This window comes from Paraburkholderia sejongensis (assembly GCF_020880815.1).
GTDB lineage: Bacteria > Pseudomonadota > Gammaproteobacteria > Burkholderiales > Burkholderiaceae > Paraburkholderia > Paraburkholderia sejongensis.
Map to the genome: position 1 here is coordinate 228,356 of NZ_JAJITD010000005.1, position 56,729 is coordinate 285,084.

General features: G+C 65.1%; 51 protein-coding genes (2 of these 51 running past the window's edge). 21 read left to right on the top strand and 30 right to left on the bottom strand.

Features of this window, described 5'->3' with window-relative positions:
- The 10 genes from LJ656_RS11880 to LJ656_RS11925 all read right to left on the bottom strand — a co-directional run.
- Window positions 1-718 carry the 5' portion of a branched-chain amino acid ABC transporter permease gene (locus LJ656_RS11880; RefSeq protein ID WP_230509612.1) on the bottom strand. The gene continues 338 nt to the left of window position 1, outside the view, so the window shows 718 of its 1,056 coding nt (coding positions 1-718); the start codon lies at window positions 716-718; the stop codon falls past the left edge of the window.
- Window positions 719-977: 259 nt separating this feature from the next.
- Entirely contained in the window at window positions 978-2,138 is a 1,161-nt protein-coding gene (locus LJ656_RS11885; RefSeq protein WP_230509613.1) for an ABC transporter substrate-binding protein, read from the bottom strand.
- 480 nt (window positions 2,139-2,618) lie between these two features.
- Window positions 2,619-3,785, bottom strand: coding sequence for an ABC transporter substrate-binding protein (locus LJ656_RS11890; protein ID WP_230509614.1), 1,167 nt, complete (start codon window positions 3,783-3,785; stop codon window positions 2,619-2,621).
- A gap of 542 nt (window positions 3,786-4,327) precedes the next feature.
- On the bottom strand, window positions 4,328-5,299 hold the full coding sequence (locus LJ656_RS11895; protein ID WP_230509615.1) for a branched-chain amino acid ABC transporter permease: 972 nt from the start codon (window positions 5,297-5,299) through the stop codon (window positions 4,328-4,330).
- Window positions 5,299-6,183 (bottom strand): branched-chain amino acid ABC transporter permease, encoded by an 885-nt coding sequence (locus LJ656_RS11900; RefSeq protein WP_230509616.1) that lies wholly within the window; start codon window positions 6,181-6,183, stop codon window positions 5,299-5,301. The genes LJ656_RS11895 and LJ656_RS11900 overlap by 1 nt, the downstream gene beginning before the upstream one ends.
- Before the next feature lie 62 nt (window positions 6,184-6,245).
- Complete coding sequence (locus LJ656_RS11905; RefSeq protein ID WP_230509617.1) at window positions 6,246-7,460, bottom strand: ABC transporter substrate-binding protein; 1,215 nt, start codon at window positions 7,458-7,460, stop codon at window positions 6,246-6,248.
- Window positions 7,461-7,542: 82 nt separating this feature from the next.
- A complete protein-coding gene (locus LJ656_RS11910) occupies window positions 7,543-8,301 on the bottom strand; it encodes an ABC transporter ATP-binding protein (protein WP_230509618.1) in 759 nt (252 codons plus the stop codon).
- Window positions 8,298-9,077 (bottom strand): ABC transporter ATP-binding protein, encoded by a 780-nt coding sequence (locus LJ656_RS11915; protein ID WP_075303484.1) that lies wholly within the window; start codon window positions 9,075-9,077, stop codon window positions 8,298-8,300. Before LJ656_RS11915 ends, LJ656_RS11910 begins: the two co-directional genes overlap by 4 nt.
- 360 nt (window positions 9,078-9,437) lie before the next feature.
- A complete protein-coding gene (locus tag LJ656_RS11920) occupies window positions 9,438-11,153 on the bottom strand; it encodes a GMC family oxidoreductase (RefSeq protein ID WP_230509619.1) in 1,716 nt (571 codons plus the stop codon).
- Window positions 11,154-11,296: 143 nt separating this feature from the next.
- A complete protein-coding gene (locus LJ656_RS11925; RefSeq protein ID WP_230509620.1) occupies window positions 11,297-12,838 on the bottom strand; it encodes a CoA-acylating methylmalonate-semialdehyde dehydrogenase in 1,542 nt (513 codons plus the stop codon).
- 141 nt (window positions 12,839-12,979) lie between these two features.
- Here LJ656_RS11925 and LJ656_RS11930 point away from each other — a divergent pair, with 141 nt between their 5' ends.
- Window positions 12,980-13,879, top strand: a complete 900-nt coding sequence (locus LJ656_RS11930; RefSeq protein ID WP_230509621.1) for a LysR family transcriptional regulator — start codon at window positions 12,980-12,982, stop codon at window positions 13,877-13,879.
- A 286-nt stretch (window positions 13,880-14,165) separates the two neighbouring features.
- Window positions 14,166-14,702 (top strand): class IV adenylate cyclase, encoded by a 537-nt coding sequence (locus tag LJ656_RS11935; protein WP_230509622.1) that lies wholly within the window; start codon window positions 14,166-14,168, stop codon window positions 14,700-14,702.
- Window positions 14,703-14,793: 91 nt separating this feature from the next.
- Here LJ656_RS11935 and LJ656_RS11940 read toward each other — a convergent pair whose 3' ends face one another.
- On the bottom strand, window positions 14,794-15,285 hold the full coding sequence (locus LJ656_RS11940) for an Lrp/AsnC family transcriptional regulator (protein WP_230509623.1): 492 nt from the start codon (window positions 15,283-15,285) through the stop codon (window positions 14,794-14,796).
- A gap of 148 nt (window positions 15,286-15,433) precedes the next feature.
- Between LJ656_RS11940 and phhA the strand changes: the two genes are divergently transcribed.
- Both phhA and LJ656_RS11950 read left to right on the top strand, forming a co-directional pair.
- Window positions 15,434-16,336 (top strand): phenylalanine 4-monooxygenase, encoded by a 903-nt coding sequence (gene phhA, locus LJ656_RS11945; RefSeq protein ID WP_230509624.1) that lies wholly within the window; start codon window positions 15,434-15,436, stop codon window positions 16,334-16,336.
- 119 nt (window positions 16,337-16,455) lie between these two features.
- Window positions 16,456-16,746, top strand: a complete 291-nt coding sequence (locus LJ656_RS11950; RefSeq protein WP_230509625.1) for a 4a-hydroxytetrahydrobiopterin dehydratase — start codon at window positions 16,456-16,458, stop codon at window positions 16,744-16,746.
- Window positions 16,747-16,852: 106 nt separating this feature from the next.
- Here the strand turns inward: LJ656_RS11950 and LJ656_RS11955 are convergent, their stop codons facing one another.
- Window positions 16,853-17,077: a DUF3717 domain-containing protein gene (locus LJ656_RS11955; RefSeq protein WP_230509626.1), complete on the bottom strand. Its 225-nt coding sequence runs from the start codon at window positions 17,075-17,077 to the stop codon at window positions 16,853-16,855.
- Between the two features lie 165 nt (window positions 17,078-17,242).
- Between LJ656_RS11955 and LJ656_RS11960 the strand changes: the two genes are divergently transcribed.
- Window positions 17,243-17,929, top strand: a complete 687-nt coding sequence (locus LJ656_RS11960; protein WP_013090980.1) for a response regulator — start codon at window positions 17,243-17,245, stop codon at window positions 17,927-17,929.
- Window positions 17,930-18,081: 152 nt separating this feature from the next.
- The gene (locus LJ656_RS11965; protein ID WP_230509627.1) at window positions 18,082-19,602 is read left to right on the top strand and encodes a sensor histidine kinase; all 1,521 of its coding nucleotides are present in this window, start codon (window positions 18,082-18,084) and stop codon (window positions 19,600-19,602) included.
- A 125-nt stretch (window positions 19,603-19,727) separates the two neighbouring features.
- Here the strand turns inward: LJ656_RS11965 and LJ656_RS11970 are convergent, their stop codons facing one another.
- The 7 genes from LJ656_RS11970 to mnmC all read right to left on the bottom strand — a co-directional run bounded on the left by LJ656_RS11970 (window position 19,728) and on the right by mnmC (window position 29,041).
- Complete coding sequence (locus LJ656_RS11970; RefSeq protein ID WP_230509628.1) at window positions 19,728-20,267, bottom strand: SET domain-containing protein; 540 nt, start codon at window positions 20,265-20,267, stop codon at window positions 19,728-19,730.
- Window positions 20,268-20,479: 212 nt separating this feature from the next.
- On the bottom strand, window positions 20,480-21,592 hold the full coding sequence (locus LJ656_RS11975; RefSeq protein WP_230509629.1) for an NADH:flavin oxidoreductase/NADH oxidase: 1,113 nt from the start codon (window positions 21,590-21,592) through the stop codon (window positions 20,480-20,482).
- A 73-nt stretch (window positions 21,593-21,665) separates the two neighbouring features.
- Entirely contained in the window at window positions 21,666-22,379 is a 714-nt protein-coding gene (locus LJ656_RS11980; RefSeq protein ID WP_230509630.1) for a glutamine amidotransferase, read from the bottom strand.
- 143 nt (window positions 22,380-22,522) lie between these two features.
- The gene (locus LJ656_RS11985; RefSeq protein WP_230509631.1) at window positions 22,523-23,161 is read right to left on the bottom strand and encodes a MarR family winged helix-turn-helix transcriptional regulator; all 639 of its coding nucleotides are present in this window, start codon (window positions 23,159-23,161) and stop codon (window positions 22,523-22,525) included.
- A gap of 598 nt (window positions 23,162-23,759) precedes the next feature.
- Window positions 23,760-24,875, bottom strand: a complete 1,116-nt coding sequence (locus LJ656_RS11990) for a YbdK family carboxylate-amine ligase (protein WP_230509632.1) — start codon at window positions 24,873-24,875, stop codon at window positions 23,760-23,762.
- Between the two features lie 79 nt (window positions 24,876-24,954).
- Window positions 24,955-26,160 carry a cation:proton antiporter gene (locus LJ656_RS11995; RefSeq protein ID WP_230509633.1) on the bottom strand — a complete coding sequence of 402 codons (1,206 nt, stop codon included), beginning with the start codon at window positions 26,158-26,160 and terminating at the stop codon, window positions 24,955-24,957.
- A 913-nt stretch (window positions 26,161-27,073) separates the two neighbouring features.
- Window positions 27,074-29,041 carry a bifunctional tRNA (5-methylaminomethyl-2-thiouridine)(34)-methyltransferase MnmC2/FAD-dependent 5-carboxymethylaminomethyl-2-thiouridine(34) oxidoreductase MnmC1 gene (gene mnmC, locus LJ656_RS12000; protein ID WP_230509634.1) on the bottom strand — a complete coding sequence of 656 codons (1,968 nt, stop codon included), beginning with the start codon at window positions 29,039-29,041 and terminating at the stop codon, window positions 27,074-27,076.
- 433 nt (window positions 29,042-29,474) lie between these two features.
- On the opposite strand from mnmC, the gene LJ656_RS12005 reads away from it, so the two are divergent.
- On the top strand, window positions 29,475-29,753 hold the full coding sequence (locus LJ656_RS12005) for an HU family DNA-binding protein (protein WP_075303500.1): 279 nt from the start codon (window positions 29,475-29,477) through the stop codon (window positions 29,751-29,753).
- Between the two features lie 220 nt (window positions 29,754-29,973).
- On the opposite strand, the gene LJ656_RS12010 is transcribed toward LJ656_RS12005, so the two are convergent.
- Window positions 29,974-31,317, bottom strand: a complete 1,344-nt coding sequence (locus tag LJ656_RS12010) for a GTP-binding protein (protein WP_230509635.1) — start codon at window positions 31,315-31,317, stop codon at window positions 29,974-29,976.
- 434 nt (window positions 31,318-31,751) lie between these two features.
- Window positions 31,752-32,189 (bottom strand): lytic transglycosylase domain-containing protein, encoded by a 438-nt coding sequence (locus LJ656_RS12015; protein WP_230509636.1) that lies wholly within the window; start codon window positions 32,187-32,189, stop codon window positions 31,752-31,754.
- Between the two features lie 482 nt (window positions 32,190-32,671).
- On the opposite strand from LJ656_RS12015, the gene gspD reads away from it, so the two are divergent.
- The 3 genes from gspD to gspF are packed head-to-tail and all read left to right on the top strand — an operon-like array spanning window position 32,672 to window position 37,726.
- Window positions 32,672-34,981: a type II secretion system secretin GspD gene (gene gspD / locus LJ656_RS12020; protein ID WP_230509637.1), complete on the top strand. Its 2,310-nt coding sequence runs from the start codon at window positions 32,672-32,674 to the stop codon at window positions 34,979-34,981.
- Window positions 34,978-36,504, top strand: a complete 1,527-nt coding sequence (gene gspE / locus LJ656_RS12025; RefSeq protein WP_329958870.1) for a type II secretion system ATPase GspE — start codon at window positions 34,978-34,980, stop codon at window positions 36,502-36,504. Before gspD ends, gspE begins: the two co-directional genes overlap by 4 nt.
- 4 nt (window positions 36,505-36,508) lie before the next feature.
- Window positions 36,509-37,726 (top strand): type II secretion system inner membrane protein GspF, encoded by a 1,218-nt coding sequence (gene gspF, locus LJ656_RS12030; RefSeq protein ID WP_230509638.1) that lies wholly within the window; start codon window positions 36,509-36,511, stop codon window positions 37,724-37,726.
- Window positions 37,727-37,797: 71 nt separating this feature from the next.
- Here gspF and LJ656_RS12035 read toward each other — a convergent pair whose 3' ends face one another.
- Window positions 37,798-38,211, bottom strand: coding sequence for a type II secretion system protein N (locus tag LJ656_RS12035; RefSeq protein ID WP_230509639.1), 414 nt, complete (start codon window positions 38,209-38,211; stop codon window positions 37,798-37,800).
- A 136-nt stretch (window positions 38,212-38,347) separates the two neighbouring features.
- Here LJ656_RS12035 and gspG point away from each other — a divergent pair, with 136 nt between their 5' ends.
- The 8 genes from gspG (at window position 38,348) to LJ656_RS12075 (ending at window position 44,539) form a co-directional block, all read left to right on the top strand.
- Window positions 38,348-38,812: a type II secretion system major pseudopilin GspG gene (gspG, locus tag LJ656_RS12040; protein ID WP_230509640.1), complete on the top strand. Its 465-nt coding sequence runs from the start codon at window positions 38,348-38,350 to the stop codon at window positions 38,810-38,812.
- A 178-nt stretch (window positions 38,813-38,990) separates the two neighbouring features.
- Window positions 38,991-39,524, top strand: coding sequence for a GspH/FimT family pseudopilin (locus LJ656_RS12045; RefSeq protein WP_230509641.1), 534 nt, complete (start codon window positions 38,991-38,993; stop codon window positions 39,522-39,524).
- A 49-nt stretch (window positions 39,525-39,573) separates the two neighbouring features.
- Window positions 39,574-39,966 carry a type II secretion system minor pseudopilin GspI gene (gene gspI / locus LJ656_RS12050; protein WP_230509642.1) on the top strand — a complete coding sequence of 131 codons (393 nt, stop codon included), beginning with the start codon at window positions 39,574-39,576 and terminating at the stop codon, window positions 39,964-39,966.
- Window positions 39,944-40,618 (top strand): PulJ/GspJ family protein, encoded by a 675-nt coding sequence (locus LJ656_RS12055; RefSeq protein WP_230509643.1) that lies wholly within the window; start codon window positions 39,944-39,946, stop codon window positions 40,616-40,618. Before gspI ends, LJ656_RS12055 begins: the two co-directional genes overlap by 23 nt.
- Before the next feature lie 2 nt (window positions 40,619-40,620).
- Window positions 40,621-41,745 carry a type II secretion system minor pseudopilin GspK gene (gene gspK, locus LJ656_RS12060; RefSeq protein ID WP_230509644.1) on the top strand — a complete coding sequence of 375 codons (1,125 nt, stop codon included), beginning with the start codon at window positions 40,621-40,623 and terminating at the stop codon, window positions 41,743-41,745.
- Window positions 41,746-41,773: 28 nt separating this feature from the next.
- Window positions 41,774-43,231, top strand: a complete 1,458-nt coding sequence (gspL, locus tag LJ656_RS12065; protein WP_230509645.1) for a type II secretion system protein GspL — start codon at window positions 41,774-41,776, stop codon at window positions 43,229-43,231.
- Entirely contained in the window at window positions 43,228-43,731 is a 504-nt protein-coding gene (locus LJ656_RS12070) for a type II secretion system protein M (protein WP_230509646.1), read from the top strand. The genes gspL and LJ656_RS12070 overlap by 4 nt, the downstream gene beginning before the upstream one ends.
- Before the next feature lie 28 nt (window positions 43,732-43,759).
- Entirely contained in the window at window positions 43,760-44,539 is a 780-nt protein-coding gene (locus tag LJ656_RS12075) for a type II secretion system protein N (protein WP_230509647.1), read from the top strand.
- Window positions 44,540-44,686: 147 nt separating this feature from the next.
- Here the strand turns inward: LJ656_RS12075 and LJ656_RS12080 are convergent, their stop codons facing one another.
- Together LJ656_RS12080 and LJ656_RS12085 are read right to left on the bottom strand one after the other, a co-directional pair.
- The gene (locus LJ656_RS12080; RefSeq protein ID WP_230509648.1) at window positions 44,687-46,333 is read right to left on the bottom strand and encodes an efflux transporter outer membrane subunit; all 1,647 of its coding nucleotides are present in this window, start codon (window positions 46,331-46,333) and stop codon (window positions 44,687-44,689) included.
- A gap of 239 nt (window positions 46,334-46,572) precedes the next feature.
- On the bottom strand, window positions 46,573-46,971 hold the full coding sequence (locus LJ656_RS12085) for a hypothetical protein (protein ID WP_230509649.1): 399 nt from the start codon (window positions 46,969-46,971) through the stop codon (window positions 46,573-46,575).
- Window positions 46,972-47,230: 259 nt separating this feature from the next.
- Between LJ656_RS12085 and LJ656_RS12090 the strand changes: the two genes are divergently transcribed.
- Window positions 47,231-47,737, top strand: coding sequence for a MarR family winged helix-turn-helix transcriptional regulator (locus LJ656_RS12090; RefSeq protein WP_230509650.1), 507 nt, complete (start codon window positions 47,231-47,233; stop codon window positions 47,735-47,737).
- A gap of 190 nt (window positions 47,738-47,927) precedes the next feature.
- Entirely contained in the window at window positions 47,928-49,490 is a 1,563-nt protein-coding gene (locus tag LJ656_RS12095; protein WP_230509651.1) for a DHA2 family efflux MFS transporter permease subunit, read from the top strand.
- A gap of 64 nt (window positions 49,491-49,554) precedes the next feature.
- On the opposite strand, the gene LJ656_RS12100 is transcribed toward LJ656_RS12095, so the two are convergent.
- The 4 genes from LJ656_RS12100 to ada form a co-directional block, all read right to left on the bottom strand.
- Window positions 49,555-50,061, bottom strand: coding sequence for a hypothetical protein (locus tag LJ656_RS12100; protein WP_230509652.1), 507 nt, complete (start codon window positions 50,059-50,061; stop codon window positions 49,555-49,557).
- 254 nt (window positions 50,062-50,315) lie between these two features.
- Window positions 50,316-51,932, bottom strand: a complete 1,617-nt coding sequence (gene gshA, locus LJ656_RS12105) for a glutamate--cysteine ligase (protein WP_230509653.1) — start codon at window positions 51,930-51,932, stop codon at window positions 50,316-50,318.
- A 331-nt stretch (window positions 51,933-52,263) separates the two neighbouring features.
- Window positions 52,264-53,181: a DNA-3-methyladenine glycosylase family protein gene (locus tag LJ656_RS12110; RefSeq protein ID WP_230509654.1), complete on the bottom strand. Its 918-nt coding sequence runs from the start codon at window positions 53,179-53,181 to the stop codon at window positions 52,264-52,266.
- A complete protein-coding gene (gene ada / locus LJ656_RS12115) occupies window positions 53,168-54,412 on the bottom strand; it encodes a bifunctional DNA-binding transcriptional regulator/O6-methylguanine-DNA methyltransferase Ada (RefSeq protein WP_230509655.1) in 1,245 nt (414 codons plus the stop codon). The genes LJ656_RS12110 and ada overlap by 14 nt, the downstream gene beginning before the upstream one ends.
- A 465-nt stretch (window positions 54,413-54,877) precedes the next feature.
- Here ada and LJ656_RS12120 point away from each other — a divergent pair, with 465 nt between their 5' ends.
- The gene (locus tag LJ656_RS12120; RefSeq protein WP_230509656.1) at window positions 54,878-55,303 is read left to right on the top strand and encodes a VOC family protein; all 426 of its coding nucleotides are present in this window, start codon (window positions 54,878-54,880) and stop codon (window positions 55,301-55,303) included.
- An 86-nt stretch (window positions 55,304-55,389) separates the two neighbouring features.
- Here LJ656_RS12120 and LJ656_RS12125 read toward each other — a convergent pair whose 3' ends face one another.
- Entirely contained in the window at window positions 55,390-55,944 is a 555-nt protein-coding gene (locus LJ656_RS12125; protein WP_230509657.1) for a YaeQ family protein, read from the bottom strand.
- A 142-nt stretch (window positions 55,945-56,086) separates the two neighbouring features.
- On the bottom strand, window positions 56,087-56,729 hold the 3' portion of the coding sequence (locus LJ656_RS12130; protein ID WP_230509658.1) for a LysR family transcriptional regulator. Its footprint extends 335 nt past the window's final position; the window shows 643 of its 978 coding nt (coding positions 336-978); the start codon falls outside the window, past its right edge; it ends in the stop codon at window positions 56,087-56,089.

Genomic DNA, 56,729 nt, shown 5'->3' on the forward strand with positions numbered 1-56,729 from the left:
CGCCGAGCCGGTTCACCGAAGTCGCGCGCAACGCCTTGCCGGAGATCGAGCGATCGAAGTACAGATAGAGCGCGCCGATCAGCACGACCGCGGTGCCGATCACCCACAGACTCTGGCCGGAGATGGTCAGACTGCCGACGTTGAAGGTCGCATCCGAGAACGCATTGGTGCGCGAGCCTTCCGCGCCGAACATCACGAGCCCGAGGCCGACCATCGCGAAGTGCACCGCGACCGCGACGATCAGCAACAGCAGCGTGGTCGCCTCCGCGATCGGCTGATACGCGAGCCGGTACACGAACGGACCCATCGGAATCACGATCAGCAGCGTCAGCGCGATCTGCACGAGCATCGGCAGCGGCTGCATGAAGATGCCGCGCGTGAGCGCGTAGACCGCGATCGGAAAGAGCAGGTATTTACCTGCCAATACCGGCAGCGTGCGCGCCGCGTAACGACGGCGTTCCGCGTGCCGAAGCACCGCAGCCGTCTCGACGACGAAGCAGGCCGCGCCCATCGCCATCAGCAGCCAGCAGGTGGCCGGAAACTTCTGCGTCTGCAGTGCGGCGAGCGTCAGCGCGCCGTACGAAACAAACTCCCCCTGCGGGATGAAAATCACCCGCGTCACGGAGAACACCAGCACCAGCGCAAGCGCGAGCAGCGCGTAGATCGCGCCGGTGGTGATGCCGTCCTGCGCGAGGATCGCCGCAATTGATAGATCCATACTTCCTCGTCCTGAAGCGTCGAAATCGAAAACCGGGAAACGGTCGTGACGAAGGCCGGGTGGCCGGCCATCGAGCCGCGATGCTGAAAAGGCAACCGCCGCGCCGTATTCCGGCGCGGCGGTCGATGCCATTGTCGTTCAAGCCAACGGCAATGCGGCGTCAGGCACCGCGAGAATGCGCGAGAGGCGCGTACCGCTTGTTGTCGCTTGTTGCTTGTTGTTTGTTATCGCCGGCTGTGTCTGCCATGGTCTGTGCCGTTCAATCGTTCTGCAGTTTCCACTTGCCGTCGACGATCTGCACGATCACGCGGGCACGTTGGTCGAGCCCGTTGTGATCGGTCGCGGTGGTGTTCATGATGCCGTGCGAGACCGGCAGCTCCTTGAGGTTTTCGAGCGCGCCGCGCAGCGCTACGCGAAACTCGGGCGTGCCCGGTTGCGCGGTCTTCAGCGCGACCGGAATCGCCGCCTGCAACATCTGGCCGGCATCCCATGCATGTCCGCCGAAGGTCGCGACCGAGCCCGCGCCATAGGCCTTCTCGTACGCGTTCTTATAGGCTTCCGACGACTTCTTGACCGGGTTCGAATCCGGCAGCTGATCGACCACCAGAATCGGGCCGGCCGGCAGCAGTTCGCCTTCGCAGTCCTTGCCGCACACGCGCAGGAAATCGTTGTTGGCGACGCCGTGGGTCTGATAGATCTTGCCCTTGTAGCCGCGCTCTTTCAGCGCCTTGGCCGGCAGCGCCGACGGCGTGCCCGAACCGGCGATCAGCACCGCATCGGGATTCGCGCCCATCGTCTTCAGCACCTGCCCGGTCACCGACGCATCGGTGCGGTTAAAGCGCTCGTTCGACACGACCTTCAGGTTGTGCGCTTTCGCCGACGCCGCGAACACGTTGTTCCAGCTGTCGCCGTACGCATCCGAGAAGCCGATGAAGCCGACCGTCTTCACGCCGTGACGCGCCATGTAATCGGCGATCGCGTCGCCCATCAGGCTGTCGTTCTGCGGCGGTTTGAACGCCCATGCGCGCTTCGCGTCCATCGGTTGAATGATTGCCGCCGATGCCGCGAGCGAGATCACCGGCGTCTTGCCTTCGGCGGCCGGATCGAGCATGGCCAACGAATTGGGCGTGACGGTCGAACCGATGATCGCATCGACGTGGTCTTCGTCGATCAGCTTGCGGGTGTTCTGCACGGCCTTGCTGGTGTCCGACGCATCGTCGAGCACGATGTACGTGACAGTCTTCCCGCCGATCTCTTTCGGCAGCAACGCGATCGTGTTTTTCTCAGGAATCCCGAGCGATGCGGCCGGCCCCGTGGTCGACAACGTCACGCCGATCTTCACCTGCGCGAGCGCCGCCCCCGCCCCGCACATCAGCGCCATTGCGATGCCGGTGCGTACCCATTGCCTTGTGATTTTCATTGCGAGTCTCCTAACGCCTTGAAAAGCGCCTATCTATAAGCCGGCTTCACGGGCCGGGTGTCTGATCCAGTTATCCGGTCTGGATACGCGGATGCCAAGCATGGTTTTCCCTGCCCGGCGCGGCTACCTTCGCGGTTCTGTTGGCTACCGCTCCTGTCGCGTGGATCGGCTTCGCGCGCACGTGAAACGGGGCGCCCTGCCCCGTCCATTGCGCGCGAATCGTCCACGATGTGCCGCGGCTTCTGCGCCGCGATCTGTGTTTCGTTTTACTATCGATCAACCACTAATATGTTAGTAGTTTGCGTTGCGCATTTTTGCCGGTCAAGTGAGCTTGCCCAAAATGCGGGTTTGTCCTGAAGCAGCGGCACCACATTTTTTCTCGATACGTCCGGGCATGAAACCTTGGCCGTGGGCAATAAAAAAGACGCGTCAACTGCACGCGTCTTTTTTGCGGGGGGTTCCGTAGCGCTGCGCCTCCGCTCAGTCGCCGGCGAGCTTCCACTTGCCGTCGACGATCTGCACCATCACGCGGGCGCGTTGATCGAGACCGGCGTGGTCGTTCACGCTCATGTTGAAGATGCCGTGCGACGCCGGCAGGTCTTTGGTCCCTTCGAGCGCGGCACGCAGCGCCTCGCGGAACGCCGGCGTACCCGGCTGCCCCTTCTTCAGCGCGAGCGGGATGGCGTGCTGCAACAGCAGGCCCGCGTCCCACGCGTGACCGCCGAATGTCGACACCGAACCCGCGCCATAGGCCGTTTCATACGCATGCTTGTACGCGAGCGCGGACTTCTTCACCGGGTTCGCATCGGGCAACTGTTCGGCAACCAGCAGCGGGCCGGCCGGCAGCCACGTGCCTTCGCAATCCTTGCCGCACACGCGCAGGAAGTCGTTATTGGCGACGCCGTGGGTCTGGTAGTACTTGCCCTTGTAGCCGCGCTCCTTCAGCGTTTTCTGCGGCAGCGCGGCCGGCGTACCGGCGCCGGCGATCAGCACCGCGTCCGGGTTCTGCGACATCACCTTCAGCACCTGGCCGGTGACCGACGCGTCGTTGCGCGCGAAACGTTCATTGGCGACGACCTTGATCTTCGCCAGCCCGGCAGCCTTGCCGAATTCCTTGAACCAGCTCTCGCCGTACGCGTCGGAAAAGCGGATGAACGCGACCGTCTTCACGCCGTGGTTAGCCATGTGCTGCGCAATCGCGGTGGCCATCAGGATGTCGTTCTGCGGCGTCTTGAAGACCCATGCGCGCTTCGCGTCCATCGGTTCGACGATGCCGGCGGCCGCGGCCATCGAGATCATCGGCGTGGAGGTTTCGGCGGCGACGTCGATCATCGCGAGCGAGTTCGGCACGACAGTCGAACCGATCATTGCGTCGACGTGGTCTTCGCTGGTGAGCTTGCGGGCGTTCTTGACCGCCTGGGTGGAGTCGGTCGCGTCGTCGAGGACGATGTATTCGATTTTCTGGCCGGCAACTTCCTTCGGCAGCAGCGCAATCGTGTTCTTTTCGGGGATGCCGAGCGACGCGGCCGGGCCGGTTGCCGACACCGTGACGCCGATTTTCACGTCCGCGAACGCATGGCCGCTCCATCCAGCCGAAACCCCGGTAGCGACCAATGCCGCACTGATCCAACGCAATGCCGACTTCATCCTGCTCCTCTATTAACCCCGTTATTCAATTGAATTTAAATCCGTGGATTTAAATGCCGACCCAGCGGTCGGTGAAAAGCGAGTTTAGCGGAGGCTTACGGCGCGCTGCAAGCGTTTTGCAGGCTTTTGACGTTTAAAAACAGCGTTATTGAGAGAATGAAAAATAGCCGGCGGATTAGCGGGATTATTTGGCCATCGCGATTGGAAAGTACAAATAAAAAGCGCTGTTGGATATCAATCCAACAGCGCTTTCGGCTGGGCACTGAGTGCCTCATTGTCTCCTCGTTCTCCACCTGCAAATTCGTGGTGCATCAGAACTGCATGAAGATTAAACGACCACCTAAGCAGTCACAACTAGCAATTACCCTAGTGGTGCACTGCGGCACTAAATTGGGGCACGTCCAGCGGACGCGCGGCGTGGCGTTTCTCACCGCTTCGCGCGGCGGCCCGATGCATCTGAACTCCAGCGCATCGCCGGTTAGATCGGAGACCGAACCAATCCGCTATCGCAGTGCATCAAGCGCGCGCTGATCAGCGCATTGTCACGCTCTCAGCGGCCGCACCCGCGCCACGATCTCGCCGACGATCCCGCGCCGGAACGCCAGCACGCAGGCGATGAAGATCAGCCCCGTGACTATCGTCACCGACTCGCCAAGCGAGCGGAACCAGCCCACTCCAGTCAGCGACGCGAGCGCCCCGCCGATATCGCCGAGCCGGTCTTCGAGCGACACGATCAGCGCGGCGCCGAGCAGCGGTCCGAACAGCGTGCCCATGCCGCCCACCAGCGTCATCAGGATCACCAGCCCGGACATCGTCCAGTACGCATCGCTCAAGGTCTCGAAGCCTTGCACCAGCACCTTCAGCGACCCCGCGAGCCCGGCGAGCCCGGCCGACAGCACGAACGCGAGCAGCTTGAAGCGATCGGTGTCGTAGCCGAGCGACACCGCGCGGGGCTCGTTCTCCTTGATCGCGACCAGCACCTGACCGAACGGCGAATGAACGATCCGCACGATCAGCAGGAACGCAGCGACGATCACGAGCAGCACGACGAAATACAGCGCGACGTCCGACGACAGATCGACGAGCCCGAACAGCTTGCCGCGCGGCACCCCTTGCAAGCCGTCCTCGCCATGCGTGAACGGCGCCTGCAGGAACACGAAGTAGACCATCTGCGCGAGCGCGAGCGTGACCATCGCGAAGTAGATCCCCTGGCGGCGAATCGCGAAGATGCCGACCACGAAGCCGAGCAGCGTCGCGGCCGCGGTCCCGGCCAGCACGCCGAACTCGGGAGACAAGCGGAGCGTTTGCATCGCGTAGCCTGTCACGTAGCCGGCCGACGCGAGAAACATCGCGTGACCGAACGACAGCAGCCCGGTGTAGCCGATCAGCAGATTGAACGCAGCCGCGAACAGCGCGAAGCACAGCACCTTCATCACGAACAGCGGATAGATGCCGAGCACCGGCACCGCGATCAGCGCGACCAGCAGCAGTCCGTAGAGGAGTTTTCTCTGCATCATTTTTCCCTGCCGAAAAGGCCCGCCGGACGTACCAGCAGCACCAGCGCCATGATCACGAACACGACGGTCGCGGACGCTTCCGGGTAGTACACGCGCGTGAGCCCTTCGATCACGCCGAGCAGCAGCCCGGTGAGAATCGAGCCCATGATCGAGCCCATCCCGCCGATCACGACCACTGCGAACACGGTGATGATCATCGACTGGCCCATCAGCGGCGACACCTGGATCACCGGCGCCGCGAGCACGCCGGCAAATGCGGCGAGCGCGACGCCGAAGCCGTAAGTGAGCGTGATCATCAACGGCACGTTCACGCCGAACGCCTCGACCAGTTTCGGGTTCTCGGTGCCCGCGCGCAGATACGCGCCGAGCCGGGTCTTCTCGATCACGAACCACGTCGCGAAACACACGATCAGCGACGCGACTACGACCCACGCACGATAGTTCGGCAGATACATGAAGCCGAGATTGGTCGCGCCGGCGAGCGCCGACGGCACGTCATACGGCTGGCCCGACGAGCCGTAGATCGAGTGGAACACGCCTTCGATCACGAGCGTAATGCCGAACGTCAGCAGCAGCCCGTACAGGTGGTCGAGCTTGTAGAGCCAGCGCAGCATCGAGCGCTCGATCGCGATGCCGAACACGCCGACGATGAGCGGCGCGAGCACCAGCATCGCCCAGTACGGCAGACCGAAATACGACAGCCCCATCCATGCGAGCATCGCGCCCAGCATGAACAGCGCGCCATGCGCGAAATTGATTACGTTGAGCAGGCCGAAGATGATGGCCAGCCCGAGGCTCAGAATCGCGTAGAACGAACCGTTCACGAGCCCGAGCAGAAGCTGGCTCAGCATCGCCGGTAGCGGAACGCCAAAGATGTCCATTGGAGCCTTTCGCCCTTCGAGCGATCGTCAAGGTGAGACCGGTCCCGAAGGACCGGTGGCGCTTACTTCCACAACGCGCAGCGGGTCTGCGCCTTGGTCGTGTACGCCTGCTCGCCCGGAATCGTCGCCGAGATCTTGTAGTAGTCCCAAGGCTCTTTCGATTCCGCCGGCGTCTTCACCTGCATCAGGTACATGTCGTGGATCATGCTGCCGTCCTCGCGGATGTAGCCCTTCGCATAGAAGTCGTCGATCTTCGTCTTGCGCAGCTGCGCCATCACCTTATCCGGATCGTCGGAGCCGACCGCCTGCACTGCCTTCAGATAGTTCATCGTCGCCGAGTAGTCGGCGGCCTGCAGGCTCGACGGCATCTTCTTCATCTTGTCGAAGTAGCGCTGCGCCCATTTGCGGGTGTCGGCGTTCTTGTTCCAGTACCAGCTGTCGGTCAGCACCAGACCCTGGGTGGTTTCGAGGCCCAGGCTATGCACGTCGTTGATGAACATCAGCAGCGCGGCGATCTTCATCGTCTTCGGGATGCCGAATTCCTTCGCGGCCTTGATCGAATTGACCGTATCGCCGCCCGCGTTCGCGAGGCCGAGCACCTGCGCTTTCGACGCCTGCGCCTGCAGCAGGAACGACGAGAAGTCCGACGCCGACAGCGGATGACGCACCGTGCCGAGCACCTGGCCGCCGTTCGCCTTGACGACGTCCGAGGTGGCCTTTTCGAGCGCCTTGCCGAACGCGTAGTCGGCGGTCAGGAAGTACCACGTCTTGCCGCCCTGCTTGGTCACCGCCGAGCCGGTGCCGTTCGCGAGCGCGGTCGTGTCGTACGCGTAGTGGACCGTGTACGGCGTGCACTGCTCGTTGGTCAGCGTATCGGCGCCCGCGCCGACGTTGATATAGACCTTGTGCTTTTCGCCGGCGACGGTGTTCATCGACAACCCGGTCGCCGAGTTGGTGCCGCCGATCAGCATGTTCACGCCTTCGCGGTCGAACCATTCGCGCGCGCGCGACGCGGCGATGTCCGCCTTGTTCTGGTGGTCCGCGTACAGCACGGTGATCGGCTTGCCGTTGACCTTGCCGCCGAAGTCCGCGACCGCCATGCGGATCGCTTCGAGACCGCCCGGCCCGTCGATATCCGCGTATAGCCCCGACATGTCGGTGATGAAACCGATCTTCACCGCGTCATCGGCTGCCTGCGCGCCCGAGAACGTCAAGGCGGTGCCGGCGGCGACCGCGAAACAGAGTGAGGCAAGCCGTGCGAGTGGGTTCTTGGTCATGCGTGTCTCCAGTTCTTCGTTTGTGGTTATCAGAGGCAATCGGGTCGCGGCACGTGGGTCCGGTTAGGTGCCGCAGCCCCGCTCATACGCCCAGCAAATCGTGCAGCACCGGCATCTTGCCTTCGAGCTCCGCAGCCCCGAAATGCTCGACGATCGTGCCGTGCTCCATCACATAAAAACGGTCCGCGAGCGGCGCGGCGAAGCGGAAGTTCTGCTCGACCATTACCACCGTATAGCCGCGCGATTTCAGCGTGACGATCATCCGCGCGAGCGCCTGCACGATCACCGGCGCGAGCCCTTCGGAGATCTCGTCGAGCAGCAGCAGATTGGCGCCGGTGCGCAAAATTCGCGCGACCGCCAGCATCTGCTGTTCGCCGCCCGACAGCCGCGTGCCCTGGCTCATGCGCCGCTCGTGCAGATTCGGGAACATCGCGTAGATTTCCTCGAGCGACATCATGTGCGCCTTGTCGCCGACCGGCGGCGGCAGCAGCAGATTTTCCTCGCACGACAGGCTCGAAAAAATCCCGCGCTCTTCCGGGCAATAGCCGACCCCGCAATGCGCGATCCGGTGCGTGGACAGGTCAATGGTTTCGCGTCCACCGATGCGGATCGAGCCGGTGCGGCGCCCGGTCAGCCCCATGATCGCGCGCAACGTGGTGGTGCGGCCCGCGCCGTTGCGCCCGAGCAGCGTGACGACCTCGCCGCGGCCGACCGTCAGATCGACGCCGTGCAGAATGTGGGATTCCCCGTACCAGGCTTGCAGTCCCGCGATTTCCAGCGCGGGTGCGCCGCTTTTCGTGTCGCTCGTTTCGAGCCCTTCGCGCTCGACCGTCGTATTCATGCGTGAGCTCCGGCGAGCGCCGCGTCGGCGCTGCCCATATATGCCTGCATCACCAGCGGATTCTTCGACACTTCCGCGTAGCTGCCCTCGGCCAATACCTCACCGCGTTGCAGTACGGTGATCGTGTCGGAGATGCCGGCGATCACGTTCATGTTGTGTTCGACCATCAAAATGGTGCGGCCCGCCGATACTTTTTTGATCAGCGCGGTCACGCGGTCGACGTCCTCGTGACCCATTCCCTGAGTGGGCTCGTCGAGCAGCATCAGTTCGGGTTCCATCGCGAGCGTGGTCGCGATTTCGAGCGCGCGCTTGCGGCCGTATGCGAGCTCGACCGTCTGCACGTCGGCGAAATCGGTCAGCCCGACCTGGGTCAGCAGATCCATCGCACGATCGTTCAGACGCCGCAACGAGCGCTCGCTCTTCCAGAAGTGAAACGCGGTGCCGAGCGAGCGCTGCAAACCGATGCGCACGTTCTGCAATGCTGTCAGATGCGGAAATACCGCGGAAATCTGGAATGAGCGGATGATGCCGCGCCGCGCGATCTGCGCGGGACGCTCACCGGTGATGTCGACGCCGTTGAAGACGATCTGACCCGCGGTGGGCTCGAGAAATTTGGTGAGCAGATTGAAGCAGGTGGTCTTGCCCGCTCCATTGGGGCCGATCAGCGCATGGATCGAGCCACGGCGCACGCGCAGGTTCACGCCGTTCACGGCAACGAAGCCTTTGAACTCACGGGTAAGGCCGCGCGTTTCGAGAATCGTATCGCCGAGAATCATGTTCCCTTCCATACGGAGTTAGGCGAAGCATTACGATCTTTCCGCGCGAAAGTCTGCGCGACTTGTTATGACGGCGGCACCCCATGCCGCTCGTTGGCGTACTGCACCAATCGGACGGTAATCCACGGCGCGGCACGCAGCATGGCTGCCATTGTCGCGCCAATGATGCAGCGCATTCATTGGGATTTGCACTTAGTGGCCGAGGCCCGCGCCGTGCGTGCGCAACGCGCGCGCGTCGAGCACGTCGAGCATGCGGCAAACCTGACCGATGCGATGCGTCAGCGACGCGTACGCATGTCCGTTAGCGATTCAGGCTGCACCGTGCGCATGCATTTTTGCGCGCTCGCGGTGCAGCCGTTGTCACACAGCGGACATCGACGCGACCGTCCTCGCCGGCGCGGCTACATTGCCGCTCATGCGCGCGCGACGATCTTCGCGAATCATCTCGCTCGCGCGCTCGGCGATCATCAGCGTCGGCGAATTGGTGTTCCCCGACGTGATGGTCGGCATCACCGATGCATCGACCACGCGCAGGCCATCGACTCCGAGAACTCGTAGGCGGTTGTCGACCACCGTGCCGGGATCGTCGGCCGTACCCATCCGGCAGGTGCCGACCGGATGGAAGATCGTCGTGCCGACCGCGCCCGCGGCCTGCTGCAACTCCGCTTCGCTCTGATACTGCGGGCCCGGCAAAATCTCCTGCGGCTGGTAACGCGCGAGCGCGGGCGCCGCGGCGATCCGGCGCGTCAGGCGCAATGCGTTCGCGGCGACGTGGCGGTCGTAATCGGTGGACAGGTAGTTCGGCGCGATCGACGGCGGCGCCGCTGAATCCGCCGACGCGATATGAATGCTGCCGCGCGAGGTGGGCCGCAGCTGGCACACCGATGCGGTGAACGCATTGAAACGATGCAGCGGCTCGCCGAAGCGATCGAGCGACAGCGGCTGCACGTGATACTCGAGATCGGGACGCGTAAGCGAGCGATCGCCGGGATCGGACTTCGCAAACGCGCCGAGTTGCGACGGCGACATCGACATCGGCCCGCTTTGCAGCAGCGCGTACTGCATGCCGATCATCAGCTTGCCCCACCAGTGCGCGCTCATCGTGTTCAACGTGCGCACGCCCTGCACCTGATAGGCCATCCGCAATTGCAAGTGGTCCTGCAGATTTTCGCCGACACCGCGCAGATCCCTGACGACCTCGATGCCGAGATCGCGCAGACGCGCGCCGTTGCCGACGCCGGACAATTCGAGCAGTTGTGGCGAGTTGACCGCGCCCGCACTGAGGATCACTTCGCAGCGCGCCTTCGCGATGTAATCGACGTCGCCGCCTCGATACTCGACGCCCACGCAGCGGCGTCCGTCGAACACGACGCGCTGCGTGTGCGCGCCGGTGATCACGGTCAAATTGGGACGCCGCAGCGCGGGCCGCAAAAATGCCTTCGACGCATTCCAGCGAATCCCGCGCTTCTGATTGACGTCGAAGTAGCCGACGCCGCTGTTGTCGCCGCGATTGAAGTCGTCGGTCGCGGGGATGCCGGTCTGCTGCGCGGCCCGCGCGAACTCTTCGAGAATCTTCCATTTGAGGCGCTGCTTTTCGACGCGCCATTCGCCGCCCGCGCCGTGCGCCGCGTTCTCGCCGCCGTGATGATCCTCGCTGCGTTTGAAGACCGGCAACACCGCGTCCCACGACCATGAGCTGTCGTTGGTCACGCGCGCCCATTCGTCGTAGTCTTCGCGCTGGCCGCGCATGTAGATCATGCCGTTAATCGACGAGCTGCCGCCGAGCACACGGCCGCGCGGATACGACAACATGCGCCCGTTCAGACCCGGCTCGGCCTGGGTCTTATACAGCCAGTCGGTGCGCGGATTGCCGATGCAGTAAAGGTAGCCGACCGGTACGTGAATCCAGTGATAGTCGTCCTTGCCGCCGGCTTCGAGCAACAGCACGCTGATCTCGCGGTCAGCGCTCAGCCGGTTGGCCAGCACGCAACCCGCGGTGCCGGCGCCGACGATGATGTAGTCGAACTCGCCTTCGAGCCGCCGCGCGGACGCGGACGTGCTATCGCCGTGACTCATCATTCAGTCTCCTAAGCATTTTTGCCGGCGCGCGCATGGCAACGTGTGTGCTGCGTTGCGCGCGCGGCGCTGTGCCTGTGATTGTTTTGCTGGCTGCGTGCCCGATGCAGCACGCGGCCATTAGAGCCGCCCGGTTAACCCGATTATTTGGCGACCGGCATCGTGAATTCAGCACCCTTCGCGATGCTGTCGGGCCAGCGCTGCATGATGCTCTTGTAGCGCGTATAGAAGCGCACGCCCTCTTCGCCGTACGCGTGGTGATCGCCGAACAGCGACTTCTTCCAGCCGCCGAACGAATGCCACGCCATCGGCACCGGAATCGGCACATTGATGCCGACCATGCCGATCTCGATCTGCCGCGAGAACGCGCGCGCGATCCCGCCGTCGGACGTGAACAGCGACACGCCGTTGGCGAACTGATTCGCGTTGATCAGCTCGACCGCGGACGCGAAGTCCGGCACCCGCACCACGCACAGCACCGGCCCGAAAATCTCTTCGCGATAGATCTTCATGTCGGGCGATACATCATCGAACAACGTGCCGCCGAGGAAAAAGCCCTGTTCATGCCCGGCCACCTGGTGACCGCGGCCGTCGACCACCAGCTTCGCGCCGGCCGCCACGCCCGCATCGATATAGCCGACTACCTTGTCGCGATGCGCGCCGGTCACGAGCGGGCCCATCTCGGCGGCCGCTTCCATCCCGTTCAGAATCTTCAGGTTCCGCACGCGCGGTGTCAGACGCTCGATCAGCTCATCGGCGATATGGCCGACCGCGACCGCCACCGAAATCGCCATGCAGCGCTCGCCGGCCGATCCGTAGGCCGCGCCGATCAATGCATCGACCGCCTGATCGAGATCGGCGTCCGGCATCACGACGAGGTGATTCTTGGCGCCGCCGAGCGCCTGCACACGCTTGCCGTGTTTCGTGCCTTCCGTGTAGATGTATTCGGCAATCGGCGTCGAGCCGACGAACGACAGCGCGCTGACGTCCGGATGCACGAGCAACGCATCGACCGCGACCTTGTCGCCGTGCACGACGTTGAACACGCCGTCCGGCAGACCGGCCTCTCTCAGCAGTTCGGCGAGCCGGTTCGCCGCCGACGGATCGCGTTCGGACGGCTTGAGCACGAAGGTATTGCCGCACGCGATCGCGACCGGGAACATCCAGCACGGCACCATCATCGGGAAATTGAACGGCGTGATGCCGGCGACCACGCCGAGCGGCTGACGCAGATTCCAATTGTCGATGCCGCCGCCGATCTGATCGGTGAAGTCGGTCTTCAGCAGATTCGGAATGCCGCACGCGAATTCGACGATCTCGATGCCGCGCATCACTTCGCCCTTCGCATCGGAAAACACCTTGCCGTGCTCGCGCGTGATCAGCTCGGCGAGCTCGTCGTGGTGACGGTCGAGCAACTCCTTGAACTTGAACAGCACGCGGGCGCGCTTGATCGGCGCGGTTTCGCTCCACGCGGGGAACGCGGCTTTCGCGGCGGCAACCGCGGCGTCCACTTCCGCGACGCTCGCAAGCGGCACGCGGGCGCTGACGCTGCCGAGCGCCGGATTGAACACGTCGCCGAAACGGCCGCTGGTGCCTTCGATCGCCTTGCCGTTGATCACATGGGCCAGCGCGCGGGCGCTCGCCGCGGCCTGCTGGACGCTGTCGTTCTGATGTGTCTCGCTCATGTCGTTCCTCTTGCTATCAAATCCTGCGCGCGGCATCGCAGCGGTGCCGCAGCGTATCGGACGTTAAGCGTAAGGTGCTTCGGGCCGACAAATCCAATGAGAATTGCTCAACTGGGCTATAAGCCGCGCTAATATCACCGGATGGATCTCACCTTGCTCCGGGCCTTCGTCACCGTCGCACGCGAGGGCAACCTCACCCGTGCCGCGGTGCAGCTGCATCTGACCCAACCCGCCGTCAGCCTGCAAATCAAGCATTTGCAGGAAACGCTCGGCGTCACGCTGTTTACACGGACCTCGCACGGGCTCGTGCTGACGCGCGACGGCCAGGCGCTGCTGCCGCACGCCGAACGGGCGGTCGGCGCGGCCGCCGACGTGCAACGCGCGGCGCTGGCGTTGCGCCAAGAGGTGCGCGGCCGGCTGCGCATCGGCACGATTCTCGACCCTGAATTTCTGCGCCTCGGCGGATTTCTGAAGCAGCTGGTCGAGACGTGGCCGCGGATCGAGACCGCGCTGCGCCACGGGATGTCGGGCTGGGTGCTCGAGCAGATCCGCGCGGGCGAGCTGGACGTCGGCTACTACATCGGCCTGCCGTCCGACGACGAGAGCCGCGACGGCGCCGCGTTTCACGCGCTGACGCTCACGCAGTTCCAGTACCGGGTGCTCGCGCCGGCCGGCTGGAAAGATCGCGTAAAGGGAGCGCGCGACTGGCGCTCGCTCGCCGCGCTGCCGTGGATCTGGACCCCGCCCGCATCCGCGCACAACCGGCTGCTGTCGCGCTGCTTCGGCGCGGCGGGCGTGAAGCCGGTCAAGGTGGCCGAGGTCGACCAGGAGCCGTCGATGCTAGACCTCGTCAAGTCGGGCGTGGGCCTCACGCTCGCGCGCGACGCGACCGCGATCGCCGAAGCGCATGCGCACGCGCTGACGATCGTCGAAGGCATTACGGTGCCGACCCAGTTGAGCTTCATCACGCTCGACGAGCGCAAGGACGAACCCGCGATTGCCGCCGCGTTGAAGCTGATCGAGCAGCAGTGGATGAATTGAGTGGTGTAATTGCGCGGCTTGCGATGACCCGGCAGAGTTTGCCGCGCTGCGATATGAGCCGTGCTAATGGCATAAACGCGCGTCGGGCGCTCCGACTCTCCCCACGGCCGCTGCCCACTGAAACCATCCGGTCACGAAGTTTTTGCTAGATTGGCGGTTTGCGCTTCGCGCACGTCCTTCCTGCTTTTCCGTTCCGCCTGACTTTGTCTTCCCCGCTGGCGCTGCGTTGCCAAGCCGGCCAGCCCGCCAGCCGCCGCTCACCCGCTCAACCGACAGGAGCCTGACAATGGCACGCAACATCGAAATCAAAGCCCGCGCCCAGCACTTCGAGCAACTGCGCGAGCGCGCCGCGCAACTCGCGACGGACGCGCCGCTGATCTTCCGCCAGCAGGACTTTTTCTACGACGTGCCGCGCGGCCGCCTGAAGCTGCGCCAGTTCGACGACGGCACCCCGGCCGAGCTGATCTTCTACCAGCGCGACGATCGCGACGGCCCGAAGGCGTCGTACTACACACGCAGCCCGGTGACCAATCCCGAAGCGATGCATGCGCTGCTCGCGACCGCGCTCACCACGCGCGGCATCGTCACGAAGGAACGGCACGTATATCTGAGCGGACGCACGCGGATTCATCTGGATCGGGTCGACGGTCTTGGCGACTTCGTCGAACTCGAAGTGGTGCTTGGGCAGGATGACGACGAGGAAGGCGGTCACGCGGAAGCGCAGGCGATGTTCGAAAGCCTCGGCGTGACGGAGGCGGATCTGGTGCCGGTCGCTTATGTCGATCTGTTGAACGCTGACGGCGAGCCGAAACAGGCCGCGTAAATCTCGTATCGCCGGCTGGACCGCGCAAGCCGCATGCGCGCGGTCCACGCGTGTGCTAGCGGGCTTAGCAATCGCTCAGCTGCCCTACCCCTTACCCAGCCGTCGCGCCCGGCGCCAGATGCGCGAGCGGCAACGGCCCGTTGCGTTTGAACGTGGTCAGCACGATATTCGAGCGCACGCTATCGACGCCCGGCACCCGCATCAGCTTTTTCATCACGAACGTCGACAGGTAATTCAGATCCGGCGCGACGATTCGCAACAGATAGTCGGCATCGCCGACCACCGCATGACATTCGAGCACTTCGGGCAGCACGTCGATCTGCTGCTGAAACTGCTCGATGATCGAATCGCCGTGATGCTTGAGCTTCAGGCTCGTAAAAGCGGTGACGCCGAGGCCGAGCTTCTCGGGCCGCAGCACGACCCGATAGCCATCCACGACTCCCACCTGCTCCAGCCGCTGCAAGCGCCGCCCGATCTGCGAAGGCGACAGCGGCACCTGTTCGGCAAGCTGCTGATGAGTGGCACGGCCGAAGCGCTGCAGTACATCGAGCAGCGCGAGATCGAAGTGATCGAGTTCGAGCATATTAATAATCCGCATTAAATGACGTCTTAATGCACGATTATTGCATGCACGAACGTTTTTAAGCCAATATTGCGCCCTTCTCGCGCGGTCACCGCTTTACACTCGCATTCATCGATTTCATCCGTTTTGCGCTGTAAAGCCGCTCGCCATGTCCACCGCCACCCGCACCGCCGCCACGGCCAAACTTCAGGAACAGTTCGACGCCGGCCTCGAAACCCGCGCCGACTTCACGATCGACCAACCGTTCGAGCGCTACCGCGCGGTCGACCACGCGGTCTGGCGGCAGCTTTACGCGCGACAAACCGCTTTGCTCGAAGGCCGCGTCTGCGACGAATTCCTCGCCGGGCTCGTTCGCATCGGCATGCCGGCCGAGCGCGTGCCGTCGTTCGATGAGATCAATGCGAAGCTCACGCCCGCAACCGGCTGGCGCATCGTCGCGGTGCCCGGCCTCGTCCCCGATCAGGTGTTTTTCGCGCATCTCGCGAACCGGCGCTTTCCGGTCACGTGGTGGATGCGCCGGCCGGACCAGCTCGACTACCTGCAGGAACCGGACTGTTTTCACGATCTGTTCGGCCACGTGCCGCTGCTGATCGACCCCGTGTTCGCCGACTACATGCATGCGTATGGCCGCGCCGCGCTCGCGGCCGACGACGCCGGCGCGCTGCCGCTTCTCGCGCGACTTTATTGGTACACAGTCGAGTTCGGCCTGATCCGTGACGCGGCCAGTCCGAACGGTGTGAAGATCTATGGCGCGGGCATCGTGTCGAGTCAGGGCGAGACGCTATACAGCCAGCAGAGCGGCTCTCCGAACCGCCTGGGCTTCGAACTGGAACGCGTGATGCGCACCCGCTACCGGATCGACACGTTCCAGAAAAGCTACTTCGTAATCGATGACTTCGAGCAGCTCTTCGAGGTCGCGCAAACCGATGTCGCGCCGCTGCTGCAACGGCTCGCCACGGCCCCCGCATTCGCGGCCGGCGATCTGCTGCCCGGCGATCGCGTGCTCACCCGCGGCTCGCGCGCCGGCTGGCAGGACGACGGCGACGTGTAGCCGGCAAGCGCCGCGCGCTCGTCGCGCTCGTCGCGCTCGGCAACGCCGCTCACGCATCCGTGAAAAAATAACGGATTGCGCGCGCCGAACCGCGCGCGTCTGATCAATGAGGTCCCACGATGATTCAGAAACTAAGTTCCGAGCAACGCAGCCAGGCGCTGGCGAAGCTGAACGGCTGGCACAGCGCCGCCGATCGCGACGCGATTGAACGCAGCATCGAGTTCGCTGATTTCAACGAGGCCTTCGGCTTCATGACGCGAGTGGCGATCAAGGCGCAGGAAATGGATCACCACCCGGAGTGGTTCAACGTCTACAACAAAGTGGAAATCACGCTGTCCACGCACGAAGCGAACGGCGTTACCGAACGCGACCTTACGCTCGCCTCGTTCATCGACAGCATCGCTGGGTAATTACGAAAAATTCAACGCGCTTTGCACGCGTTTATACGTCGTCTCTAACGCAATCAGCGCGAATTGAAAGGCCAATGCAGGCATTTCCCTGGGTAAACCTTCAGTTCTACAGGCTATTATTAAGTCGAACGTAAGATTCCCACGCCTGCCTGGCAATCGGGTCCAAACGATCCGGCGATAGCGACGTTCGACGCTGTACAATCAGCAGCGCATACGGCTTGGAGAGCGCGCTTGCCTCCTTGCACAGAACGAGTTCGTCGCCGCTCGAAGGTGAGCGGGCCCGCCAGAAGTTGATTGCGGCTTCCAGTTCGTGAATGCTGATCTCGGACATGAGTTCGTGATGGCTTGGCTGGTACGACAGCGCGGCTCGATCGCTGCATCGCGGCCACGTCTTCGGTGTCCGCCGCGTTTGCCACGCGGCTCGCTGGCTGTGTTGCAGGCGCCCCGGCGAACCGCTTGCCCAAACGCCTAAACCCATTGTACTTGAGCGAAATCCATGCGACTCCTTCTGATCGAAGATGACCGCCCCATCGCACGCGGCATCCAAAGCAGTCTCGAACAAGCCGGCTTCACCGTCGACATGGTCCATGACGGCATCTTTGCCGAGCAGGCCCTCACGCAAAACCGCCACGAACTCGTGATCCTCGACCTCGGTCTGCCGGGCATCGACGGCATGACGCTGCTGTCGCGTTTCCGCCAGAGCAACCGTCACACGCCGGTGATCATCCTGACCGCGCGCGACGAACTGAACGACCGCGTGCAAGGCCTCAATTCCGGCGCCGACGACTACATGCTCAAGCCGTTCGAACCGGCCGAACTCGAAGCGCGGATTCGCGCGGTGATGCGCCGCAGCGGTCCGCACGGCGACATGCCGCGTCCCGAAGTGTCGCTCGGCGGTGTGCGTCTGTCGGGCGTCGATCGCCGCATCTTCAACGACGACAAGCCGCTCGAACTGTCGCCGCGCGAATTCGCGGTGCTCGAAATGCTGCTGCTGCGTCATGGCCGGGTGGTCAGCAAGGCGCAACTGCAGGATCATCTGACGCACTTCGGCGGCGACCTCGGCGATACCGCGATCGAAGTCTACGTGCACCGCGTGCGCAAGAAACTCGAGAACTGCCGTGTCGAAATCGTTACCGTGCGTGGCTTCGGCTACCTGCTGCAGGAAATCCGCCAGGCCGCGTAATCGTCGTGCGGGCCGCGCATCGCGTCGCGGCCCGACGGCGCCGGTCCGGCGCCGCGTCGTGGTTGCGCCGACCGCAGCCCGCGCGCGCGGTGCCGCGATCCGCAACCTTTCAAGGCGCCCCGCGCCGTTCCCTCCCTCCCGCGCGTACGACCATGCCCCAGCCGGCCGCCACTAGTTTGCGCCGCACGCTGCTGCGGCGCCTCGCTGCGCCCCTTTCGCTGCTCGCGTTGATGAGCGGCCTGATCGCTTACTGGCTCGCGTGGCAGTACACGCAGCACGTGGTCGACCGTTCGCTCGCCGACCTCGCGACCGCGATTTCCAAGCAGATCCAGATTGCCGGACCCGATGCGCCGATCACGGTGCCGCCGCTCGCCCAGGCGATGTTCTCCGACCCGGTCGAGCACCTCGTCTACCGGATCAGCAACGGCGAAACCGAAATCGCCGGCGACCACAATCTGCCGCTGCGAGGCACCAACGTGCGCCGCATGCATTACGCGTATGTGTTCGAAACGCAGCACGAAGGCGTAACCGTACGCGTCGCGCAGGTGCGGGTCGATCAGCCGACCGGCAATCCGATCGTCGTCGAAGTGGGTCAGCCGGTGCATCACCGCTTCCGGATCGCCGCAGAGTTTCTGGTCGCGATCATGATGCCGCTGCTGTTGCTGCTGCTCGCCGGCTGGGTGATCGTGTGGCGGGTCGTCAATCAGCAGCTCAATCCGCTGACCGCGCTCGCCGACTCGCTGAACCGCCAGACTCATACGTCGCTCGAACCGGTCGACGAAAGCTATGTGCCGGTCGAAATCCGGCCGCTGACCGGCGCATTGAACGCGCTGCTCGACCGTCTGAAGTCCGCGCTCGATGCGCAGCGCAAATTCATCGCCGACGCCGCGCATCAGCTGCGCACGCCGCTGACCGCCGTGAAGCTGCACGCGGAACAGGCGGCAGTCGCGCGCGATCCGCAACAGACGCTGGCCGCCGTGCGCGAGTTGCGCGCCGCGGCCGACCGCGCGGTGCGGCTGTCGAATCAGTTGCTGTCGCTGGCGCGCGCGGAGCCGGGCGAACAGGCCGCGCGTTTCGTCGACGTCGACATGGCCGCGCTCGCGTTCGATACCGGCGCGGAATGGGTGCCGCGTGCGCTCGCGGTGCACGTCGACCTCGGCTTCCAGCGGCTCGACGATCCCGGCAACGAGCACCCGCTGATCGCCCGCGGCAACCCGGTGCTGCTGCATGAAGTGATCGCGAATCTGCTCGACAACGCGCTGAAGTACGTGCCGCCGTCGCGCGTCGATGGCGGGCGGATCACGGTGACGGTGTCGCAAACGGTGATCGACGAAGTGCGGATGGCGGAGATTGTCGTCGAAGACAACGGGCCGGGGGTGCCGCACACGCAGCAGGCCGATCTGTTCAAGCGCTTCTTCCGCGGCGACGGACAGGCCGACTCGGGGGTCGACACCGGCGCAGGTCTCGGTCTCGCGATCGTTCACGATATCATGGTGCTGCACCACGGCAGCGTGCATTACGAACACGCGCCGGAAGGCGGTGCGCGCTTTATCGTGCGGATTCCGCTGCTGCCGGCGGCCACCGCCACCGGCAGCAGCCAGCCCGCCGCTGCCGCCGGCGACGCATCGCGCGGCGCAAAAAAACCGGCGCACTCGGCGCCGGTCGATCTGTAGCAATGCAAAGCGAATGTGAGCGCCGGTGCTGCGCGCTGCGGCGGCGCTGAGGCCGGCGATTCATGCGACGCGTCCGCCGTGCGTGGCGGGTTGAGTTCACCGGCCCACGCGGCAGACGCCGCCTCTCACTTCTTCTTCGCTTTCTTCGACGATTTGCCGGATTTATCGGCCTTCACCGCCTTCTGCGCTTTATCCGCCTTGGCACCGCCCTTGCCCTTCTCCGGAGGTGCCAGCATCGTGCCGCGGCACTTGCGCGCGCCGCAGCGGCATTCGTATTCCTTCTTCAGCTTCCTGGTCTGACGCGCATCGATCACGAGGCCGTAGTCGTAAAACACTTCCTCGCCTTCAGCGATGTCGCGCAGCGCATGCACGTATACGTGCCCGTCGATTTCCTCGGCTTCGCAGTTCGGCGCGCAAGAATGATTGATCCAGCGCGCGCTATTGCCATTCACCTTGCCGTCGATCACCTTGCCGTTGTCGAGCGCGAAATAGAACGTGTGATTCGGCTCGGCCGGGTTGTGAGGATGCCGGCGCAACGCTTCTTTCCACGAGATCCGCTCGCCCTTGTATTCGATCAGCCGCTCGCCGGCCGCGATCGGTTCGAGGGCAAACACGCCTTTGCCGTGCACACCCGAACGGCGCACGGCGATCCTGCGTGAATTCATTGAATGAATCCTTAAGAAGAACTGGGGGATGAAATCGGGCAATCGTCAGGCGCGTCTCGCGCGCGGCTTTTCCTGACGCGGATAGCAAACGCGGCGCCTTGCGAGCGCCGCGTCGACTTGCGACGCGCAATGCGTCACATCCGGCATCCTACACGGTGTGGACGGCTTCGTTCAACCGTCGACCGGTGCGTTCATTTAACGTGCGGCGGGCGTCATCGTTGACCGAACGAGATGTCGCCGAACAGCGCTTTCTGCTCGCGCGGTTGCGAGCGCCAGTACTGCGGCGGCGCTTCGACGGTCGCGCCGAGTTGCGCGGCCGCGTGCCACGGCCAGCGCGGGTTGTAGAGCAGCGCGCGAGCGAGCGCGATCAGGTCGGCGTCGCCCTTCTCGATCAGTTGCTCCGCATGCAGCGGATCGGTGATCAGGCCGACGCCGATCGTGGTGAGTCCGGTTGCGTGCTTGACCGCCTTCGCGAACGGAATCTGATAGCCCGGTTCGAGCGGAATTCGCTGCAACGGCGAGACCCCACCCGACGACACGTCGATCCAGTCGCAGCCGCGCTTTTCGAGTTCGTGCGCGAAAGCGATCGTGTCTTCGAGCGTCCAGCCGCCTTCGACCCAATCGGTCGCCGACACCCGCACGCCAACCGGTTTGTCGGCCGGAAACGCGGCGCGCACGATGTCGAAGATTTCGAGCGGGAAACGCATGCGGTTTTCGAGCGAGCCGCCGTACTCATCGTCGCGTTGATTCGCGAGCGGCGACAGGAACTGATGCAGCAGATAGCCGTGCGCCGCGTGCACTTCGAGCGCGTCGATGCCGAGCCGCGCAGCACGCCGCGCCGACGCGGCGAATGCTTCGCGAATCCGCTGCAGACCGGCGACGTCGAGCGCGAGCGGCGGCTCCTCGTCGGCTTTATGCGGCAGCGCCGACGGCGCATGCGGCAGCCAGCCGCCTTGCGCGACCGGGATCAGCTGCCCGCCCTCCCACGGCACGTGGCTCGACGCCTTGCGGCCCGCGTGCGAGAGCTGCATCGTCACGTTGATATGCGAATGCTTGCGGATCGCGGCCAGCACCGGCACGAGCGCCGCTTCGGTCGCGTCGTCCCACAAGCCGAGGTCGCCCGGCGTAATGCGGCCATCCGGTTCGACCGCGGTCGCCTCGATGAACAGCATCGCCGCGCCGGATAGCGCCAGACTGCCGAGATGCATGATGTGCCATGCGGTGGCCTCGCCGCGTTCGGCGGAGTACTGGCACATCGGGGACACGACGATACGATTGGGAAGCGTCACGCTACGCAGCGTGAGCGGAGAGAAAAGCGCGCTCATGGATTTGCCCAGTGAAAACCCGAGAGCGATCGAGCATAGCACCGCGAGCGCTTTAATGCATGCAGGCGGCGGCTCAGGCGCGCGGCTCGACGCTGTCGAGCCAGTCGCCGAACATCCGGCGCGCGCATGCTTCGAGCGCGGGACCGTGGCGCGCGGTGTCGGCGCGCAGCGTGCGCGCGTCGACGCCATGGCCGGCCAGTTCGTTCGCATTACCGATTAGCCAGGGCTCGAAGCGATCGGTGCGAATCTCCGGATGACACTGCAAACCGAGCACGTGGCCGCCCCACGCGAACGCCTGATTTTCGCAGTCGGGGGTCGACGCGAGGCGGGTTGCGCCGGTGGGCAGGTCGAAGGTGTCGCCGTGCCAGTGCAGCATCGACGTGTGCGCGCCGTCCAGATGACGCAGCGGCGACGCGCGGCCAGCTTCGGTCAGCGCGAGCGGGGTCCAGCCGAGTTCGGCCTGCGCGGCCGGATAGACGCGGGCGCCCAGCGCCCGCGCGATCAGCTGCGCGCCGAGACAGATGCCGAGCGTCGGCAGACCGGCCGCGATGCGTTTTTCAATCAGGGAGAGGAGCGGCGCGAGCGTCGGATAGCACGCATCGTCGGTGGCGCTGATGGGTCCGCCGAGCACCACCATCAATGAGGCAGAAACCGGATTCGGCGCCTCGATACGGGCTACGCCGACGTCGAGATAACGGACCGGCCGGCCGCGCTCGCCGAGCACGAGCTCGAGACTGCCCAGATCCTCGAAGTGCACATGGCGAATGGCCAATACTTCGCGATTCATCGGCCTGCCCCACCTTCAGGTTAACGAACGACTCGCCGCCCGTGAGCGGGTCCATTACACAACACAAGCCGGCAGGCAGGCGGCGCTGCCGCCCGCCGTTGCCGGCGAGGTCATGTTAGCGGATGACACCAGAAACCGCCGCCTTACGCAGCGAAGATCTTCCAGGTCTTCTTCTGGGTCAGAACGTCCGCCGTTTCGTGCACGGAGCAGTCCAGACGCAGATCGGTATCGGACATGTTCAGGTCGAGCAGCGCGCAGTGATGCGGCGTCTTCTTCGGATTCTTGCTCGGCTGGAAATGCGTGCAGCTCAGGCACATGCGATGCGTGGGGATCGTTTCCTGCGCTTCGAGCTGATAGATGGTCTTGAGCAGCGTGCGGTAGAGCATTGCCTGCTCGTCTTCGCGCAGCGTGCCGACCGCCTTGCTCAGGAAGTCGGGCCATTGCGACGCGCGCTTTGCGGCGGTGCGGCCACGCGAGGTCAGGCGAACGGCGAGAGCACGGCCGTCGTCGAGCGCGCGGCGCTTTTCGACCAGCCCCTTGGTTTCGAGCGTGCTGACTGCGTCGCTGGTGGTAGCAGCGGTCAGTGCCGTTTCACGCGCGATTTCGCCGAGGCGCATCGGCCCTTTGCGCTGCATCAACAGCACGAGGATTTCGCCCTGGGTCGGCGTGAGGCCAGCGCCTTCGGCCCATTCCCAAGCCTGGCTTCGCATCGCCGTGCTCAATCGCAAGAGGCTGTGGGTCACTCGCCCGGTTGCCTGTTCTCCGTATACGCCTTCGCTCATAATCTTCGATTCGTTTATTTACCGCTTTCGTGCACTTCCGGCGACCTGCGTGCCGGGCGTGTCCGCTGCGTGTGTGGGGTAATTCCGTCCAACCCGCGGACGAAATGGTTTCTACTACTCAGAAAATTGACCGCCTACGAAGCCACGCAGGCGGCGAAAACGACATTCTATGCGAGACCGGCAAATCGTACAGCTAACTTATCCAACGACCATTGTGGATAACCAGGGGAAAACGTTTGGACAGCCTGTGTAGCGTTTTGAGACAAACACTTGCGGCAGCTCGAACGTATCTTCGGCCCTGCTTGCCCAAGCTCGCCCGGTGCCTGCTTTTCAAGCCTACTTATCATTTCGCCAGCGCGTTGACTTTGCAAGAAATTATTCAGTTGTCCACAGACATCCGGGACGCCCGCTAGCGGCTTCTACGTTTGTATACGTAAACTTTTACGAAACCTGAAGGGCCGCGCGGGCAAAAATTTTTTGAAAATTTTTTACGAAAAAAAACCCGCACGGGGCGGGTTTCGTTGAAAGCGTCACGTTGTGACGCATGTAGCAGGTGTCACGCGATGCCGCGCGACCAGGCGCGCCGCTAAGCGCACCACTACGCGCGCCACAGCAGGCACTGCTGCCGCACCGCTTCGTGCAAGGACTTTTCCTGCGCGAACAGACTACGCAGCCACGTCGCATCATTGACCTGACCACGGGCAATTGCGCCGATTTCCGCGAGCGCATTGGTCGAGCCGAGCGCTTGCGCATGCGGCTCGATCCGCTCGAGTGTTTCGAGGATGTCTTCGGAGATCGTCTTGCGTTCGCCCGTCTGCGGATTGATGCAGGTGCCGCCCAGTCCGAACCGGCACGCTTCGAAACGGTTGAACGTGTAGACGAGATAGTCGTCTTCCTGCGGCGCGATCGGTTTATCGAGCAGCAGATGGCGCGCGAGCGTCTGGATGTAGCAGGCGATCGCCGCGGCGCGATCGACCGAAAACGGCGTATCCATCACGCGCACTTCGATCGTGCCGAAGCCCGGCTTCGGCCGGATATCCCAGTAGAAGTCCTTCATGCTGTTGACCACGCCGGTGTGGACCATTTTCGAGAAATACTCCTCGAAGCTGTCCCACGTCAGCACGAACGGCGCGCGGCCCGACAGCGGAAACGCGAACACGGAATTCAGGCGTGCCGAATGAAATCCGGTATCGACGCCCTGCACGAACGGCGAGGACGCCGACAGCGCGATGAAATGCGGAATGAAGCGCGACATCGAATGCAGCAGATACAGCGCGCTATTCGCATCCGGGCAGCCGATATGCACGTGCTGGCCGAACACCGTGAACTGCTTGGCGAGATAACCGTACAGCTCGGAAAGATACTGAAAACGCGGGGTATCGACGATCTGCCGTTCGCTCCATTGCTGGAACGCATGCGTGCCGCCGCCGCACAGGCCGACGTTCAGATGATCGGCGGCCGACACCAGCGTGTCGCGGATCTTGCGCAGATCGGCGACCGCCTGTTCGTGCGACGTGCAGATGCCGGTCGAGAGCTCGATCATGCTTTCGGTGATTTCCGGCGTGATGTTGCCGGGGATCGATTCGTCCTTGATGAGACGCAGCAGATCCGTGCCGGCTTTGGTCAGATCATAGTCATGCGTATTGACGATCTGCATCTCCAGTTCGATCCCGAACGTAAACGGTTTCGAATCGATGAAGGCTTCGAGTGACATGGCGTCCCCTGAGTCAGGTCGTTTTTAAGCGAGAGTGTTGAAACGGCTTCTTCAAGTGCGGGTTCGAGCGGCGCGCGGCTTACTCCTCGCGCCGCTCCGCGACCAGCGCAAGGCTGCGATAGACGAGCCACGGCCCGAGAATCTGCAGGACGAAGATCGAGCACATGACGATCGCGCGCAGTTGCGGATCGAAGTTCGGGTACAGGTTGTAGGTGTCGTCGACGAGCAGATAGGCGAGCGCCGACATCGGCGACAGCGACAGCCCGAGCGCCATCCCCTGCTTCCAGTTCAGCCCGCTCGGTTTGGCAAATGCAAGCACGCCGACCAGCTTCGCGACCAGCCGCGTGACGATCAGCCCGAGCGCGGCGACGCCGCCCAGCGCGATGTGTTTCCATTCGAACGAGGTCAGCGTCAACACGAACAGGATGACCGTCAGCAGCCAGCCGGCGGTGCCGAAATGCTGCGGCCACAACTGCGGACGCGCTTCGTGATTTTTCACGATGATGCCGGCCGCGAGCAGCGCGAGAATCGTCGACAGCTTGAACAGATGCGCGATCGCGATCGCGAGCAGCACCATCCCGAACAGCGCGACGAACGAATGCTCGTCCTGCATGCTCAGCCGGCGATAGAAAAACGTGCAGGTGCGCGCGAGCACATAGGCGAGCACGAGCGAGCCGACCAGCAGATACAGCGGTTGCAGGATGGTCGCGAACACGTTGCCGTAGGCCTCCTGATGCAACCAGCTCGACACCAGCTTTTCGATCACCACCGCATACATGCTGTTCAGCGCGGTGAGCGTGAGCAGCCGCTGGGTCACCTGGCCTTCCGCGCGCAGTTCGGTTTTCAGCTGGATCACCATCGCCGGCGAGGTCGCCATCGCGATCGCCGAGAGCACGGTCGCCACCATCAGCGGCACGTTCAGGAACAGCAGCACCGGCAACACCAGTACGAACGTGAGCGTCGCTTCGGCCACGCTCGACAGGATCAGCCACGGATTACGACGAATCCAGCGCAGATCGAGCCGGCTGCCGAGTTCGAACAGCAGTAAACCGAGCGCGACGTCGAGCAGCGGACGCGCGGCATTCGCGGCATCCGCGTCGATCACGCCGAAACCGGCCGCGCCGGCAATCAGACCGATCACCGCATAACCGGAAATGCGCGGTAAACGCCATGCGCGATAACAGAGTTCGCCGCACAAACCGGCGGCAAGCAACGCGAGCCCGGCCCAGAAAATAGCATCGGGAGAAAGCGGCCACGCTGGCAGAAACGAAAACGCCGAATTCATCGTAATGGGTTCTCCTTGGCAGCAACGGCAGACGACACGAACCGGCGCACACGCACACCGGTAAACGAGCGAGCGGTTAACACCGTCGCTGTCGCAAGCGCTTCGCGAAGTCAGCGTTGCGTTTTATCAATGATCGGATGATCGGGAATGCGCCGCGGCCGCAAAGAACCGCCATGAATCCAGCGCTTTCACGGCTGCGGCAGAGGCAACCGGAACGGTGAAAGAACGCCGTCGACCTTGAATCAGATTCTGTTTGACCGGCACCGTTCCGTCGCTGCGCGTGCCGCCCGATGCGGGGGCACGACGCGCAAAAGAACGGCGATTGTGCCACAGCTTGTCCGGTCCCGACGGAAAAGCGGTTAACTCACTGGCAAAACGGTAAAAACGGACGTTAACTTCTTCAGAAGCGGCAAAAGCGACCTTTTGCCCCTTGCTCCCGCGTTAACTGCCGAGCCTACGTAAACGCGGTAAGTGTGATTTCGCTGTGCGTCTTCAAGGTTAACCGGCAATGCTTTGGCGAGGTTTTGACCGAAATCAGCCGCTCGATAGCCGGGGCGTAAGCCCCTGCCGTTGTTGTTTACTGGTTTACCGTATGTATACGTAGTAACAGTTAACAAGCCGGCTCGGTTTATGTGGATAACTCGGGTTTACCGAAACAAATCAGCAATTTGCCGGCCGCATAACCGGATGCACAGCATGTGCGGCGGCAATGGGTATACGCGGGTAACTTTCCAAGCTTTTTTGCGATGGCCAAGTTACCCCGTTTACGTCCACAACGGTTCCACACGACTTGCGCCGGTTAACCGCGCGGTTATCCACAAGTTGCGGTGGATAACGGCAGCAGCAGGTTTACGCGTGGTTTACGTGGCGGCGACGTAAACCAGGTAAACCGAACTCGTGCCGAAGCGCCCGGTTAACCGAGCGTCCCTTGCCGCAACTCGCGTAGCAGAAAACGTGCAACGTCGATGTCTTCGGCGAGATCGCGCTCGAGCGGCCACGGCTCGCCTTCGATCTGCGACGCGATCAGCTCCGCGCCGAGCGCGGCCCATACGAGGCCGCGCGACCCGTACGCGAACGCGCCGTACAGTCCGTCGATGCGCGGCAGATCGAGCGGCCATGCGCCGCGCAGACGCGCCGCGTCGCGGGCGGCCGCGGTTTCGTCGGCGAGCTGGCCGATCATCGGCATGCGGTCGCTCGTCACACAGCGAAACGCGACGCGGCCGGCCAGCGTCGCGACAGGAAGGTCAGTCAGTGCGTCGCGGAACGCCGGCAACATCTGCGCGACGCGTTCGATGTTTTCGCGATGACCGTCCGCGCGCAACGACGTGTCGGGGTCGTCGAGTTCGTAGGTGGCGCCCGTCAGCGTGACGCCGTTAGCGAGCGGCACCGCATAACCTTCACCGATTACCGGCAGGCCGAGCGGCGCGACCGTGCCGGCCGGCAGCAGGCTCAGCTGGCCGCGAATGCTGCGCGTCGGCGCATGCCGCAAGCCGGCCATGCGCGCGGCCTCATGCGCGCCCGCGACGATCACCACCGGCGCCCGTGCGACCACTTCACCAGCGGTATCGAACACGTTCCACTCGTCGCCGTCGCGTTCGAGGCGCGCGACCTCGACGTTAAAGCGCCGTTCGAGCCGGTCGCCGGCCGCGGCGAGCTGCGCCGCGCACAGCGATGCCGGCGCGATCCAGCCGCCGCGTTCGAACCACCAGCCGCCACGCGCGAGCGGCGTGCCGGCGAGTCGCGCCGCGTCGGCAGCCGTGACCGGCGTCACATACTCCCGTGGATAGCGGAAGCCGGCGATCGCGGCGCTCATCGCATGCGCTTCGTCGTCGTCCGCGGCGATCTGCAGCAGGCCGCCGTTGCCGCGCACCAGCCGGTGCCCTGCCCGCTCCAGCGCGTTCCAGCGATTGAGCGCATACAGAAAGCCCGCCCGCGTGACGCGCGACGCGACGCTGTCGTCGCGTGAAATCATCGGGTGGAAGACGCCGGCCGGATTGCCCGACGCATCCTGCGCAACGTCCGCATGCCGTTCGAGCGACGTCAGGTGCCAGCCGCGCGCCGCGAGTCGTTCGATCACCGCGCAGCCGGCGAGCCCGGTGCCGATCACGACCGCGTGCCTTTCGTGATGCGCGAACGGCGCCGGCGGTTCATAGCGGCGCACCCGCCAGCGCGGCGCGAAATGGCCGACCAGCATCGCCCGTTTCCAGCCGAACCCGTCGACCTTCCGATACTCGAAGCCGCATTGCGTCAACGCGCGTTTGACCTCGCCCGCGCTGCTGTAGGTGGCGAAGGTCGCGTCGTCGCCCGCGCAGCGCGCGAGCGACTTGAAGATCGCCGGACTCCATAGCTCGGGGTTTTTCGCCGGCGCGAAGCCATCCAGATAAAACGCGTCGGCGCGTAGCCGCAGCGCGGGCAGGCTTTCAGCGGCATCCGCGAAGATCAGCGTCAGTACGACGCGGCCGTCGTCGAATTCGAGACGATGACTGCCCGGCACGAGCATCGGCCACGCGTTCGCGAGCGTGTCGGCAAGCTCGGCGATCAGCGGCTCGCTTGCCAGCATCGCGTACACGCGACGCAGATCGGCCGCGCTGAACGGATGCTTTTCCGTCGATACGAAATGCAGCCGCTCACATCGCGCCGGGTCGGCGCGCCACGCGGCCCACGTGACCAGAAAGTTGATGCCCATCCCGAAGCCGGTTTCGAGCACGGCGAAGCAGCGACGGTTTTGCCATCGGGCCGGCAGTGAATTACCGCCCAGAAAAACGTATTGAGCCTGTTCGAGCGCGCCGACGGCGCTGTGATAGATGTCGTCGTAGAGCGGCGAGAACGGGCTGCCGTTGGCGCGAAAAGCGAGGACGGCGGGGATCAGCGGTTCGGTCATGCGCGGCGAAAAAGGACGCTGGAAAGAGCGGGTTCGGATCGCGGCGCCGCTGCGCTGGAATTGCGAGATGCCGGAACGGACCCGCGAGGATGCTCGTAAAGCGTTTGCTGCGTTGGCGAAAACCAACGCCAGGCCCCGTCTGGACTGGGTTTGAGCCCTCGTTTGGGGGTGAAAAGCGGGGAAATTCTGATTTCCTTGCGATAACGGCCGGAGAACCTCGCAATTCTTCGAAACCCTTATCCTGATTGGGTTTGCGCTGCGCTATCATAGCAAGCGCCGCGAAGGGAGCGGCAGCACGGCTGGCGGACGGTTTACTCGCCGTCACAGCAGATCTTCTCGATCGGGGCCGCAGCTGCTCGACGGCGCGGTGCGCGCACGTATAATCGGCGCGTTCGCGCTGTTCGTGTCAACCTAAACACAAAGAGGAACCTTAATGAACAAACAGGAACTGATCGACGCTGTCGCAGGACAGACGGGCGCCAGCAAGGCTCAAACCGGTGAAACGCTGGACACGTTGCTTGAAGTGATCAAGAAGGCTGTGTCGAAGGGTGAAGCGGTCCAGTTGATCGGCTTCGGTAGTTTTGGTTCGGGCAAGCGCGCAGCGCGTACGGGTCGCAATCCGAAGACCGGCGAAACTATCAAGATCCCGGCTGCAAAGACTGTCAAGTTCACGGCAGGCAAGGCATTCAAGGATTCGGTCAACAAGCGCTAAGCAGCACGCTGCCAGGCAGTTGACACTCGAGAAACCCGCCGGATGGCGGGTTTTTTTTCGCCCGGTTTTCGCCCACTTTTCGTCCGCTTTGCGGGCGTGCGCGGCGCGATGCGGGTTTGGGCGATGGCTGAAGACGCGCGCGTAACGCGCCAAAAAAAGGCCGCAACACGCGGTTGCGGCCTGCTGTGATCACGTGCGGCCGGCGCCGCGTCCGGTTCGGTCAGTCGTGACGGTGATCGTGGCCGCAGTGCTCGCAGTCGTCGCCGTGTGCGTGGTCGTGATGATGGTGATGACCGTGAGGGTCGTCATGCTCATGGTCGTGATCGTCGAAGTCCCACGCGGGGAACGGGTCGTCGAAGTTCTGCCATCCCTGTGGGCCGAGCGCGTATTCGGCGTCGCTGAGCAGGCACGCGTCGAATTTCGCGCGCCACTGCGCCGGATCGATATCGATGCCGATCAGCACCAGTTCCTGACGGCGATCGCCGATGCTCATATCGTCCGCATCGCCGTACCAGTCGGCAGCGATTTCGGCGCTCAGTTCGTCGTCGCCTTCCGGCCATTCGCTGCGCGCCTGCGCGGCCCACCACATGCCCGCCGGCGCGGGCCGGCAGGCGCCGCCCGCTTGCGACAGCGAACCGCCGATGTCGTTGCGGGTCGCCAGCCAGAAAAAGCCCTTGCTGCGCAGCACGCCCTTCCACTCCTGATGCAGCAGTTCCCACAGCCGTTGCGGATGAAACGGACGGCGCGCGCGGTAGACGAAATAGCCGATTCCGTATTCGTCGGCGTCGCTGTAATGGTGGTGGCCTTGCTCGCTATCTATTTCTTCCTGCTCGTGTTCAAGCGCCGCGAGCCAGCCCGGCGCGCCCGCCGTCGTATCGAAATCGAAGCGGCCGGTATTGAGCAACTGGTCGGGCGCAGCGTCGCCGAAGCGGCTCACCAGTTGCTGTGCGCGCGGATTGACGCGCGCGAGGATCCGCTGGAGTCGCGCGAGGTCGTCCGCATCGACGAGGTCGGCCTTGTTCACGACCAGCACGTCACAGCATTCGATCTGCTCGATCAGCAGCTCGGCGAGCGTGCGGTCGTCGTCTTCATCGGTCGCGAGGCCGCGTTCGGCGAGCGCATCGGCCGAGCCGTAGTCGCGCAGGAAGCTCGATGCGTCGACCACGGTGACCAGCGTATCGAGTCGCGCGAAACCGGCTAGCGGTGCGTTGTCGTTCTCATTGTCGAACGCGAGCGATTCGGCGAGCGACAGCGGTTCGGCGACGCCGCTCGCTTCGACCACCAGCGCATCGAAGCGTCCCGCTTGCGCGAGGCGGCGAATGTCGCCGGGCAGGTCGTCGCTCGACGCGCAGTAAAGGCAGCCGTTCGACAGTTCGATTGCCTGCGCGTCGGCGGCCGACGGGCCGGTCGCGAGCGTCGGCTCGACGCTGACCGCGGCCAGATCGTCGACGATCACCGCGACGCGCAGGCCGGCGCGATTCGCGAGGATGTGGTTCACGAGCGTGGTCTTGCCGGCGCCCAGAAAACCGGAGAGCACGGTGACGGGCAATAGCGGCTGGTTCATCGCGGTACGTAAACGGGAAGATTGGAGGACGGGCCGGGCGCGGGACCCGCTGGATCGCGCCGCTGGCGCGGTGCCCGGCGGCAACATGAAGCCGCATTGTGCATCAAAACCGGCGCGGGCCGCGTGAACGCGCTATCCAAAGAGCGGAGTCGGGATAGCGAGCGCAATACGCGGTAGCGGCAGCGATAAACGCGGGCCGCGCGAGCGCACTATGCAGAAAGCGGGGCTGGAATAGCGGGAGTAACGCGCGGCGGCTAAAGCCATGGCAACGGCGCGAACACTGCGCGGGAAAAACACGCAAACACAGAAGCGAGAGCGGAAAAAGCAGGCGAAATTACAGGAAGTGCGTGTCGGCCGAACAATCACAGGACAGTGGAAGAAAGCGCCCGATAGCGCAGCAAAGCATCAACGGCCGCAGCTACCCCGCCCCACCATCACTGCATCAACTTCCAACTGCGCAGAATCCCGGCGATTTGCTGCGCATACTTATCACGCAACGCCGGCGTCTCCGAGTGATACGCGCCGACCGCCTGCCACGTATTGCCGTACTTATTCATCTGCCGGCGCAGATGCCACGCGGCGATATACACGTTCTTGCACGGCTCCATCAGCGTGCCTTGCGAGATTCCATACTGGGCGAGCACCGGCAGATGCACGGAGTTGATCTGCATCACCCCGTAGTCGATCGAGCCGTTGGCGTTCTTGTGCTGCGCGTCCGGCCGGTTGTGCGACTCCTGCCACGCAATCGCGCGCAGGATCAGCGGGTTCACCTTCTGGTATTTAGCCGCTTCGTCGAAGCAGTCGGCGTGCGCGGTCCCGGCTGCGACGAGCAGCGCGAGGGTGGCGGCGACGGTGACTAACGGACACTTCATCGGTCAAGAGGACTAAGTAAAATCGCGCGGTAAGAATCGGTAAGGTCCGCGGCTGGCCGGCTCCCGGCCGCGAGGGTCATGCTGGCCGGGGCTTTCGCTCAGCATCGGGGAAAACCCGTGTCAGCAATCGCATAACAGCAAGGCGAACGGCTCGTATGATACCGGCAGCCCGGGCACCGTCAAGTTGGCTAACCGACATAAGCCGGTACAAATCCGGATGTTCGCCGTTCCCCCGATATGCCGATTTCCTTTCAATCGACTAACGACAGCACGAACTTTTTACGGAATCGGATCTGGGGCGAGTTTTTTGTTTCAATTCCGACATGAAAAGCTGGTACTGTTCGTTTTTTTCGAACGGCGGGCAGTCGCCTTGACCGGCCCGCAAAGCGTTCGGGCGGTGGCTTGGGGCCGGATCCGCATCGCATGACCGCCAGTGGCGACAGCCGTTGGTATCGATATCACATTCCATGAGAAGAAATTGTATGGCTTTGCGTCGAGTCGCAACGGCGCTGCTGGTGGCTGGCTTGATCACCGCGCAGACAGCACAGGCAGAGGTGACACTGAATTTCGTCAATGCCGACATCGATCAGGTCGCCAAAGCGATCGGCGCCGCGACAGGCAAGACGATCATCGTCGATCCGCGGGTCAAGGGACAGCTGAACCTCGTTTCCGAAAACGCGGTGCCTGAAGACCAGGCGCTCAAGACATTGCAATCCGCGCTGCGCATGCAGGGCTTCTCGCTGGTCCAGGATCACGGCGTATTGAAAGTGGTGCCCGAAGCCGACGCGAAGCTGCAAGGCGTGCCGACCTACGTCGGCAATGCGCCGACCGCGCGCGGCGACCAGGTCGTTACGCAGGTCTTCACGCTGCGCAACGAATCGGCCAACAACCTGCTGCCGGTGCTGCGCCCGCTGATCTCACCGAATAACACGGTCGCGGCCTACCCCGCCAACAATACGATCGTCGTCACCGATTACGCGGACAACGTGCGCCGCATCGCGCAGATCATCGCGGGTGTCGATAGCGCGGCGGGCCAGGCGGTCGCGGTCGTGCCGTTGCGGAACGCCAATGCGATCGACATCGCGCAGCAACTGAACAAGATGCTCGACCCGGGCTCGATCGGCAGCACCGATGCAACGCTGAAGGTATCGATCACGTCGGACTCGCGCACCAATTCGCTGCTGATCCGCGCGTCGAACGCCGCGCGTCTGGCCGCCGCGAAGGAACTCGCGAAGCAGCTCGACACGCCGACCACGATGCCCGGCAACATTCACGTGGTGCCGCTGCGTAACGCCGATGCCACCAAGCTCGCGCGCACGCTGCGCGCAATGCTCGGCAAGGGCGGCGGCGGTGAAGGCGGTTCGTCGGCAGGCTCGAACGAGGCCAATTCGTTCAATCAGAATAGCGGCGGCGGCGGTGGCGGCGGCAGCAACACCTCGACCGGCATTTCGGGCACCGCGCCGTTGCCGTCGGGCGGCCTTGGCAGCGGCAGTTCGATGAATTCGCCGATGGGCGGCGGCTCCGGCTCGGGCAAGGATTCCGGCGGGTTCCTCGGCGGCGACAAGGACAAGGGCGGCGAAGACCAGGGCGGCGGCATGATCACCGCCGACTCCGCGACCAACTCGCTGATCGTCACCGCGCCCGAACCGGTGTACCGCAATCTGCGCGCGGTGATCGACCAGCTCGACGCGCGGCGCGCGCAGGTCTATATCGAGGCGCTGATCGTCGAGTTGAACTCGAACACCAGCGGCAACCTGGGCATCCAGTGGCAGGTCGCGAACAGCTCGATTTTCGCGGGTACCAATCTGCAGACGGGTTCGAGCAACAGCATCGTCAACATTACGGCGGCTGCCGCGGCGGCGGCCGCCGGCGGCGCGACCGGCGGCGCCGCGCTCGCGTCGGGCCTGGGCAGCTTGCAGCAAGGCTTGAACGTCGGCTGGATCCGCAACATTTTCGGCGTCCAGGGCCTCGGCGCGCTGCTGCAGGCGCTGTCGCAGACCGCCGACGCGAACGTGCTGTCCACCCCGAACCTGATCACGCTCGACAACGAGGAAGCGAAGATCATCGTCGGTACCAACGTGCCGATCCAGACCGGTTCCTATTCGAACCTGACCAGCAGCACGACCAGCACCGCGTTCAATACGTATGACCGCGTCGATATCGGTCTGACGCTGCACGTGAAACCGCAGATCACCGACGGCGGCATCCTGAAGATGCAGCTGTACACCGAAGACTCCGCGATCGTGAACGGCACCAACAACGCGTCGACGAACCCGGCGGGCCCGGAATTCACCAAGCGTTCGATCCAGTCGACCGTGCTGTGCGATAACGGCGAGATCATCGTGCTCGGCGGTTTGATGCAGGACAATTACCAGGTCAGCAACAGCAAGGTGCCGCTGCTCGGCGACATTCCGTGGCTCGGCCAGCTGTTCCGCTCGGAGCAGAAGACCCGCGACAAGACCAACCTGATGGTGTTCCTGCGGCCGGTGATCCTCACCGATCGCGACACTACGCAAGCGGTGACCGCGAATCGCTACGACTACATCCAGGGCGTGCAGGGCGCGTTCCGTTCGGATAACCGCGTGATGTTCGATCACGACGATCCGGTGATGCCGCCCAAGCCGATCGGCCCGAGCCAGGGTGGCGTGCCCGCGATGAACCTGTTCAATCTCGATCAGATGCGCCGCCAGCAGGCAACCCCATATCAGGCGCCGCAACAAACCACGCAGCCGGCGGTCGACCCCGCCACTGGCGCGGCGCCGAACACCGTGGCGCCGGGAGCGCGTCCGTGACGCAGACCCCCGCGCAAACCGCGCCCTCGTCACGCCCGTCCAACGACGAGGCCGCTGCCGCCGGCGAGCGCGCGGCGCCCTCGCCGCTCGCGGCCCGGATGGTGCCGTACGGCTTTGCGCGCAGCGGCCAGATCCTGGTCGCGCATCAGCATGCCGACAGCCTCGAAGTGTGGATCAGCGAGCGCACCAGCGAAGCCGCGCTCGCCGAAGTCGCGCGCAATTACGGCGCGGTGTCGGTGGTGCGGGTGCCGGCCGACGAACTCGCGCAGGCGATCAACCAGGCCTACGCACGCCAGGACGGCAGCGCCGCGCAGGTGGTCGGCGAAGTGGAAGGCGAAGTCGATCTGTCGCGCTTGATGCAGGACATCCCCGAGGTCGAGGACCTGCTCGAATCGGAAGACGATGCGCCGATCATCCGGATGATCAACGCACTGCTCACGCAAGCGGCGCGCGAACAGGCGTCGGATATTCACATCGAGCCGTTCGAAAATGCGTCGGTGGTGCGCTTTCGTGTCGACGGTACGCTGCGCGACGTGGTGCGGCCGAAAAAGGCGCTGCACGGCGCGCTGATTTCGCGGATCAAGATCATGGCGCAGCTCGACATCGCCGAGAAGCGTCTGCCGCAGGACGGCCGGATTACGCTGCGAGTCGGCGGCCGCCCGGTCGACGTACGGGTCTCGACACTGCCGACCGGTCACGGCGAGCGCGCGGTGCTGCGTCTGCTGGAAAAGGACGCGTCGCGCCTGAACCTCGAAGCGCTCGGCATGGCGTCGGACACGCTCGGCCAGTTCGACAAGCTGATCGGCAAGCCGCACGGCATCGTGCTGGTGACCGGGCCGACCGGCTCCGGTAAAACCACCACGCTGTACGCGTCGATGTCGCGGCTCGAAACCGAGACCACCAACATCATGACGGTGGAAGATCCGATCGAATACGACCTCGCCGGCATCGGCCAGACCCAGGTCAACGAACGGATCGGCATGAGCTTCGCGCGCGCGTTGCGCTCGATTCTGCGTCAGGACCCGGACGTCATCATGATCGGTGAAATCCGCGACCTCGAAACCGCGCAGATCGCGGTGCAGGCGTCGCTGACCGGCCACCTCGTGCTCGCGACGCTGCACACCAACGATGCGGCATCCGCCGTCACGCGTTTGACCGACATGGGCGTCGAGCCGTATCTGCTCGCGTCGTCGCTGCTCGGCGTGCTCGCGCAGCGGCTGGTGCGGCGGCTGTGTCCGGTGTGCCGCGAAGAGCGCACCGAGGAAGACGGCAGCCGCCGCTGGCATCCGGTCGGCTGCGAGCGCTGCGGCCAGTCCGGTTACGCGGGCCGGCGCGGTGTCTATGAACTGCTGCTGATCGACGAAACGATCCGCTCGCTGATTCACCGCAACGCGGCCGACGCGGAAATTCTCGCCGCCGGCCGCGCGCAGGGAATGCGCACGCTGCGCGAGGATTCGGACCGCTGGCTGGCCTCGGGCCTGACCTCGCTCGAAGAAGTGATTCGCGTGACGGGCGGAGTGTAAGCGCATGCCGGCATTTCGTTTTGAAGCGATCGACGCGGCGGGCAAGGCACAAAAAGGCGTGCTCGACGCGGACAGCGCGCGCAGCGCGCGCACCAATCTGCGCTCGCAGGGCCTGACGCCGCTAGTCGTCGAACCGGCCGCGTCGCGCACACGCGGCGAGCGCAATCAGCGGCTCGCGTTCGGGCGCCGGCTGTCGCAGCGCGAGCAGGCAATCCTGACCCGCCAGCTCGCGAGTCTGCTGATCGCCGGCCTGCCGCTCGACGAAGCGCTCGCGGTGCTCACCGAGCAGTCGGAGCGCGACTACATTCGCGAGCTGATGGCGTCGATCCGCGCGGAAGTGCTCGGCGGTCATTCGCTCGCCAACGCGCTGCAACAGCATCCGAAAGACTTCCCCGAGATTTATCGCGCGCTGGTCGCGGCCGGCGAACACACCGGCAAGCTCGGTCTGGTGCTCTCGCGCCTTGCCGACTACATCGAGCAGCGCAACGCGTTGAAGCAGAAGATCGTGCTGGCGTTCACGTACCCGGCGATCGTCACGCTGATCGCGTTCGGCATCGTCACGTTCCTGCTCAGCTACGTGGTGCCGCAGGTCGTCAACGTGTTCGCGAGCACCAAGCAGCAACTGCCGATCCTGACCGTGCTGATGATGGCGCTGTCCGGCTTCGTGCGGCATTGGTGGTGGGCGATGCTGATCGGCGTGTTCGTGCTGACCTACCTCGTGCGCGCGACGCTGAAGCAGCCGGGCCCACGCCTCGCGTTCGACCGCTGGCTGCTGACCGCGCCGCTGCTCGGCAAGCTGGTGCGCGGCTACAACACGGTGCGCTTCGCGAGCACGCTCGGCATTCTGACCGCGGCCGGCGTGCCGATTCTGCGCGCGCTGCAGGCGGCTGCCGAAACGCTCAGCAACAACGCGATGCGCGAGAACATCGACGATGCGATCGTGCGGGTGCGCGAAGGCACGTCGCTGTCGCGCGCGCTCGGCAACACGAAGACGTTTCCGCCGGTGCTGGTGCACCTGATCCGTTCGGGCGAAGCGACCGGCGACGTGACGACGATGCTCGATCGCGCGGCCGACGGCGAAGCGCGCGAACTGGAGCGGCGCACGATGTTCCTGACGAGCCTGCTCGAGCCGCTGCTGATTCTGGCGATGGGGGGCGTGGTGCTGGTGATCGTGCTGGCGGTGATGCTGCCGATCATCGAGTTGAACAACCTCGTGCAGTAACCGCAAGCACGACGAAGTAAAGGCGGGAAACGAAAACGGCGCGGCGTGAACGGTGTCAGCCGCGCAATCGTTTAGCGCACGTAGATGGTGGGGCCGCCGGTGTTGGCCGGCAGGAAGATTTCGGAATGCGCGCCGTTGCGGTCGATGATGATCGAGCGGGCGCGGACTTCGGAGAGCTTCGTGCCTTGCATCAGCGTGCTGCCGAGCGACACCGCGTGCGGCGGCTCGCCCCCGACGCTGACGATCGCGGCGGCGCCGCGCGTCAACGAGAGGATGCCGAACAGATGGATGTCCTGATTCACGTTGCGGGTGAGCTGTCCGCCGAACAGCGTCGCGGCCTGGTCGGTCGAGACCTGCTGATGCGCGGCGGCGGCCGGCAACGGAGCGCCGGACATCGTAGTGAGCGTGATGACCCAGTAGGTCAGCGTCGCGCAGAAAACGGCGAACAGCGCGAGCGACAGGAGACGGATTTGGATGGCGTTCATGCGCACATTGTACGGACTATTGTGAAAATTTCGCTGAGTTGAAACCCTTCAACTCCATGACATTAAAATGACCCGCCCGGCGTGCTCAACGAGCGCCACGAGTCGAATCTTTCACCTGAAAAGAGGTAAGCAAGCTATGCAACTGTCGACCATCCGCCGCGCTGATAACGCGGTTTCGCAGCGCCGTCGTCAGCGCGGTTTCACGCTGATCGAAATCATGGTCGTGATCGCGATTCTCGGCATTCTCGCCGCGCTGATCGTGCCGAAGATCATGAGCCGTCCTGACGAAGCGCGGCGCGTCGCCGCGAAGCAGGACATCGGCACCGTGATGCAGGCGCTCAAACTCTACCGTCTCGACAACGGCCGCTATCCGACCCAGGAGCAGGGCCTGCGCTCGCTGATCGAAAAGCCGAGTACCGACCCGGTGCCGAACAACTGGAAGGACGGCGGCTACCTCGAGCGCCTGCCGAACGATCCGTGGGGCAATGCGTACCAGTACCTGAATCCGGGCGTGCACGGCGAGATCGACGTGTTCAGCTACGGCGCCGACGGCAAACCGGGCGGCGAAGGCAACGATGCCGATGTCGGTTCGTGGCAATAACGCGGCTCGAACTTTAGAAGCTTCGAACCCGCAACCCGTTAGAGCCCGATGATGCTCCCGCACACGTTCGCTTCGCTTCGCGCCCTGCCCGCCTCGCTGTTCGGGCCGGCCGCGCGGCAGCGCGCGGCGCGCGTGCTCCGCCGATGCGTTGCAGTCTGATTTCCCGTTGATCGTCCCGATGGCCGGCACTCACCGCATGTCCGCTTGCAAGTCCCGTGTGGACACTCCGTGTACGGCTTTGCGGCCGCGCGCGAGCCGCCGCCGCGCGGCCGGCTTCACGCTGCTCGAAATGATGGTGGTGCTGGTGATCGCGGGTCTGCTGGTGTCGCTGACCGCGGTGACGATGACGCGCAATCCGCGCACCGATCTGAACGAGGAAGCGCAGCGCCTCGCGCTGCTGTTCGAATCCGCCGGCGACGAAGCGCAGGTGCGCGCGCGGCCGATCGCGTGGCAGCCGCTCGACGGCGGCTTCCGCTTCGATGTGCGCACCCAGGACGGCTGGCGGCCGCTGCGCGACGATCTGCTCGGCCCGCGTCAGTGGGAAGGCGGCGTGACCGGCGTCGCGATTAGCTATCCGGGCTCCGATTCGCACGCGGAACGAATCGTGTTCGGCACCGAGGCGATCGACGTGCCGGTCCAGGTCACGCTATTTTCGGCGGCCGGTCAGGCGACGATCGTCAGCACCGGCAACGGCCGTTACGAGGTGCGCTGAGATGCTGACGCGCCGTCGCGGAATCGTCCGCACTCCTGCCCTTTTCAAGATGCGTCGCATGAGCACTCGCGCGCAGCGCGGTTTCACGATGATCGAAGTGCTGGTCGCGCTGGCGATCATCGCGGTCGCGCTGGCCGCGTCGATTCGCGCGGTCGGCAGCCTCGCGAGCGGCGAGGCCGATCTGCACCGGCGCCTGCTGGCCGGCTGGAGCGCGGACAACGCGCTCGCGCAATTGCATCTGACGCATACCTGGCCGAACGTCGGCTCGACGACCTTCGACTGCTCTCAAGGCAACCTGCAATTGCTCTGTACCGAACATGTGACGGCGACGCCGAACCCGGTGTTTCGCCGTGTCGAAGTGATGGTGACGATGCCCGGACGTTCCGGCAATCTCGCCCAGATGGTCACGGTGGTCGCCAATGAAAGCAACCGCTCGCTCTGAGCGCCGCCGGCGCCGCGGCGCGCGCGGCTTCACGCTGATCGAACTGCTGGTCGCGATCGCGATTCTCGCGGTGATCGCGGTGCTGTCGTGGCGCGGGCTCGACCAGATCATCCGCGGCCGCACCGCGATCACCAACGCGATGGAAGACGAGCGCGTGTTCGCGCAGCTATTCGACCAGATGCGGATCGACGCGCGCCAGGCCGCCAGCGACGACGAAGCTGGCGGCGCCGCGGTGTCGGTGTCGGGCAACACGCTGCAGTTCGTGCGGCACATGGTGCTGCCGGGCAGCGCGCCGCGTTTGCAGGTGGTGCGCTACCTGATTTCGAACGGCCGCGTGGTGCGTTACACGTCGCCGCCGCTCGGCAATGTCGGCGAGTTGCGCCAGGCGCTGCGCGGCAGCGACGAAAACTGGAACGCGGTGCCGCTGATGGGCGGCGTCGGCGCGATTTCCGCGCGCATGTATGTGCCGAAACTGGGCTGGACCACGCAGATGAGCGACGTGCAGACCGCGCTGACCGAGAACCTGAACAACCTGAAGGTGCCGCAGCTCGGCAATGCACCGCTGCCGCGTTCGGTGACGGGGCTCGAGGTCAGCATCGGCGCGACCTCGCTCGCGCGGCCGATCCGGCGTGTTTTTCTGATCGGAGAATGAAGATGACGTTCTCCTCGCGGTCGAAACGGCGCAACGCGCTGAACGCGCGAGCCGGCAGCCCGGCGCCGGCGCGCGAACGCGGCGCGGCGATCATCAGCGCGCTGCTGGTGGTCGCGCTGTCGGCGATCCTCGTGGCCGGGATGCTGTGGCGCCAGCAGGTGCAGGTGCGCCGGATCGAAAACCAGCGGCTGCTGTCGCAGGCGCAATGGGTCGCGCGCGGCGCGCTCGACTGGACCCGGCTGATCCTGCGCTCCGAAGGCGACACCGCGGCCGGCATCACCTATCTGGGCGGGCTGTGGGGCGTGCCGATCGCGCGCACGCGGCTCTCCGACTTCCTCGGCCAGATCGGCGAGGTGCGCGCCGAGCAAGGCGCGGAAACCTATCTGTCCGGGTCGATCGAAGACGAGCAGGCCAAGTTCAACCTGCGCAATCTGGTGGCGAGCCCCGCGCCCGGCGTGATGCAGATGAGCGCCGAGCAGGTCGCCGCGTACCAGCGCCTGCTGCTGTCGCTGGGCCTGAGCGGCCAGCTCGCGAAGGCGACCGCGCTGCAGATGCGCGCCGGCCTGTCGCAATCGGCGACGCGCTTCCAGACCGGCGCGCCGGGCGGCGCCAGCGCGCCGACCGCGATCGGCGGCGGCACCTCGAGCGGCGCGTTGTCGAGCCGGCCCGGCATCGAAGACGACGACGAAGATCCGGCGGTCGCGCCGCTCCTGATGACCAGCGTCGATGCGCTACTCGACATTCCCGGCTACACGCCGGAGACCGTCGCGCGGCTGCGCCCGTTCGTCACCGTGCTGCCGACCACCACCGCGATCAACATGAACACCGCGCCGGCCGAAGTGATCGCGGCGGTCGTGACGGGCATGAGCCTGTCGCAGGCGCAGACGCTGGTCGCGCGCCGGCAGACGGTCTTTTTCCGCAACGCCAGCGACGTGCAGCTCGCGCTGACGGCCTCCGGCGTGCAGTCGGCATCGATCGATCCGAACCAGTTCGACGTCAATTCGAACTACTTCCTGGTCCACGGCCGCGTGCAGCACGAGCGAGCCGAAGTGGACCGCACCACGCTCGTGTATCGCGATCCATTGACTCACACAACGCGTATCGTGCGGGTAAAAGACCAACTATGAACAACGCAATCCACAGAGAGAGTGGCCTTTGAGCACGCTGATCGTTCTACTGCCGCCGCGTGATCCGGCGGTGCCCTCGCAGGAATGGCAATTGCCCGAACTGCCGTTCGTGCTGCTCGACAAGACCGGGCGCACGCAGCGCACCGGCCGCTCGGCGCTCGCGCTGCTGCCGCGCGCGAACACGGCGGTGCTGATGGTGGCCGCGCGCGACCTGCTGCTGATGCCGGCCACGCTGCCGCCGCTGCGCGGGCCGAAGCTGCGTCAGGCGCTGCCGAATATCGTCGAGGATCAGCTGATCCAGGATCCGCAGACGTGCCATATCGCGGTCGATCCGCAAGCGCTCGGCGACGGCCGGCAACTGCTCGCGATCATCGATCGCGGCTGGTTCCGCTTCATTTGCGACGCGTTCACGGCGGCCGGTCATCGCAGCCTGCGCGCGGTGCCCGTCACGCGCTGCCTGCCGCAGGCGCCGCTGGCCGACACGGTCGCGAGCGTGAGCGAGGCCGCTGAAGCGCATGCGAACGCGCACGCCGATGCGCACGCCAACGCCCGCGAGCCGGTGCTGGCCGCCGCGGCGAGTGCCGCGACCGCGCTGCCGGGCGTGGCGCCGGTGGTCGCGCCGGATGTGCCGCCGGGGGTGCCACCGCTGGTGCCGATGGTCGCCGCGGTGCTCGGCGCGGTCGTGCCAACCGCGCCCGCGCTGCTGCTGGAAGGGGCGGTCGAAAGCGGCGTGCCGCGGGTCGAACTGGCGATTGCGCGCGGCGCGCAGGGCGAAGGCCTGGCGGCGCCGGCCAACGCGGTGAACGCGACGCTCGGCGCGCTCGCGGGCGCGGCGCCGGTGTCGCTGTACATGCTGACCGAGCTGCCCGGCAACGAGCCGGGCGGCGCCGCGACCAGCCCGGCGCGGCTCGCCGCGCACATTCACGGCGCGAGCCCGCTGCCGTTCGAGCAGCTCGCGCGGCGCGCGCTCGAATGCCGCTTCGACCTGTGCCAGTTCGAATTCGCGTCGCAGCCGTGGCGGCTCGATCGCGCGACGCTGCGCCGTCTGCGTCTGCCGATCCTGCTCGGGCTCGGCGCGCTGATTGTCGCGATCGTCGGCGCGAACGTGCAGTGGCTGATGCTGTCGCGCCAGCGCGACGCGATCAACGCGCAGATGACCGAGCTGTTGCTGACCACGTTCCCGAAGACCACCGTCGTGCTCGACGCGCCCGATCAGATGTCGCGCCAGTTGCAGCAGCTGCGGGTCGCGGCCGGCGAGCTGTCGCCGGAAGATTTCCTCGCGCTCTCCGACGGGCTCGCGCGCTCGCTGTCGCCCCTGCCGGTCAACGGGATCGCCGCGCTCGACTATCACGAACATCGCCTCGACGTGACCTTCAAGCCGGCCGTGAAGGTCGACGCGGACTTTCCGAAGCGCCTCGCGCGCAACGGCCTGAGCGGCGCGATCGACAGCAGCACCGGCAAGTGGACCATCAGGAACGGACAATGAAAGCAGAACTCCTTCAGACCTGGGCTGGCTTCTGGGACCAGCGCACCGATCGCGAAAAGGCGCTGCTGACGTGGGGCGGCGGCGTGCTCGCCGTGGTGATCGCGTGGTCGGTGCTGTGGGCGCCGGCGCAGGAAGGCCGCTCGCATCTGCGCGAGTCGTTGCCGAGCCTGCAACGCCAGCTCGCGCAGATGACCGCGCAGGCCAACGAGGCGCGTTCGCTGTCGGCGGCGGCGCAAGGTGTCGCGCCGACCGGCGCGGCGCTCAAGGACGCGCTGTCCGGCTCGCTCGGCGAGCATGGGCTGGCCGCGACCCAGGTGCAGTTCGTCGGCAACGCGGTGCAGGTGCAGATGAAAAACGTGTCGTTCCCGGCGTGGACCGCGTGGGTCGACGACGTGCGCCGGCAATTCAAGGTGCAGGTGTCGGAGGCGCACATCACCGCGCTGAAAGACGACGGCCAGGTCGATCTGACGGTCGCGCTGCAGCCGTCGACCGCCAGATAAGCACCCGCCGCTCGCTACAGGAACTCGCATGAATTACTGGATGTGGCGCCTGCGCAAGGCGCTGCCGTGGCTGGTGGTCGCGCTGCTCTCGGTCGCGGCGGTGACGCTCGCGCTGGCGCCGGCGGCCTGGGTGACCTCGCAGTTCGCGCGGCAGACGCACGGGCACGTGAATCTCGTCGATGCCGACGGCTCGCTGTGGCACGGCTCGGCGACCTTGATGCTGGCGGCCGGCTCCGATCTGAGCACCGCGACGCTGCTGCCCGGCCGGATCGAATGGCACACCGCGTTCTGGCCGCTGTTTACCGGCCGCGTGCGGATGACGATGCGCCACAGCGAGGCGATGCCCGAGCCGATCACCGTCGATGCGAGTCCGCGCAGCGCGACCGTGACGCCGGGCGCGCTGGCGGTGCCGGCCTCGCTGCTGGTCGGGCTCGGCGCGCCGTTCAACACGCTCGATCTGCAGGGCCACGTGCAGCTGTCGTGGTCGGACTGGCGCAGCTTCAACGGTCAGGCGTTCGGCCAGCTGACCATGACGCTCGACGACGTCAGCTCGCGCGTGTCGATGGTCAAGCCGCTCGGCTCGTACCGGGTGGTGTTTCAGGCCGAGGGGGCGTCGTCGACGCTCAATCTCAGTACGCTGAAGGGACCGTTGATGCTGAACGGCAACGGCACGGTATCGGCCGCGTCGACGTCGTTTCACGGCACCGCGAGCGCCGCGCCGGAGCAGCGCGATAACCTCGCCGGCTTGCTGAATCTGCTCGGCCGGCCGAGCGGGCCGGATACGGTGGCGCTGACGTTCGTGCACTGAACGCAGGCGCGACGGTCCGCGCCGGCGCTTCGCTTCCCTCGAATGCTAAAAAAAGAGGCATGGCCGCGAAGTGCGGACATGCCTCTTTTGTTTTGCGGCGGGGTTTTGCGGTGCTTCTTTTGCGGCGCCGTGGTTGCCGCGCCGTGCTTATTTGCTTTGCACTTGCGCTTGGGATTGCGCTTGGGATTGCACTTGCGTCTGCGCCGGCGCGGCCGCGCCACTGAGCGCCGCGGTTTGCGCGGCCGGCGTGGCGATCGCCGCGCTCGGCGGCACAGCCGCCGCCGAGGCCGGCAACGGCGCGGGCGCCGCCACGTCGCCGGTTTCGCGGTTCATCTGCGCCACATCCCAGCCGCCGCCGAGCGCCTTCACGAGCCCGACCGACGACACCATCCGCTGCCCCGCGATGTTTTCGAGCTTCTGTTCGGCGGTGAACGCGGTGGTTTGCGCGGTCAGCACATTGATGAAGCCGACCGTGCCGGATTTGTACTGGTTGGTGACGATCGCGAGCGCCTGGCGCGCCGACTCGACCGCCTGCCGTTGCACGACAATTTCCTGTTCGAGGATGCGCAGCGACGCGAGATTGTCTTCGACGTCCTGGAACGCGGTGAGCACCGTCTGCCGATAGGTCGCGACGTCCTGATCGTAAGTCGCGCGCGCGGCCTCGGTGCGGGCCTTGCGCAGGCCGGCGTCGAAGATCGTCGCGGCCAGTTGCGGGCCGAGCGTCCAGAAGCGCGACGGTACGGTGAACAGTTGCGAGAACACCGAGTTCTCGAAGCCGCCGGACGCGGACAGCGTCAGCGTCGGGAAGAACGCGGCGATCTCGATGCCGATCTGCTCGTTCGCGGCGGCCGCCTTGCGTTCCGCCGACGCGATGTCGGGCCGCCGTTCGAGCAGCGCCGACGGCACCTGCGCGGGCACGGCGGGCGGCGTCGCGGTGAGCGGCATCGGCGGCAGCGAGAACATCGAGGCCGGCACGCCGATCAGCACGGCGATCGCGTGCTCGTCCTGAGCGCGCTGGATGCCGTTCTCGATCGCCGCGGCCTGCGCCGATTGCAGCTGGGTTTGCGCCTGGATCACGTCCGCGCGCGCGGCGACGCCGGCCGCGTACTGGTTTTGCGTGAGTTGCAGCGTGCGTTGATACGCGGCGACGGTCTCGTCGAGCAGCTTTTGCGTGGAGTCGAGCGCGCGCAGCGAGAAGTAGGTTTGCGCGAGCGTGGCCTGGGCGGATAGCCGCGCGTTCGCGAGGTCGGCTGCCGCGCCCTGCTGGCCGGCTTTCTGCGCATTGACCGTGCGCGCTACCGAGCCCCACAGGTCTGGCTCCCAGCTCGCGTCGAGCGACACGTTGTAGCTGTTGCCGATGCCGGCGCGGCTCGTCGCGGTCGTCGCATTGCCGCCGGTCGATGCGCCGTTGCCCGAGCGCGATACGCTGGCCGACGCGCCGATCGTCGGGAAATACGCGGCGCGCGCTTCGCCGACCAACGCGCGGGCCTGCCGGTAGGCCGCCGCGTACTGCGCGATGGTCTGGTTCGCGGCGTTGAGCTTGTCCTGCAGTTCGTTTAGCTGCGGGTCGTCGTAGATCGTCCACCAGTCGCCGCGATCGTGCTGATCGGCCGGTTCGGCGACTTTCCAGCCGGGCGCGGCTTCCTTGAACGACGCGGGGATCGTGGTGTCGGGCCGCTGATAGTTGGGACCGACCGCGCAGGCGGCGAACAGCAACGCGCAGGCCGCGCTGATGGCGAGGGTCGGGACGCGCGATGCAAACGGCCGCGCGCGCGGGAGTCGAACAGACTGCATGCAATGAATTCCTTCTGGACGCCGCGATGCGGCCGGGAGCGGCGCGGCCGGCCGGGCGAACTCTTGGTGTGCCGGAATGTTAGCGTATGAGCCCGCGCGGGCGCGGGAAACCGAAAGCTGAAAGGTTAATGCGAGGCGGTGCGCAGGTGTGTTACTTGCAGTGACGCGACGGTTACGCGTTGTTACCGGGGGCGGGCGGCGGGGCGCTGCGGGGGAATGACGGGGAGCGACGCGAAGGGTCAGCCGCGCGCCTCCCCCGCTTGAGTCTCCTTGCGCCGGCACGTCACTTTTCCAGCGGCGGCCCGGCACGCCGCATCGCCGCGAGCGTGGCAAGCCGAAGTCGGCGCGGCGTTCAATGCCGGTGCCGCGAGCGCTTTGGCCGCGACCTGGATCCGTTCGTCCGTGAGAGCGTTCGTCGCGCTCTGCACGAGCGCGCCATCCACACGCTTCGCCCGCTTGCCGCTGCGCCGATGCTCGACCCACGCGAGCAACGCGACCCCCACCGATCCGCCCGGCAGCACGAACAGTCCCGCGAACAACGCGAGCTTCCACCAGCGGTGCCGGCCCTGGAAGCTATGGAGTGCGGAATCGGTCAGTGAGCGGCTCAGGCCGCCAAGCGTGTTTTTGAGGTACAGCATCGGGAAGATCCAGTGGGACACGCCGCGCGATCGGCGGCGTGTAAATAAACGGTCAGAACATGGTCTCGGAAGGCGCTGGACGCGCGAAACTCATTGCTTGGAATAATATTGACTATGCAAGCAAATTTCAAGATACTGTGCCGCTCGAATGACTGCGGTGTTGTTTTTCTGCCGGCCGGCGCCGCGTCGCAAAATGCGATTTGACTTGTCTGCTTAGGCAGCTAGACTTCGATCTGCCTGTCGATGTTGCGGATACCCCATGGTTGAAGGCCCTTACAAAGCGGACGAGATAGAGCTGACGAGCAGTCTCGGCTACTACCTGACGAAAGCGCGCAACGTGCTGGTCGAACGCACGGATCGCGCGGTGAAACCGCTCGGCCTGACCGCGCAGCAGATCGGCGTGATCCTGATGCTGGCCTCGAAGCGCGCCAGCACGCCGTTCGAGCTGTCGCGAGCGATGTCGTACGACAGCGGCTCCATGACCCGTCTGCTCGACCGGCTCGAAAAGAAGGGCTTCGTGGTGCGCACGCGCAGCAGTTCGGACCGTCGCATGGTGGAGCTGGAATTGACGCCGCAGGGCCACGAGGCCGCGCGGCAGTTGCCGAATCTGGGCGCGACGGTGCTCAACGAGCAATTGCGCGGCTTCAGCGCCGAGGATCACGCGACGCTGATTCGCCTGCTCGCCCGTTTCATCGACAACGGCGTGGACGGCGGCGCCGGAGCGGGCTGCGGACTGGCATTGCCGCAGGACGACCCGCAGTCGTGAGTCGATAAACGCTGCCCAAACGGGCCGCGTGGTTTGAACAGAACACAGGCAGGACCACAACGAGGCGCTGAAAGGCGCCATTGTCTTAGGATATCTGTCTGGGCAGAGGGTGATGCGGCACATAAGCACCGCGTTTGAAACGTGCGATAAAGCTGCCGCGACAAGCTTTCCCGACTGAGGAGAACAACATATGGAAGCCACGGCTCCCGCTGCCGCGCAACCGGCCGCCGAACCGGCGCCGCTGCAAGGCGGCGCACTCGCGCTACTGACCGTCGGTCTGGCGCTCGGCACTTTCATGGAGGTGCTCGACACCTCGATCGCGAACGTCGCGGTGCCGACCATTTCGGGCAGCCTCGGCGTCGCCGCGAGCCAGGGGACGTGGGTGATCTCGTCGTACTCGGTCGCCTCCGCGATCGCGGTGCCGCTGACCGGCTGGCTCGCGCGCCGGGTCGGCGAAGTGCGGCTGTTCACGCTGTCGGTGCTGCTGTTTACGCTCGCGTCGGCGGCCTGCGGTTTCGCGCAGAACTTCGAATCGCTGATCGCGTTCCGGCTGCTGCAAGGGCTCGTTTCCGGGCCGATGGTGCCGCTGTCGCAGACGATCCTGATGCGCTCCTACCCGCTCGCGAAGCGCGGTCTCGCGCTCGGCTTATGGGCGATGACCGTGATCTGCGCGCCGATCTTCGGCCCGGTGCTGGGCGGCTATATCACCGATAACTTCACGTGGCCGTGGATCTTTTACATCAACGTGCCGATCGGCGTGTTCTCGGCGGTCTGCGCGTACCTGCTGCTGCGCGGCCGCGAGACCAAAACCACCCGGCAACGGATCGACGCGGTCGGTCTCGTACTGCTGGTGACCGGCGTGTCGTGTCTGCAGATGATGCTCGACCTCGGCAAGGACCGCGACTGGTTCAACTCGACCTTCATCGTGGCGCTCGCGGTGATCGCGGTCGTCGCGATCGCGTTCCTGCTGGTGTGGGAGTTGACCGACGACGAACCGATCGTCGACCTGTCGCTCTTCAAGGACCGCAATTTCGCGCTCGGGGTCGTGATCATCTCGTTCGGTTTCATGGCGTTCTTCGGCTCGGTCGTGATCTTCCCGCTGTGGCTGCAAACGGTGATGGGCTACACCGCCGGACTCGCGGGTCTGGCGACCGCGCCGGTCGGCCTGCTCGCGCTGTTCCTGTCGCCGATGATCGGCAAGAACATGCACCGGCTCAATCTGCGGATGGTCGCGAGCTTCGCGTTCATCGTGTTCGCGATCGTGTCGTTCTGGAACTCGACGTTTACGCTCGACGTGCCGTTCGGTCACGTGATCCTGCCGCGACTGATCCAGGGGATCGGCGTCGCGTGCTTCTTCGTGCCGATGACGACGATCACGCTGTCGAGCGTATCCGACGAGCGGCTCGCGAGCGCGTCGGGTTTGTCCAACTTCTTCCGCACGTTGTCGGGTGCGATCGGCACCGCGATCAGCACGACGTTCTGGGAGAACGACACGATCTACCATCACGCGATGCTGGCCGACACCGTCAACGTGTATTCGCCGAACACCACTGCGTACACGAGTGCGCTCGCCGGCGCCGGGCTCACCGGCGACAGCGTGACCGCGCAGCTGAACCAGGTGGTGACGAGTCAGGCGTACATGATGGCGACCAACGACTTCTTCCGCATTTCGTGCGCGGCGTTTCTGGTGCTGGCGGTGCTGGTGTGGGTCACGAAGCCGCGCAAGGGCGCCGGCCCTTCGTTAGGACATTGAAGCAAATCGGGACAGTCGCGGCGCGCGTTGCGACGCGGCCCTTCAGCAACGGCTTGGCGGCGAGTCATTGCGACAGCGCCTCGCCGTTCGGCGTGGCGGCCGGCTTGCCGGGCACTGCTGCCGGATGCGCGGCATCGGCTGCGGCCGGCGCGGTTGCGGTGCCGCTTTGCGGCGCGGCGATCGCCGTGCCTCTCACATACTGTTTGAAATCAGCGCCCGCTTCCCACGGATTCGGCTTGCAGCCCAGCGAGCCGTCGCAATGCGCGGAAAAGCCGATCGTCGCGGTGCCGTCGGGATTCGCGGTGCGGGTGATCTGATACGCGAGCGCGCGTTTGCCGCCATCGGGGCCGGCGGTCTGGATCAACGAATCGGTCGCGGTCTCGATCGGGTATTTCGAATGACTCGCGACCCAGCTCTGCGCCCGTTGCCACCACATATCGCACTCAGCCCTGCTCGCACACGTCAACGGTTTGGTTGCGATCTGCATCACGTCCGGGTCGACCTGACCTCGCGATGCGCAACCGGCCAGCGCCGTCAGACACAGCGCGGCCAACAAACTTTTGTTCTTCACGTCGATACCTCCCGCTGTGGAGCGTCTCATGCAAGGTTGGACCGCGCGGCCCTGACGGTGTTTCACGACGGCCGGACAATCGCGGGCGCGCGCGGAGAATTTGCCGATTGGTTACGAGGGCCGCCTCGCTGGCGCGTAGAGCTTACCTGCGCGTTCCTTGAGTGGTCACCAGTAGTTATCCACAGCAAGAAAAAAGCGGCCGCGTGGGCCGCTTTTCTACAGATCACGAGAGCATGCAGCCTCGCGCATCTTCTTCATACGCTGAACCGGTTCAGCGTGTATGCACGATAAGCGGCGACGAACGCATCGAACGAACCGACTTCGTCGCGTTCGAGCTTCGCCTGTTCGTCGAGCGACTGCGCCGCGAGTTTGACGAACGCGTCGTGTTGCGCGGGATCGAGCGGGCGGGCTCGGAAATACGCGGCATGCGCTTCGCTTTGCGCGAGGCCGAACGCGAGAAAGCTCTGCTGCTTGTCGCGCATCGTTTGCAGCACGCGTGCCGACGGCGTCAGCGATACGTCCGCGAGCTTCGCGCGCTGCGTCGCCACCGAGCGCGCGTGTGCATCGCCGCCGTGCAGATCGTCGAGCACCCTGGCGGCCGCGTCGATCCTGATCAGCAGTTCGTTCGCCCAGTCGAGCATCGCGACCGGCTGGCCGTCGCGGATCAGTTCGAGCCCCGGCTTGCGACCCTCCATCGTCACGCGGCCGAAGTTCTGGTTCGCTTCGCAATAGGCGGGCGACGGCAGCGGCGCGCTGTCGTCGAGTGCGCAGACCAGCAGATACGCGTCGAGAAAGCGCGAGGTCTCCAGCGAAATGCCGCTCGGCTCGAACGGATCGATATCCATGCAGCGCACTTCGACGTATTGCACGCCGCGCGCGGCGAGCGCGTGCAGCGGCCGCTCGCCCGGATAGGTAACGCGCTTCGGCCGGATCGTCGAGTAGAACTCGTTTTCGATCTGCAGCACGTTGGTGTTGATCTGCACCCACTCGCCGTCGCGTTGCGTGCCGATCTGCTCGTAGGCCGGATACGGCTGGCTGACGGCCTTCGCGAGCGCGTCGAGGTAACCGGGCAGCGTGTCGTAGTCGGCGTGCAGCGCCGCTTGCGCGGTGGTGTTCGAATAGCCGAGGTCGCTCATCCGCAGACTGGTCGCGTACGGGCGATACAGCGTGTCGGCGTCGAACGTGTCGAGCGTGTGCGCGCGATCGCGCAGGAAGCGCCGGTCGAGCGCCGGCGACGCGCCGAACAGATACATCAGCAGCCAGTTGGTGCGGCGGAAATTGCGGATCAGCGCGAGGTAGCGCTCGGACTGGAAATCGACGGCGCTCGCGGTGGATTGCTGGTCGGCGTGCAGCAGCCGCCACACCTGTTCGTTCAGCGAGTAGTTGTAGTGAATCCCCGCGATGCACTGCATCGTGCGGCCATAGCGCAGCGCGAGGCCGACCCGGTACACGTACTTGAGCCGGCCGATGTTCGAGCTGCCGTATTGCGCGATCGGAATGCCATCGTCGGTGTCGGGCAACAGGCCCGGCATCGAGTTGTTCCACAGGATCTCGTCGCCGAGTTCCGCGTAGACGAAGCGGTGCAATTCGTCGAGCTTCGCAAGCGTGTCGGTGACGTCCTGCTCGGCCGGCGTGATCAGTTCCAGCAACGCCTCGGAGTAGTCGGTCGTCAGCGACGGATGCGTGAGCGCCGAGCCGAGCGCGCGCGGATGCGGCGTCAGCGCGAGCTGACCGTCATGCGTGACGCGCAGGCTTTCCTTTTCGATGCCGCGCAGGCCCCGGATCAGCGCATCGCGCTGCGGGCTTGCGGACAGCACGGACAGGCGGTGCAAAAACGCGTCGGTCGCGCGGGAAGGTGTCGTGTTGGGCATTGATGCGAGTCGCGCGTTGCCGACCGCTGTGAACCGCCTGATGCTGCTCGGGCGGAAACGGGATGGCGACAACACTCGGCAAAATTTTCGGTAGCGGGCACTTTAACATCTCGCCAGAACCCCTGCTTGGGCCCGGCTCGGCGCGGGTTTGGCGCGGGTTTGCCGGTGACTGCGGGCGTTGTTGGCCCGTTGCGGGCCCGTTGTTGGCCGTTTGATTTTTGCGATGAAAGCGACGGCTGTGCAGCAGGCCGAAGGTTGAGCGTGCCCGTCACCGGGAGTGCCTGATTTCGGCGCGGGTGACGGCGCTACCGCGAGTACGCCGCGGCGCGACTCACCCGCCGCGCGCCGCGCCCGCCCGATCCGCCACCTCGTTCCACAGATGCATCGCCGCATACGCGCGATACGGCCGCCAGCCATCGGTGCGGCTGCGCTGTTGCGCGGGCCGCGTGAGCGACGGATCGCGCGCGCAGATCGATTGCATCAGCACGAGATCCGACGCGGGCCACGCGTCCGGATCGCGCCACGCGCGCATCGCGACGTATTCGACGGTCCACGGGCCGATTCCCGCGAGCGCGAGCAGCGCGGCGCGCAGGCTGGCGGCGTCGCTGATGTCGCTATCGAGCGGCACGTCGCCGCTCGCGACCGCGCGCGCGAAGCCCTGCAACGCGGCGACCCGCTTGCCGGGCATGCCGATCTGCGCGAGATCGACCGCGGCAAGCGCGGCGGGCGTCGGAAAACGCCATGCGGTGTTTTCGTGCGGATGTCCATCGATACGCTCGCCCGCGCGCTGCACCAGCCGGCCGATGATCGTCGTCGCGGCCTTCACGCTGACCTGTTGCCCGACGATCGCGCGCACCACCAGCTCGAAGCCGGACCACGCGCCGGGCGCCCGCAAGCCGGGCACCGCCTCGACGAGCGGGGCGAGCCACGGGTCGGCGGCGAGCGCGGCGGCGATCCGCTTCGGATCGGCGCGCAGATCGAACATCTTCGCGACCGGCGCGGCCAGCGCGTCGGCGTGACGGCTGACCGGTCCGTCGATGCTCGCGACGATGCAGTGCTTGCGCGGATGCAGCCGCACGCTGAGCGTGCCGCTGTCGCCGTCCCAGTCGATCGCGCGGCGATACGCGCCGTCTTCGACGGCTTCGACGCCCGGCGTCGCGCGGCCGCCGAAAAAGCGCAGCAGGCGCGGCCAGTCGAACGGGGCTTTGAACGGGAGTTCGAGAGTTGCGACGTCGTTAAGCGTGCTCACGCGGCGTGATCCGGTCGGTGTCGTGGTCGGTGGTCGGGTTCGGGTCGGCGCGGCCGGCGTCGCGGCGCTGTGCGTCGCCGGCGGCTGCGCCGCCCGCATGCCGGGCCTCATTGTCGAGCAACGCGGCCTTGCGCGGCAGCCCCCAGCGATAGCCGGCCAGCGCTCCGCCCTTTTGCACGACCCGGTGACACGGAATCGCCAGCGCGACCGGGTTGGTCGCGCAGGCGCTCGCGACCGCGCGGACCGCGCGCGGCGAACCGACCGCCTCGGCGATCTGCGAATAGCTGCGCGTTTCGCCGTACGGGATGCGTCGCAGCGCGTCCCACACGCGCTGTTTGAACGCGGTCGACGCGATGTCCAGCGGCAGTTCGAAGTCCTGCCGCGCGCCTTGCAGATATGCGTCGATTTGCGCGATGAACGGTGCGAGCCCGTTGGCGTCTTCGCGCAGCTCGGCATTCGCGAACTCGCCGCGCAGTTCATCGACTAGCGGTGTGACGGCGTCGCCGAAACCGATCTTGCAGATGCCCTTATCGGTCGCCGCGACCAGTACGAAGCCGAGCGAACCCGGCGCGCTCGCATAGCGCACCGTGAGCCCCGCGCCCTTGCGGCGATACGCGGACGGCGCCATGCCGAGTTCGGCCGGCGCGCTGTCGTACATCCGCGACGGCGAGCCGAAGCCGGCATCGAGCGTCGCGCGGGTCACGTCGGCGCCCCCCTGCAACGCATCGCGCAACGCGGCGCCGCGCTGCGCGGCCTGATACTGCCGCGGCGATACGCCGACCACGCGCTTGAACAGCCGCTGCAAATGGAACGGGCTCACGTGCACCGCGTCGCTCAGTTGCGCGAGCGTCAAACGTTGCTGCGGATCGGCATCGAGCGCCGCGCACGCGCGATTGACGATGTCCAGCTCGCGCGGCAGGCCGCCCGGCTGGCAGCGCTTGCAATCGCGAAACCCCGCGGCGCGCGCGGCGGCGGCATCGGTGAAGAACGCGACGTTCTCGCGGCGCGGCTGGCGCGACGCGCACGACGGCCGGCAGAACACGCCGGTGGTCCTGACCGCATAGAAGAACGCGCCGTCGGCTTCGCGGTCGCGGCGCAGGACGGCGTCCCAGCGCTCGTCGTCGCTGTGCCAGTGGGCGATGCCGGAGTCGGCCGGGGTATAGGCGGCTTCGGCGGAGTCGGCGGAGTCGGCGGTACTTGCGGCGGAGGAATGACGGGTAGTGGCGTTCATGATGGTCCTATGTACCCCGAACGAGACAGCGGGGCTGGGCAATGTCGATGCTCATCAATGTAGGCCCGAAGGCGACACACTACGCCCCGTTTCTTGCGCTGTCATTCGCGAAGAATTCGAGCCCGCTTGCCCCTACTTCGGGTGGGGTCAAAACCCGGCTGGATCGCAATCCGAAGCTCCTCCAAACGCCTACTGGGCGGGCGTTTTGCCTCAAACTGCGGCAATTGGGCCTGATATCGGGTTTTCCCTTAAAAAGTTATTGCGTCGCACCAAGCCGATGTGTATATTAGGAACTGTCTCCTCCATGTCTCCTCCTGATATGGATTCAGCCCGCTCCACTTGAGCGGGCTTTTTTTCGCCCGCGTTTTCCGCAGCCGCATCCCCGCCTCGCGCGACTTCTGCCCTTTCTCCTACACTTGGCTAATCATCGGTTCTCCGAAACAGCCAGACCAAAGGGCGTTCGCCATGAAAATCCATATTCGCGAGATCGACCATGTGGTGATTCGCGCAACCGACGTCCAGGCGCTCGCGCGCTTTTACTGTGACGTGCTCGGCTGCAGCCTCGAAAAAGAGCAGCGCGAGCTGGGGCTCACGCAACTGCGTGCGGGACGTTCGTTGATCGATCTGCTGCAGGTCGGCGCGAAGATCGACCGGCCGGAAAACGGCGCGGCGGGCACCGGGCGCAACATGGACCACCTGTGTCTGCGGATCGACACGTTCGACATCGATGCGCTCAGCGCGCATCTGGCCGCGCATGGCGCGCGGATCGGCGAACACGGGGTGCGCTATGGCGCGGACGGCTTTGGGCCGTCGCTGTATCTGTTCGACCCGGAGGGCAACATGGTCGAGCTGAAGGGGCCGCCGGACGCGGCGCGACTTACGTCGCTGTGAGTGAGGCTCGCGCCCAACTCGCACAACTAGGCGGCAAACCCGGCCCAAACCGTTTCAGATCTGAACCAGCGAGCCGCTCAGGCTCATCAGGCGTGGGCGGGCGCCTTCAACACCGTCCAGTCGATCTTCACCGCATCGGCTTCGGCGCTGCCGAGCCATGCTTCGCCGTCCTGCACCGTGCATTGGAGCCGCATCGTGCGTTCGGCGAGCGAGCCGAGCGACGCGGCGACGTCTTCGCCGAGCGTCCACACGGTCACGTTGCGCATCCGTTCCACCTTGTTGCGCACGCCCTGCCACCAGATCTCCGACGCGCGGCCGCCATACGCGATCACGATCACGCGATCGGCGCGCCCGCTCGCCTTCGCGATGCGCCGCTCATCGGGCTGACCAACTTCGATCCAGGTTTCGATCGCGCCGGTCAGGTCCTTCTGCCACAGGTCCGGTTCGTCGACGTCCGACAAACCTTTGCAAAACTCCAGACGTTCCTGCGCGAACAGCGCGAACGCGGCGACGCGGACCATCATCCGTTCGTCGGTTTCCGAGGGATGACGGGCGATCGTCAGCGAATGGTCGGCGTAATAGTGCCGGTCCATGTCCGCGATCTGCAGTTCCGCCTTGTAAATAGTCGATTTGAGAGCCATGCCGTTACTGAACCAGGCGCTCGCTCCAGCGGAGCGCAGCGAAAAAGAATCGTCGACGGCGCGTTGCCGTTTCTTGTGTTTGCTATACATCGCACGTACCTCCCGCGCCGTCAGCCGGTGCCTATGACGAAGGAGCGAGCATTTATCGGGCCATCGCCGCTTCCAGCGGCGCGCCGTAAACCTCGCGAGCCGCATCCCGCAGCGCGTCCAGCACCACTGCGGCGGCCGGCGACAGCAGATGCGACTGGCGCGTGATGATACCGAAAGTGTCCATCCTGCACGGCAAATCGATCGGTACGCGTTTGAGCACGCCGTACTGTTGGTATTGACGCGCCACTTCGTCGGGCAGAACCGCCAACATGTCGCTTTGCAGCAGCAGGCTCGAAATCGCGAGGAAGTTGTTGGTATTGACGACGTTCTGCGGCGGATTCAGGCCAATCTGCGAAAACATCAGATCGAAGCGGTGGCGCAGCACGCTGCCCGGCGGGTGCAATACCCAACTCGCGTTGACGATCCCGCGCAGCGTCAAACCTGTTTCATTTTCGAGCGGATGGCCGGGGCGTGCGACCACGCACAGCGGCTCGTCGGCGAGCGGCTCGTAGCGTACGTCGACCTTGAACTGGTTCTGCCGTTCGAGCACGCGGCCGATCATGATGTCCAGCTCGCCTTCGGCGAGGCGCGGCAGCATGACGTCGGAAGTCTCGACCTCGGCCCAGATCTGCAATTGCGGATAGCGCTCCTTCACGCTGGCGATCGCGTGCGGCACCATCGTCGCGGCGGCCGCC

What these genes read in the sequence shown, in the direction of transcription:
- LJ656_RS11995 (WP_230509633.1), bottom strand. Translation starts at nt 26,160, where the DNA reads ATGAATTCGGCGTTTTCGTTTCTGCCAGCGTGGCCGCTTTCTCCCGAT.
- LJ656_RS11920 (WP_230509619.1), bottom strand. Translation starts at nt 11,153, where the DNA reads ATGAGTCACGGCGATAGCACGTCCGCGTCCGCGCGGCGGCTCGAAGGC.
- LJ656_RS11975 (WP_230509629.1), bottom strand. Translation starts at nt 21,592, where the DNA reads ATGAGCGCGCTTTTCTCTCCGCTCACGCTGCGTAGCGTGACGCTTCCC.
- LJ656_RS11935 (WP_230509622.1), top strand. Translation starts at nt 14,166, where the DNA reads ATGGCACGCAACATCGAAATCAAAGCCCGCGCCCAGCACTTCGAGCAA.
- LJ656_RS11970 (WP_230509628.1), bottom strand. Translation starts at nt 20,267, where the DNA reads ATGAATTCACGCAGGATCGCCGTGCGCCGTTCGGGTGTGCACGGCAAA.
- LJ656_RS11960 (WP_013090980.1), top strand. Translation starts at nt 17,243, where the DNA reads ATGCGACTCCTTCTGATCGAAGATGACCGCCCCATCGCACGCGGCATC.
- LJ656_RS11955 (WP_230509626.1), bottom strand. Translation starts at nt 17,077, where the DNA reads ATGTCCGAGATCAGCATTCACGAACTGGAAGCCGCAATCAACTTCTGG.
- LJ656_RS11905 (WP_230509617.1), bottom strand. Translation starts at nt 7,460, where the DNA reads ATGACCAAGAACCCACTCGCACGGCTTGCCTCACTCTGTTTCGCGGTC.
- LJ656_RS12120 (WP_230509656.1), top strand. Translation starts at nt 54,878, where the DNA reads ATGAAAATCCATATTCGCGAGATCGACCATGTGGTGATTCGCGCAACC.
- gspD (WP_230509637.1), top strand. Translation starts at nt 32,672, where the DNA reads ATGGCTTTGCGTCGAGTCGCAACGGCGCTGCTGGTGGCTGGCTTGATC.
- LJ656_RS11950 (WP_230509625.1), top strand. Translation starts at nt 16,456, where the DNA reads ATGATTCAGAAACTAAGTTCCGAGCAACGCAGCCAGGCGCTGGCGAAG.
- LJ656_RS12015 (WP_230509636.1), bottom strand. Translation starts at nt 32,189, where the DNA reads ATGAAGTGTCCGTTAGTCACCGTCGCCGCCACCCTCGCGCTGCTCGTC.
- LJ656_RS12125 (WP_230509657.1), bottom strand. Translation starts at nt 55,944, where the DNA reads ATGGCTCTCAAATCGACTATTTACAAGGCGGAACTGCAGATCGCGGAC.
- LJ656_RS12085 (WP_230509649.1), bottom strand. Translation starts at nt 46,971, where the DNA reads ATGCTGTACCTCAAAAACACGCTTGGCGGCCTGAGCCGCTCACTGACC.
- LJ656_RS12045 (WP_230509641.1), top strand. Translation starts at nt 38,991, where the DNA reads ATGGCCGGCACTCACCGCATGTCCGCTTGCAAGTCCCGTGTGGACACT.
- ada (WP_230509655.1), bottom strand. Translation starts at nt 54,412, where the DNA reads ATGAACGCCACTACCCGTCATTCCTCCGCCGCAAGTACCGCCGACTCC.
- phhA (WP_230509624.1), top strand. Translation starts at nt 15,434, where the DNA reads ATGTCCACCGCCACCCGCACCGCCGCCACGGCCAAACTTCAGGAACAG.
- gspF (WP_230509638.1), top strand. Translation starts at nt 36,509, where the DNA reads ATGCCGGCATTTCGTTTTGAAGCGATCGACGCGGCGGGCAAGGCACAA.
- LJ656_RS11940 (WP_230509623.1), bottom strand. Translation starts at nt 15,285, where the DNA reads ATGCTCGAACTCGATCACTTCGATCTCGCGCTGCTCGATGTACTGCAG.
- LJ656_RS12055 (WP_230509643.1), top strand. Translation starts at nt 39,944, where the DNA reads ATGAAAGCAACCGCTCGCTCTGAGCGCCGCCGGCGCCGCGGCGCGCGC.
- LJ656_RS12090 (WP_230509650.1), top strand. Translation starts at nt 47,231, where the DNA reads ATGGTTGAAGGCCCTTACAAAGCGGACGAGATAGAGCTGACGAGCAGT.
- gspI (WP_230509642.1), top strand. Translation starts at nt 39,574, where the DNA reads ATGCGTCGCATGAGCACTCGCGCGCAGCGCGGTTTCACGATGATCGAA.
- LJ656_RS11930 (WP_230509621.1), top strand. Translation starts at nt 12,980, where the DNA reads ATGGATCTCACCTTGCTCCGGGCCTTCGTCACCGTCGCACGCGAGGGC.
- LJ656_RS11895 (WP_230509615.1), bottom strand. Translation starts at nt 5,299, where the DNA reads ATGCAGAGAAAACTCCTCTACGGACTGCTGCTGGTCGCGCTGATCGCG.
- LJ656_RS11885 (WP_230509613.1), bottom strand. Translation starts at nt 2,138, where the DNA reads ATGAAAATCACAAGGCAATGGGTACGCACCGGCATCGCAATGGCGCTG.
- LJ656_RS11900 (WP_230509616.1), bottom strand. Translation starts at nt 6,183, where the DNA reads ATGGACATCTTTGGCGTTCCGCTACCGGCGATGCTGAGCCAGCTTCTG.
- LJ656_RS11910 (WP_230509618.1), bottom strand. Translation starts at nt 8,301, where the DNA reads ATGAATACGACGGTCGAGCGCGAAGGGCTCGAAACGAGCGACACGAAA.
- LJ656_RS11915 (WP_075303484.1), bottom strand. Translation starts at nt 9,077, where the DNA reads ATGATTCTCGGCGATACGATTCTCGAAACGCGCGGCCTTACCCGTGAG.
- LJ656_RS12035 (WP_230509639.1), bottom strand. Translation starts at nt 38,211, where the DNA reads ATGAACGCCATCCAAATCCGTCTCCTGTCGCTCGCGCTGTTCGCCGTT.
- LJ656_RS11965 (WP_230509627.1), top strand. Translation starts at nt 18,082, where the DNA reads ATGCCCCAGCCGGCCGCCACTAGTTTGCGCCGCACGCTGCTGCGGCGC.
- LJ656_RS11925 (WP_230509620.1), bottom strand. Translation starts at nt 12,838, where the DNA reads ATGAGCGAGACACATCAGAACGACAGCGTCCAGCAGGCCGCGGCGAGC.
- LJ656_RS12075 (WP_230509647.1), top strand. Translation starts at nt 43,760, where the DNA reads ATGAATTACTGGATGTGGCGCCTGCGCAAGGCGCTGCCGTGGCTGGTG.
- LJ656_RS11890 (WP_230509614.1), bottom strand. Translation starts at nt 3,785, where the DNA reads ATGAAGTCGGCATTGCGTTGGATCAGTGCGGCATTGGTCGCTACCGGG.
- LJ656_RS12005 (WP_075303500.1), top strand. Translation starts at nt 29,475, where the DNA reads ATGAACAAACAGGAACTGATCGACGCTGTCGCAGGACAGACGGGCGCC.
- mnmC (WP_230509634.1), bottom strand. Translation starts at nt 29,041, where the DNA reads ATGACCGAACCGCTGATCCCCGCCGTCCTCGCTTTTCGCGCCAACGGC.
- gspK (WP_230509644.1), top strand. Translation starts at nt 40,621, where the DNA reads ATGACGTTCTCCTCGCGGTCGAAACGGCGCAACGCGCTGAACGCGCGA.
- LJ656_RS12095 (WP_230509651.1), top strand. Translation starts at nt 47,928, where the DNA reads ATGGAAGCCACGGCTCCCGCTGCCGCGCAACCGGCCGCCGAACCGGCG.
- LJ656_RS11985 (WP_230509631.1), bottom strand. Translation starts at nt 23,161, where the DNA reads ATGAGCGAAGGCGTATACGGAGAACAGGCAACCGGGCGAGTGACCCAC.
- LJ656_RS11980 (WP_230509630.1), bottom strand. Translation starts at nt 22,379, where the DNA reads ATGAATCGCGAAGTATTGGCCATTCGCCATGTGCACTTCGAGGATCTG.
- gshA (WP_230509653.1), bottom strand. Translation starts at nt 51,932, where the DNA reads ATGCCCAACACGACACCTTCCCGCGCGACCGACGCGTTTTTGCACCGC.
- LJ656_RS12010 (WP_230509635.1), bottom strand. Translation starts at nt 31,317, where the DNA reads ATGAACCAGCCGCTATTGCCCGTCACCGTGCTCTCCGGTTTTCTGGGC.
- LJ656_RS12080 (WP_230509648.1), bottom strand. Translation starts at nt 46,333, where the DNA reads ATGCAGTCTGTTCGACTCCCGCGCGCGCGGCCGTTTGCATCGCGCGTC.
- LJ656_RS12070 (WP_230509646.1), top strand. Translation starts at nt 43,228, where the DNA reads ATGAAAGCAGAACTCCTTCAGACCTGGGCTGGCTTCTGGGACCAGCGC.
- LJ656_RS11990 (WP_230509632.1), bottom strand. Translation starts at nt 24,875, where the DNA reads ATGTCACTCGAAGCCTTCATCGATTCGAAACCGTTTACGTTCGGGATC.
- gspG (WP_230509640.1), top strand. Translation starts at nt 38,348, where the DNA reads ATGCAACTGTCGACCATCCGCCGCGCTGATAACGCGGTTTCGCAGCGC.